51 protein-coding genes and 1 tRNA gene (2 of these 52 running past the window's edge) are annotated in these 57,671 nt (G+C 40.9%); 16 read left to right on the top strand and 36 right to left on the bottom strand.

The features are described 5' to 3' along the window. The 7 genes from LKM37_08530 to LKM37_08500 all read left to right on the top strand — a co-directional run. Positions 1-766, top strand: partial view of a lysine 5,6-aminomutase subunit alpha gene (locus tag LKM37_08530; GenBank protein ID MCI1721029.1) — the final stretch only. The gene continues 794 nt to the left of window position 1, outside the view; 766 of the gene's 1,560 nt are visible here — the last part of the coding sequence; its start codon lies beyond the left edge, outside the window; the stop codon is at positions 764-766. Positions 767-768: 2 nt separating this feature from the next. Next, a complete protein-coding gene (locus LKM37_08525; GenBank protein ID MCI1721028.1) occupies positions 769-1,560 on the top strand; it encodes a cobalamin-dependent protein in 792 nt (263 codons plus the stop codon). 72 nt (positions 1,561-1,632) lie between these two features. Next, positions 1,633-2,298: a 3-oxoacid CoA-transferase subunit B gene (locus LKM37_08520; protein ID MCI1721027.1), complete on the top strand. Its 666-nt coding sequence runs from the start codon at positions 1,633-1,635 to the stop codon at positions 2,296-2,298. Between the two features lie 15 nt (positions 2,299-2,313). Next, positions 2,314-3,456: an acyl-CoA dehydrogenase gene (locus LKM37_08515; protein ID MCI1721026.1), complete on the top strand. Its 1,143-nt coding sequence runs from the start codon at positions 2,314-2,316 to the stop codon at positions 3,454-3,456. Between the two features lie 9 nt (positions 3,457-3,465). After that, positions 3,466-4,248 (top strand): electron transfer flavoprotein subunit beta/FixA family protein, encoded by a 783-nt coding sequence (locus tag LKM37_08510; protein ID MCI1721025.1) that lies wholly within the window; start codon positions 3,466-3,468, stop codon positions 4,246-4,248. 19 nt (positions 4,249-4,267) lie between these two features. Next, positions 4,268-5,281: an electron transfer flavoprotein subunit alpha/FixB family protein gene (locus tag LKM37_08505; protein MCI1721024.1), complete on the top strand. Its 1,014-nt coding sequence runs from the start codon at positions 4,268-4,270 to the stop codon at positions 5,279-5,281. A gap of 189 nt (positions 5,282-5,470) precedes the next feature. Further along, positions 5,471-5,674 carry a lipoprotein gene (locus LKM37_08500; protein ID MCI1721023.1) on the top strand — a complete coding sequence of 68 codons (204 nt, stop codon included), beginning with the start codon at positions 5,471-5,473 and terminating at the stop codon, positions 5,672-5,674. Between the two features lie 55 nt (positions 5,675-5,729). On the opposite strand, the gene LKM37_08495 is transcribed toward LKM37_08500, so the two are convergent. Genes LKM37_08495 through LKM37_08465 form a run of 7 tightly spaced genes read right to left on the bottom strand, consistent with a single transcriptional unit; the run spans position 5,730 to position 12,755 of the window. Next, the gene (locus LKM37_08495) at positions 5,730-7,019 is read right to left on the bottom strand and encodes a cysteate synthase (GenBank protein MCI1721022.1); all 1,290 of its coding nucleotides are present in this window, start codon (positions 7,017-7,019) and stop codon (positions 5,730-5,732) included. A gap of 48 nt (positions 7,020-7,067) precedes the next feature. After that, positions 7,068-9,026 (bottom strand): (Fe-S)-binding protein, encoded by a 1,959-nt coding sequence (locus LKM37_08490; GenBank protein MCI1721021.1) that lies wholly within the window; start codon positions 9,024-9,026, stop codon positions 7,068-7,070. After that, positions 9,023-9,352 carry a 4Fe-4S dicluster domain-containing protein gene (locus LKM37_08485; protein ID MCI1721020.1) on the bottom strand — a complete coding sequence of 110 codons (330 nt, stop codon included), beginning with the start codon at positions 9,350-9,352 and terminating at the stop codon, positions 9,023-9,025. Before LKM37_08485 ends, LKM37_08490 begins: the two co-directional genes overlap by 4 nt. Further along, the gene (locus tag LKM37_08480) at positions 9,349-10,374 is read right to left on the bottom strand and encodes an FAD-dependent oxidoreductase (protein MCI1721019.1); all 1,026 of its coding nucleotides are present in this window, start codon (positions 10,372-10,374) and stop codon (positions 9,349-9,351) included. The genes LKM37_08485 and LKM37_08480 overlap by 4 nt, the downstream gene beginning before the upstream one ends. Positions 10,375-10,422: 48 nt before the next feature. Then, positions 10,423-11,487 carry a heterodisulfide reductase subunit B gene (locus LKM37_08475; GenBank protein MCI1721018.1) on the bottom strand — a complete coding sequence of 355 codons (1,065 nt, stop codon included), beginning with the start codon at positions 11,485-11,487 and terminating at the stop codon, positions 10,423-10,425. 11 nt (positions 11,488-11,498) lie between these two features. Continuing rightward, complete coding sequence (locus LKM37_08470; protein ID MCI1721017.1) at positions 11,499-12,194, bottom strand: 4Fe-4S dicluster domain-containing protein; 696 nt, start codon at positions 12,192-12,194, stop codon at positions 11,499-11,501. 21 nt (positions 12,195-12,215) lie between these two features. Then, complete coding sequence (locus tag LKM37_08465) at positions 12,216-12,755, bottom strand: MarR family transcriptional regulator (GenBank protein ID MCI1721016.1); 540 nt, start codon at positions 12,753-12,755, stop codon at positions 12,216-12,218. A 111-nt stretch (positions 12,756-12,866) separates the two neighbouring features. On the opposite strand from LKM37_08465, the gene rmuC reads away from it, so the two are divergent. After that, entirely contained in the window at positions 12,867-14,162 is a 1,296-nt protein-coding gene (gene rmuC / locus LKM37_08460; GenBank protein MCI1721015.1) for a DNA recombination protein RmuC, read from the top strand. A 156-nt stretch (positions 14,163-14,318) separates the two neighbouring features. Here the strand turns inward: rmuC and LKM37_08455 are convergent, their stop codons facing one another. Continuing rightward, positions 14,319-15,296 (bottom strand): calcium/sodium antiporter, encoded by a 978-nt coding sequence (locus LKM37_08455; protein MCI1721014.1) that lies wholly within the window; start codon positions 15,294-15,296, stop codon positions 14,319-14,321. Between the two features lie 144 nt (positions 15,297-15,440). Between LKM37_08455 and LKM37_08450 the strand changes: the two genes are divergently transcribed. Beyond that, on the top strand, positions 15,441-16,421 hold the full coding sequence (locus tag LKM37_08450; protein ID MCI1721013.1) for a DMT family transporter: 981 nt from the start codon (positions 15,441-15,443) through the stop codon (positions 16,419-16,421). Positions 16,422-16,454: 33 nt separating this feature from the next. On the opposite strand, the gene carB is transcribed toward LKM37_08450, so the two are convergent. From carB to LKM37_08435, 3 genes are all read right to left on the bottom strand, one after another. Then, the gene (carB, locus tag LKM37_08445; GenBank protein MCI1721012.1) at positions 16,455-19,709 is read right to left on the bottom strand and encodes a carbamoyl-phosphate synthase (glutamine-hydrolyzing) large subunit; all 3,255 of its coding nucleotides are present in this window, start codon (positions 19,707-19,709) and stop codon (positions 16,455-16,457) included. Between the two features lie 58 nt (positions 19,710-19,767). Then, positions 19,768-20,844, bottom strand: coding sequence for a glutamine-hydrolyzing carbamoyl-phosphate synthase small subunit (gene carA, locus LKM37_08440; GenBank protein ID MCI1721011.1), 1,077 nt, complete (start codon positions 20,842-20,844; stop codon positions 19,768-19,770). Between the two features lie 155 nt (positions 20,845-20,999). Continuing rightward, positions 21,000-22,760, bottom strand: a complete 1,761-nt coding sequence (locus tag LKM37_08435; GenBank protein MCI1721010.1) for a C69 family dipeptidase — start codon at positions 22,758-22,760, stop codon at positions 21,000-21,002. 224 nt (positions 22,761-22,984) lie between these two features. On the opposite strand from LKM37_08435, the gene LKM37_08430 reads away from it, so the two are divergent. Next, the gene (locus tag LKM37_08430; protein MCI1721009.1) at positions 22,985-24,133 is read left to right on the top strand and encodes a lysine exporter LysO family protein; all 1,149 of its coding nucleotides are present in this window, start codon (positions 22,985-22,987) and stop codon (positions 24,131-24,133) included. 122 nt (positions 24,134-24,255) lie between these two features. Here LKM37_08430 and LKM37_08425 read toward each other — a convergent pair whose 3' ends face one another. The 9 genes from LKM37_08425 to ligA all read right to left on the bottom strand — a co-directional run bounded on the left by LKM37_08425 (position 24,256) and on the right by ligA (position 35,913). Further along, complete coding sequence (locus LKM37_08425) at positions 24,256-24,615, bottom strand: flavodoxin-dependent (E)-4-hydroxy-3-methylbut-2-enyl-diphosphate synthase (GenBank protein ID MCI1721008.1); 360 nt, start codon at positions 24,613-24,615, stop codon at positions 24,256-24,258. A gap of 38 nt (positions 24,616-24,653) precedes the next feature. Further along, positions 24,654-25,757, bottom strand: coding sequence for a flavodoxin-dependent (E)-4-hydroxy-3-methylbut-2-enyl-diphosphate synthase (locus LKM37_08420; protein MCI1721007.1), 1,104 nt, complete (start codon positions 25,755-25,757; stop codon positions 24,654-24,656). A gap of 73 nt (positions 25,758-25,830) precedes the next feature. After that, positions 25,831-26,700, bottom strand: a complete 870-nt coding sequence (locus LKM37_08415; protein ID MCI1721006.1) for a PorT family protein — start codon at positions 26,698-26,700, stop codon at positions 25,831-25,833. 15 nt (positions 26,701-26,715) lie between these two features. Next, entirely contained in the window at positions 26,716-28,683 is a 1,968-nt protein-coding gene (locus tag LKM37_08410; GenBank protein MCI1721005.1) for an Ig-like domain-containing protein, read from the bottom strand. Between the two features lie 18 nt (positions 28,684-28,701). Further along, positions 28,702-31,026 (bottom strand): RelA/SpoT family protein, encoded by a 2,325-nt coding sequence (locus LKM37_08405; GenBank protein ID MCI1721004.1) that lies wholly within the window; start codon positions 31,024-31,026, stop codon positions 28,702-28,704. Between the two features lies 1 nt (position 31,027). Continuing rightward, entirely contained in the window at positions 31,028-32,086 is a 1,059-nt protein-coding gene (locus tag LKM37_08400; protein ID MCI1721003.1) for a YihY/virulence factor BrkB family protein, read from the bottom strand. Between the two features lie 36 nt (positions 32,087-32,122). Next, positions 32,123-32,509 (bottom strand): thioesterase family protein, encoded by a 387-nt coding sequence (locus tag LKM37_08395; protein MCI1721002.1) that lies wholly within the window; start codon positions 32,507-32,509, stop codon positions 32,123-32,125. A gap of 56 nt (positions 32,510-32,565) precedes the next feature. Continuing rightward, complete coding sequence (locus LKM37_08390) at positions 32,566-33,759, bottom strand: FprA family A-type flavoprotein (GenBank protein ID MCI1721001.1); 1,194 nt, start codon at positions 33,757-33,759, stop codon at positions 32,566-32,568. A gap of 15 nt (positions 33,760-33,774) precedes the next feature. Continuing rightward, positions 33,775-35,913, bottom strand: a complete 2,139-nt coding sequence (gene ligA / locus LKM37_08385) for an NAD-dependent DNA ligase LigA (GenBank protein MCI1721000.1) — start codon at positions 35,911-35,913, stop codon at positions 33,775-33,777. 80 nt (positions 35,914-35,993) lie between these two features. Here ligA and LKM37_08380 point away from each other — a divergent pair, with 80 nt between their 5' ends. Further along, positions 35,994-37,226: a 6-phosphofructokinase gene (locus LKM37_08380; GenBank protein ID MCI1720999.1), complete on the top strand. Its 1,233-nt coding sequence runs from the start codon at positions 35,994-35,996 to the stop codon at positions 37,224-37,226. Positions 37,227-37,321: 95 nt separating this feature from the next. Next, positions 37,322-39,181: an alpha-amylase family glycosyl hydrolase gene (locus LKM37_08375; GenBank protein ID MCI1720998.1), complete on the top strand. Its 1,860-nt coding sequence runs from the start codon at positions 37,322-37,324 to the stop codon at positions 39,179-39,181. A 181-nt stretch (positions 39,182-39,362) separates the two neighbouring features. Here LKM37_08375 and LKM37_08370 read toward each other — a convergent pair. Together LKM37_08370 and LKM37_08365 are read right to left on the bottom strand one after the other, a co-directional pair. Further along, positions 39,363-39,436: transfer RNA gene (locus LKM37_08370), tRNA-Thr, on the bottom strand. A 32-nt stretch (positions 39,437-39,468) separates the two neighbouring features. Then, positions 39,469-39,924: a hypothetical protein gene (locus LKM37_08365; protein ID MCI1720997.1), complete on the bottom strand. Its 456-nt coding sequence runs from the start codon at positions 39,922-39,924 to the stop codon at positions 39,469-39,471. A gap of 8 nt (positions 39,925-39,932) precedes the next feature. Here LKM37_08365 and LKM37_08360 point away from each other — a divergent pair, with 8 nt between their 5' ends. Then, a complete protein-coding gene (locus LKM37_08360; GenBank protein MCI1720996.1) occupies positions 39,933-41,345 on the top strand; it encodes an MATE family efflux transporter in 1,413 nt (470 codons plus the stop codon). Positions 41,346-41,383: 38 nt separating this feature from the next. Next, positions 41,384-42,052, top strand: coding sequence for a cytidylate kinase-like family protein (locus LKM37_08355; protein ID MCI1720995.1), 669 nt, complete (start codon positions 41,384-41,386; stop codon positions 42,050-42,052). Here LKM37_08355 and LKM37_08350 read toward each other — a convergent pair. The 7 genes from LKM37_08350 to LKM37_08320 all read right to left on the bottom strand — a co-directional run bounded on the left by LKM37_08350 (position 42,015) and on the right by LKM37_08320 (position 49,536). After that, a complete protein-coding gene (locus LKM37_08350) occupies positions 42,015-42,854 on the bottom strand; it encodes a haloacid dehalogenase-like hydrolase (protein MCI1720994.1) in 840 nt (279 codons plus the stop codon). The two genes, LKM37_08355 and LKM37_08350, sit on opposite strands and share 38 nt — an antisense overlap. 12 nt (positions 42,855-42,866) lie before the next feature. Further along, on the bottom strand, positions 42,867-43,652 hold the full coding sequence (gene hisF, locus LKM37_08345; protein MCI1720993.1) for an imidazole glycerol phosphate synthase subunit HisF: 786 nt from the start codon (positions 43,650-43,652) through the stop codon (positions 42,867-42,869). Between the two features lie 3 nt (positions 43,653-43,655). Then, the gene (gene hisA, locus LKM37_08340) at positions 43,656-44,423 is read right to left on the bottom strand and encodes a 1-(5-phosphoribosyl)-5-[(5-phosphoribosylamino)methylideneamino]imidazole-4-carboxamide isomerase (GenBank protein ID MCI1720992.1); all 768 of its coding nucleotides are present in this window, start codon (positions 44,421-44,423) and stop codon (positions 43,656-43,658) included. A 59-nt stretch (positions 44,424-44,482) separates the two neighbouring features. Further along, complete coding sequence (gene hisH, locus LKM37_08335; GenBank protein ID MCI1720991.1) at positions 44,483-45,076, bottom strand: imidazole glycerol phosphate synthase subunit HisH; 594 nt, start codon at positions 45,074-45,076, stop codon at positions 44,483-44,485. 85 nt (positions 45,077-45,161) lie between these two features. Then, positions 45,162-45,860, bottom strand: a complete 699-nt coding sequence (locus LKM37_08330) for a hypothetical protein (protein ID MCI1720990.1) — start codon at positions 45,858-45,860, stop codon at positions 45,162-45,164. A 14-nt stretch (positions 45,861-45,874) separates the two neighbouring features. Beyond that, on the bottom strand, positions 45,875-46,984 hold the full coding sequence (locus tag LKM37_08325) for a WYL domain-containing protein (protein MCI1720989.1): 1,110 nt from the start codon (positions 46,982-46,984) through the stop codon (positions 45,875-45,877). Between the two features lie 206 nt (positions 46,985-47,190). Continuing rightward, positions 47,191-49,536, bottom strand: coding sequence for a mechanosensitive ion channel family protein (locus tag LKM37_08320; GenBank protein MCI1720988.1), 2,346 nt, complete (start codon positions 49,534-49,536; stop codon positions 47,191-47,193). A gap of 63 nt (positions 49,537-49,599) precedes the next feature. Here LKM37_08320 and LKM37_08315 point away from each other — a divergent pair, with 63 nt between their 5' ends. Then, positions 49,600-51,528 carry a sulfatase-like hydrolase/transferase gene (locus tag LKM37_08315; GenBank protein ID MCI1720987.1) on the top strand — a complete coding sequence of 643 codons (1,929 nt, stop codon included), beginning with the start codon at positions 49,600-49,602 and terminating at the stop codon, positions 51,526-51,528. 37 nt (positions 51,529-51,565) lie between these two features. After that, positions 51,566-51,907, top strand: a complete 342-nt coding sequence (locus LKM37_08310) for a hypothetical protein (GenBank protein ID MCI1720986.1) — start codon at positions 51,566-51,568, stop codon at positions 51,905-51,907. A gap of 112 nt (positions 51,908-52,019) precedes the next feature. On the opposite strand, the gene nuoE is transcribed toward LKM37_08310, so the two are convergent. The 7 genes from nuoE to LKM37_08275 form a co-directional block, all read right to left on the bottom strand. Beyond that, positions 52,020-52,499 carry an NADH-quinone oxidoreductase subunit NuoE gene (nuoE, locus tag LKM37_08305; protein ID MCI1720985.1) on the bottom strand — a complete coding sequence of 160 codons (480 nt, stop codon included), beginning with the start codon at positions 52,497-52,499 and terminating at the stop codon, positions 52,020-52,022. A gap of 2 nt (positions 52,500-52,501) precedes the next feature. Further along, entirely contained in the window at positions 52,502-54,271 is a 1,770-nt protein-coding gene (locus LKM37_08300) for a [FeFe] hydrogenase, group A (GenBank protein MCI1720984.1), read from the bottom strand. 10 nt (positions 54,272-54,281) lie between these two features. Then, entirely contained in the window at positions 54,282-56,192 is a 1,911-nt protein-coding gene (locus LKM37_08295; protein MCI1720983.1) for an NADH-quinone oxidoreductase subunit NuoF, read from the bottom strand. Between the two features lie 228 nt (positions 56,193-56,420). Continuing rightward, complete coding sequence (locus tag LKM37_08290) at positions 56,421-56,825, bottom strand: hypothetical protein (protein ID MCI1720982.1); 405 nt, start codon at positions 56,823-56,825, stop codon at positions 56,421-56,423. Positions 56,826-56,938: 113 nt separating this feature from the next. Then, a complete protein-coding gene (locus tag LKM37_08285; GenBank protein ID MCI1720981.1) occupies positions 56,939-57,358 on the bottom strand; it encodes a hypothetical protein in 420 nt (139 codons plus the stop codon). Then, positions 57,355-57,621 (bottom strand): hypothetical protein, encoded by a 267-nt coding sequence (locus tag LKM37_08280; GenBank protein MCI1720980.1) that lies wholly within the window; start codon positions 57,619-57,621, stop codon positions 57,355-57,357. Before LKM37_08280 ends, LKM37_08285 begins: the two co-directional genes overlap by 4 nt. A 16-nt stretch (positions 57,622-57,637) precedes the next feature. Then, positions 57,638-57,671: the end of an HIRAN domain-containing protein gene (locus tag LKM37_08275; GenBank protein MCI1720979.1), read on the bottom strand. It continues 365 nt past the right edge of the window; only the last 34 of its 399 coding nucleotides appear in the window; the start codon falls outside the window, past its right edge; the stop codon is at positions 57,638-57,640.

The following is a 57,671-nucleotide window of genomic DNA, read 5'->3' as shown; positions in this document are numbered from 1 at the left end:
CGGTATTTTGTTCAGAGACATTAACATGCAGAGAACGTTGGTTGACCAATATTTCTCTAGAATCATTAACGGCTTTGCCGGAGTAATAATAAATACTGGTGAGGATAACTACCTTACTACTGCCGATGCAGTTGAGGCGGCTCACACCGTACTTGCATCAGACCTTATAAATGAGCAGCTTGCGTTGTTCTCCGGTCTTCCGGAAAAACAGATGGGACTAGGACACGCATTTGAAATGGATCCAATGCTAAAGAATGGATTCTTGCTGGAACTTGCTCAGGCCCAGATGACAAGAGAGATTTTCCCGGATGCAACGCTTAAATATATGCCTCCTACAAAGTTCATGACCGGCAACATTTTCAGAGGTCATATTCAGGATGCATTATTCAACGTAGTAGGTATTTGGACGCACCAGGGCATACAGCTTCTTGGTATGCCGACAGAGGCAATACATACTCCGTTTATGTCAGATAGATTTTTGTCTATAGAGAATGCAAGATATATCTTCAACAATATGCATGATATTGGAGAAGAGGTTGAATTCAAGCAGGACGGAATTATCCGCAACCGCGCTAAAGAGGTGTTGGATAAGGCAATAGCTCTGCTTAGCCAGATGAAAGAGAAAGGTTTGTTCAACTCTCTGGAGGAGGGAATCTTTGCGGATGTAAAGAGACCAAAGAACGGAGGAAAGGGACTTGCCGGTGTTGCTGAGAAAGGTGCAAATTATAGAAATCCATTTATTGATTTAATGAAAGGGAGGAAATAAAGATGAGTGAAGGTTTGTATTCAATGGAGGCCAAGAATTTTGATAAGACACTTGACCTTAAAAAAGTAAAGCCTTACGGCGATACGATGAATGACGGAAAAGTACAGTTGAGCTTTACTCTTCCCGTCCCCGCCGGCGCTGAAGCGGTAGAGGCTGCAAAACAGCTAATTAAGAAGATGGGTTTTGAGAATCCTTTGGTTGTTTTTTCACAGGAGCTAACTCCGGGATTCACATTTTTTAATTGCTACGGCAATCTTACGCATACTGTAAATTACACTGATATTCATGTTCCAAAAGTTGACTCAAAAGTTATGAGCATGGATGATACCGATACTTATATACAGGAGAATGTCGGACGTCCACTTATAGTTGTTGGCGCAAGCACCGGAACGGATGCGCATACCGTTGGTATTGACGCAATTATGAATATGAAAGGATATGCAGGACATTACGGTTTGGAGAGATATAAAATGTTTGATGCACACAACCTTGGTAGCCAGGTTCCTAATGAGGAATTTCTTGCAAAGGCAATAGAACTGCATGCAGATGCGTTGCTTGTTTCTCAGACTGTTACACAGAAAGACGTGCATATTAAGAACTTGACTAATCTTATAGAACTAATGGAGGCTGAGGGACTCAGAGACAAGATGATTGTTGTCTGCGGAGGACCTAGAATTAGCCATGAACTTGCAAAAGAGTTAGGTTTTGATGCCGGATTTGGTATGAATACTTATGCAGATGATGTAGGTTCTTATGTTGCAGAAGAGTATGTTAAGAGACATCCTAAAAAATAAACTGTTGAAAATATAATACTGAGTAACAAGATTATACAGAACAAAATAATTAACAATAATTAATTTTAATTAATCATGATGGATAAAAATCAAATTAGAGAGTTCATAGCCAAAAGGGCTGCTCTTGAAGTTAAGGACGGAGACGTCGTTAATTTAGGTATTGGTTTACCTACACTTATCCCAAGCTTTTTGCCTGAGGGTGTAAAGTGTACGATTCAGTCTGAGAACGGAGTTCTTGGAATGGCTGCTGATCCCGGCCAGGGAAAGAGAGATCCACACTGGATTGATGCCGGCGGCGGATATATTTCTTATGAGAAGGGTGCCGCATCTTTTGATTCTGCAACAAGCTTTGGAATGGTTAGAGGCGGACATGTAAATGTCACATTCCTAGGTGCTTTGGAGGTTGCAGAAAATGGTGACCTTGCCAACTGGATTATCCCTGGAAAGAGAGCTCCGGGAATGGGCGGTGCAATGGACCTTCTTGTCGGCGCAAATAAAGTTATCCTTACCATGGAGCATACTGCAAAGGGCAATCCTAAAATTCTTAAGAAATGCCGTCTTCCGTTAACTGCTGCAGGTCAGGTAAATATGATTATCACAGAGATGGGTGTAATGAACATCACAAAGGACGGTATTGTTCTTTCTGAGATTAACCCTGAGTTTACCCCTGAGCAAGTACAGGCTGCTACAGAAGCTACCCTTATCATTGCCAAGGACTTAAAGAAAATTCAATTTTAACTTAATAATGTAACTATGGATTTTGAATTAACCAAACCCCAAAAACTATTTCAGCAGATGATCCGCGAATTTGCGGAGAAAGAGGTTAAACCTCTTGCTGCTGAGGTAGATGAGGAGGAGAAGTTTCCGGTAGAGAACATCCAAAAGATGGCAAAACTTGGAATCTTTGGAATCCCTACTCCTAAAGAATACGGCGGCGCCGGTGGTGATCATATTATGTACACCATTGCAGTTGAGGAACTTTCTAGAGTTTGTGCAACTACGGGCGTTGTTGTTTCTGCTCATACTTCTCTTTGTGAGGATGCAATCCTTGACAACGGAACAGAAGAGCAAAAGAAAAAGTACCTTCCAAAACTTGCCAGCGGCGAGTGGCTTGGAGCTTTTGGCTTGACTGAACCTAATGCCGGAACTGATGCTTCCGCACAACAGACAATGGCCGTAGAAGATGGTGATTACTACGTACTTAACGGTACCAAGATTTTCATCACCAATGCAGGCTATGCACATGTGTATGTAATTGCTACCATGACTGATAAGTCAAAGGGCAATCACGGAATCACAACATTCATCGTAGAAGAGGGAACTCCCGGATTTTCAATTGGAAAGAAAGAGCAGAAAATGGGTATCAGAGGAAGCGCTACTTGCGAGCTGATATTTGAGAACTGCAGAATTCCAAAAGAGAACATGCTTGGCAAACTTGGCGGCGGCTTTGCAATTGCAATGAAGACCTTGGACGGAGGTAGAATTGGTATTGCAGCCCAAGCTCTTGGTATTGCTCAAGGCGCTATGGATGAGACTGTTAAGTATTGCATGGAGAGAAGACAGTTTGGTCGCACTCTATCTCAATTCCAGAATACACAATTCCAATTGGCTGATCTTCAGACAAGAATAGAGGCTTCTAGATTTTTGGTAAGAAGCGCTGCCTGGAAGAAAGACAAAGGAATGAAATTCTCAGCTGATGCAGCAATGGCAAAACTATTTGCTGCTGAGACTGCTATGGATACAACTACAAAGGCTGTACAGTTCCACGGCGGATATGGTTATACAAGAGAATATCCTGTCGAGAGAATGATGAGAGATGCCAAGATTACAGAAATATATGAGGGCACATCAGAAGTACAGAGAATGGTAATTGCAGCTCAGCTGTTCAAAAAATAAGGAGGAGATATGAATATAGTAGTTTGTATTAAACAAGTTCCGGATACTACAGTAGTAAAGATTGATCCGGTAAAGCATACTCTTATCCGTGAGGGTGTTCCGTCAATTATGAACCCCGATGATAAGGGAGGACTTGAGCTTGCACTTCAGCTTAAAGAGCAGTGTGGTGCAAATGTAACTGTTATCACGATGGGTCCTCCTCAGGCAGATGCAATTTTGAGAGAGGCTTTTGCAATGGGTGCTGATAGAGCTATTCTATTGACAGACAGAGCATTTGCAGGTGCAGATACTTTGGCTACATCCCGCGCTCTTGCCGGAGCTCTTAAAGTTTTGGATTATGATCTTGTAATAACAGGACGTCAGGCTATTGATGGAGATACTGCACAGGTAGGCCCTGAAATGGCTGAGCATCTTGGATTACCACAGGTTTCTTATGTAATCGGACTTGAGAAGAAAGGTGAAAACAAGTATGTTGTAAAGAAAGAGACAGAAGAGGGATATGAACTTTTGGAAGTTGAAGGTCCTGCTTTGTTAACTGTTCTTGCAACTGCTTATAAAGCAAGGTATATGACTGTAGGCGGAATTATTGACGCTTACAATAAAGAGGTTGAGATTTGGCCTGCAAGCAAGATTAAAGTTGAGCCTGCGCAGCTAGGTCTAAATGGCTCACCTACAAAGGTTAAGAAAGCATATCCTAAAGATACCAAGGCTGCCGGACAAGTTTATGAGGTTGACACCGAACAAGCTGTTGATGTCATCATCAATAAGATGAAAGAAAAATTTATTATTTAATTGCCTAATACTAAAAGAGATGAACATAGCAGATTATAAAGACGTTTACGTTTTCGTTGAGCAAAGGGAGGGAGAAATCCAGTCCGTTGCTTTGGAGCTTTTAGGTAAGGCAAGAGTACTTGCCGATGCCCTTGGAGAGAAAGTCGTCGGACTTTTCCCGGGATATAAGATTGCAGATAAAGCAAAAGATTTATTTGCTTGGGGTGCTGATAAAGTGATAGTTATAGATAAACCAGAATTAAAGGATTATTTAACTGAGCAATATTCTCAGGCCCTATATCAGGCTATTGAAAAATACAAACCAAGTATTTTCATTTTGGGCGCAACAACAATAGGCAGAGACTTGGGACCAAGATTGTCAGCAAGATTGGCTACCGGTTTGACAGCAGATTGCACCGGACTTGATATTGTTGAGGACAGACAGCTTATGATGACTCGTCCTGCATTTGGCGGTAACTTGATGGCAAACATTCTTTGCCCGGATCACAGACCTCAGATGTCAACAGTACGTCCCGGCGTTATGCAGAAAGCGGTAAAAGATCCTTCTCGTAAAGGAGAGGTTGAGTCATTTGATCCTCAGTTTGATAAGTCAAAGTTCAAAGTAAAATTTGTCAAAGCTGTCAAAGAGAATAAGGGACAGATTGATATTACCGAGGCTAAGATTCTTGTCAGCGGAGGCCGCGGAGTTGGTAATAAAGAGGGCTTTGCAAAACTGCAAAAGCTTGCAGATGTGATAGGCGGAGAGGTTTCATCTTCTCGTGCCATGGTAGATGCCGGCGTTATGCCGCATGATGTACAGGTTGGACAGACCGGTAAAACAGTACGTCCTAATTTGTATATGGCTTGTGGTATTTCCGGTGCTATTCAGCATCTTGCAGGAATGGAGGAGAGTGATTTCATTATAGCTATCAACAAGGACAAGTTTGCTCCTATTTTTGGAGTTGCAGACGTTGGAATTGTTGGAGATGTACATAAAATTATCCCTCTTCTTACAGAAAAACTGGCGAAGAGCCTAAAAGAGAGCGGAAAGTAATTTTTAACACCTTTTGCTAATTTTTTGTTACAAATTGGGGTCAAAAGCGGGGTTCGGGAGTGCGGTTGTAAATAAACTTTATACTTTTGACGTCAGAAAAACGGAGCGGACATGAGGAGTCCAAAAAGATGACGAAAGTCCGTGATAAAAAGATTAACCAATTAATTAAATTTTAAATTTTAAATTATTATGAAAAAGGTTTTATTGATCGCTGTTGCTGCTCTTGCATTTGCAGCTTGCGGAAACAAGGGTGCTGAAGAGAACACAGAGGCTGTTGATTCTACAGCTGTTGAGGTTGCTACTGCAGTTGATTCTACTGCTGCTGCTGCTGATACTACAGCTAAAGCTGCTGTTGATACAGTTGCTGCTGCTGCTAAAGCTGCTGTTAAATAATTACAGCATTAAGCAAAAAATAAGGACGACCTTTTGGCCGTCCTTTTTTTTTGCCTTATTCAAACAGATTACGAACTGCAGAAATAACCTTGGCGGCATCATCATCCGGACTCATCACAAGATTAGGCTGCGCATTAACGTAATTAAAGTGCTTTTTAAAGAGTTTCTCCCCGCCACCTGTAACATTGAGCATTACAACGGCATCTCTTGAAATTTCGCCATTTTTCAGCGCTTTTTCCAGGCTCACAACTGCAACTCCTGCAGCAGAATAAATATCTATCCCCTCAAGCTCCTCAAACATCTGACATGCTGCTGTAAGTTCTTCATTAGTAGCTGCTTCAAAGCTTCCATTGCTTGCCTTTAATGCATCATATAATCCTCCGGGAACAGAATAAGGCGGCTTTCTGTTAGAAAGTACGGTGGCTTTAATCTGCAGAGCCTTAGAACGTTCCTTGTCCTCATCAAATGGCAGAAGCGGACGGCTATTCGCTTTCCATGCATCATACATCGGTGTGAACGGAATATTTTGAGATGGTATAAGTTTCATAATATTTGAACCGAATCTTCCATCTTCTATCAATCGTAAATTAGATTCATATGCTGCAATGGTTCCTGTTCCGCTCCCGACAGCTTGAAAATATGCATCAGGAATTCTTCCAATAACCTGGACAGCAGAGAGTACTGTAGTTCCCATTCCGTCTCTTCTTGCAACATTTTTTGCACCGCCTTCTTCCAAAAACGTTTTGTCGCCTGCCAATTTATTTCCAAGTGCAATGGCATCAAAATAATCGCTGCCGTTTGGAGAACAGATAATTTTCACACAGCTATTAAGCGGTTTTTCAAACCACATAGCTTTCATATTCTCCTGAGGAATAGCAATTACCAATGGTATCTCATTATCTGAGCAAACTTGTGCAAATGCTCTTGCCGTGTTTCCCGCAGATGCAACTACCAATATTCTTTTATTATTTTTTGGCAGTCTTGCACAAACTGAATATGCCTCCGTCTCCTTAAAGGAACAAGTGTTCATGCTCACTTTTTTATCTGGCCAATAACCTGAGAAAGTAATATAAAGATTACCTAATCCAAGTTTCTCAGCAAGAGCTTTGCACTTGTAAGTGTATGGCGCACAGGAGCCTTTCAGCATCCTTTGTATTGGAAGCCAGTCTGCAAATTTGTAGATTCCGTAAGAATCATCTTTAACTTCTATTCTCTTTTTGCCATATATGGCTCTTACCATTGAGGGTTTAGAATCTTCAGGGTCTGAAAGCAGCCAGCCTGTATCTTCAAACTCTCTGCCTGTCAGGCAATTTCTCAATTTGTAATCTGTCGGTTTAATTTCCATAAGTATATTTTTTAATTTTTATATTTTTCATTTACAGCAGTGTTTCCGCTAATTGCTTTTCTTTTCCAGATTCTCGCAAACAATTTCAGCCAAATCTTTCACAGGCGCGGAGGCCTTTTCTCCAAACGTCTTATAGCATAAAGGACAGGCAGTTACAATCTCATCGGGATTATTGACCATTAAAGAATCCAGTGAGCCTTCTGTAACCTGGCCTCTGTCTCTGTATCCCAAGGTAAGACTTCCAAGGCTTCCTCCGCAGCATATACTTTCATCCCTCTCTTTTGAAGCCTTTTTAAGTTCTCCAACTTTTTCCAGAATCCTGCGCGGCTCATCATAAATTTTGCTGCCTCTGCCTAAATCACAAGGATCATGATAAACAAGAGATTTCTCTCCCTTTTTGACCCTTAAAATTCCCTGATTAAGAAGTCCGTCTATGTATTGGGAGTAGTGCAGGATTTCTATGTTTTTAAGATGGTATTCCTCTCTAAAAACCTTATAGCAGATAGGGCAGGTCAGCACAAGTTTTTTACATCCGGACTCCTCTATCATTTTTTTATTTGCTTCAATTACATCTTTTGCTGCGTCAAATTTCCCGGCAAGCATAAGAGGCCTTCCGCAGCAAATGCCGCCATCTTCATCTGCAAAAACATACTTTGTCCCGGCCGCTTCAAAAACAGCCTTCATTGACTTGATAATCACAGGGGTAAGATGGCTCATGCAGCCTGCAAAATACATCACTTCCGGCTCTCCTTTTTTACTCCCGACAGATTTTGCATCGCAATCAGCGTCAGCGCAATTGGATGAACTGTCGTGATAGGCATCTTTTAAATAATTGTAATTATATGGCAGCGGATTGTTAAAAGTTGCTCTCTGCGCAACGCGAATTGCTGGAGAGTCTATGCTGACCGGACACAGCGCATAGCACTTTCCGCACATCAGGCACTTCTGCGCTATAGCGTTTATTTTCTTTGTGTTGTGACGTCTTAAGAACCTTATAAAATATACGGAAGAGTACTTAAGATTTTTTTTCTGGACGTTCATTGGGCATGCATCCAGGCAAAGTCCGCAGCTGGAGCAAGAATAAATTTCAGCCTCTGCAAAACCCTTTCTCGGCTTGCGAACTTTCAGGCCTGCATTTCTGAAAAGTATTAATAATGCCTCGGTTACAATGTGCATGTAACGGCTGAACGGCATTGCCAGGAAGAATAGTCCCAGCGCCGTTGAGTATGCCCACCATGTTGGCATGAAGTTTAGACCTTTGCCAAAGAAGCTGGTAAACAGCATGTTCATGGGCTTTGTCAAAAAACTTCCGCCGCTCAAATCTGCGGTAAAACTCTCCGCCAAAAGTCTGAGCGGAAATATTGACCAAAGACAGTAAAGCGCAACCCGGTCTGCCAGAGATGGATGCGTAGTGTGTCTCATTCCAAGCGCAATAGATTTTATTCTCTTAAACATTGCCAGTGCAACTCCCGATAGTACGTAAAGCAGGAAGAAATCCATCAGGAAAAAGAAGAAAGAACCGCGCAATGTTATGTTATTGGGATTCACCCATACAAAAAATCTGTAGAAGATTGGATAGTACAAAGAGCCGTGGGAAATGGAGCCCAGGTGCTTAGGCACAAACAGCGCTACTTCTATGTGTCCCAGTACAATAAGCATGAACCATCCAAATGCTATGGACGAGTGCATGTATCCCAGCAGCGGCTTGCGCTTCCAAATTTTAACGTGCAGCAGGCAGTCTCCGATTAAATCCCTGATGTTGCGCCATATTGTAATAGGGGTGATGAGAGATATCAAAAGTTTTTTTCTGTCGGGACCGGGAATATGATATAAAATCCTTACCATTCCTATGAAAAGGTAGATAAGAATAAAAGACATTCCAATTATAAACGGCAGTACAAAGTTGCTGTATTCATTTGGTAATCTGTCAATTACTTCTTGCCTGGAAATTGGACTTGCAGCAGCTGCCAAGATATTCTGCAGAAGTATGTATGCTAAAGATTTCATTTTGCAGAATAAATTTTAGTAATTGACAATATAAGGTGTCTGGTGTTAATGCCTCTGGGACAAATCATTGTACATTTTCCGCACAACATGCACCCCTTAAGATAATCTAGAGCTTTCTCCGGCAGTCCGTTTTGCAGGGCAAGAATTGCGCTGCGCACGCTGGTAGGGGTGTACTTGCCTGCCGAGCAGCTGGCGCAGCATGAGCCGCAAGCCATGCATCTCTTTACATCAGGCTCTATATCAATTAGTTTGTTAAACTTAACCCTGTCAAAATTATCCAGATTGATTCTGGAACTTGGGTTAACTGAGTATCCAAAATCTATCATTTTTTATCTGAAAAATTTTTGACCAGGTATTCGTGAATTTCCAAAGCCGCGCTGCGTGCTTCATGCAAAGTATCGGGAATTGTCTTTGGACCAGTACAGGCTCCGGCAAAGAATAAACCATGCAAGTTGCTCTTTTGCAATGAGTAAACAGAATCTTTTGTTGTAAAAAATTCATCATCCTCTTTGCTTAATTGCAGCAAATTGCCAATTCTTTCACCTGCTGCAGAAGGTCTAATTCCCGCCATAAGGACAAGCAAATCTAAAGTGATTTTTATCGGCTTGCTGCTTAACGTATCTTCCGCCTTTACTATAAGCGTTTTATCTTGTTGCTCTGAAACCTCTGAAACTCTGCCTCTTATAAATCTGACATCATATTGTTTTTGAGCCTTTAGGTATAAGTCTTCATAATTTCTTCCAAACATTCTAAGGTCCATGTAGAAACAATAAACTTCTGCCTCAGGAAATTCCTGCTTAATTTCGCATGCCTGTTTTACTGCCGTTGCGCAACAAACTTTTGAGCATGCAAGATTGCCTGCTTTTTCATCTCTGGAACCTACGCAATGAACAAATCCTATCCTTTTTGGGTTCTGTATCCTGCTGTCATACTTGGTTTTATAGTATTGTTCCAAATCGGCGTTTGTTATTACATGGTCATATATTCCATATCCGTACTCCTCTTTTTTCTCCGCTTTAAACAGGTCAAAACCGCTAGCCATAAGAACAGCATCAGCCAAAACTGTGATTCCGTTTGATAGAATTACATTGTACGATTTGTCCAGCACGTTAATGGAATTTACGTCTGTATTCAGGAAACACTTCACCCCGTTAATATTTTGCAACAGCGTGTCCAGCACTTCTTTAGCCGGCTGGCTGGTTGGGAATAATCTATCCCATTTTGCAAGGTGTCCCCCAAGCTTATCTGTTTTCTCTATGAGTATTGTATTATAGCCAAGCCTTTGAAGTTGTGATGCCGCCTCTAGTCCGGCTGGACCTCCGCCAATAATCAGTACGTTGTTATTCATTGATTTTAAGTGTTTTTCAGCTTTTATATTTCTGTCGCGACAGATATTTTATTTGATACATTCAACATAATCCGGCTTGCCAATGTCCTTTCCGTTCTTCCCAAGATATTTTTTTGCAGGGTCATATGGGATTCCCATTTTATCCAGAACTGGCTCAGGTCCAATCTGATGCGTTTGCAGTCCCAAATCCCAAGGGTCATAACCTAATACAAGTCCTGCCACTTCCTCATAAGTAAATACGGGAATTCCGTGTCCGTTCTGTCCGTATGTTTTTCCCTGTGTTTCAGCTATTACATACTGCCAGCGGTCCATGAAATAGGGGCAGCCCGGGCAGTTTGTAATTATCATATCAGGTTTGTACGGCTCCATGCTCTCAAATTTTTTATGAGTGTTTGCAAGGGAATACCCTCTGTTGCTCTGAACAAAATATTGACGGAAACCAAAACCGCAGCAGTGCCTGCGTTCAGGATAATCCACAACTTCTCCACCCCATGCTTCAACCATTCCGGCAAGAACATAAGGATATTCCGCGCCTCCAACGCCTTTAGACGGAAACATCTTAGAATAGTGACAACCAATGTGTTCCACCACTCTCAGCGGCTTGCCGGTTTCCTTATCTACAAGTTTAAATTTGGCTTGCGCGGCAATTAAATTTCTGTATTTATAAACAAGATCGCTGGCGTGAACAAGAAATTTTGGCTTTGCAAAATCCAGTCCCGTGGCCTTTTTAAGATTTTCAGCTATTTTATTCTGAAGGTCAGGAAATTCTCTCCATGATTCCAAAGTCTCGCAATAAAGTCCGAATGAAGTGATGCAGGAACAGACATAATTCTCATAACCATACTTGTGCATCAGGGCAAATTGTCTTGCAATAATTGTCATGACAGTTTCCTGGGGGATTGCATCAGAGTGATAGGCAATTCCGCCGCACGTTGTATGATGCTCTGTCTCAAAAATATCCTTATTTAATTTATTCCTTGTAATATCCAGAAAAGCCCATTCGCTCGCAGGAAAGAATGCCTGGCGTATGCAGCTTCTTACATAGAAATAGTGGTCATCAGGAATTTCCTTCTGATAATCGCTCCATATTTTTTGTTTGCCCTCGTATATCATATAAAGTTTTTCTAATGATTAAAATGAATATCGCTGCACTCCGTGTATATTTTATTAAAGTATTCCTCCTCCGTAAGTCCCAGTTCCTTAGCCTTTTTCTCTGCGGCAGCTTTTACGGCATTTACTCTGTCCGTCCCTCCGGTGACATCAAAAATTCTCTTAATTTCATCCAAATCTTTCTGGGGAATTTTTCTTACGGCGCCCGGTCCGGGACCGTCTAAATTTGCGTTAAGTCTTTCATATACATCTTCCAGGTGCTCTTCCTCCCACTTCCAAACTTTGCCCGCTTCTTTATGAGTTGCATATTTGAACGTTCTTGGATAAACGCAGTAACCATAGTTTAATATATTGCCGCACAAATCTTTAGAAACAACATACTGCTGTCTCCCTTTCTCTGATTCCATGAAATACCCCATGTCAATGGAGAGACTTCTTAATGCCATAATAACAAGTCCCGGCGCATTTTTACGCGGGCATCTTGTAACGCAGCTCATGCATTCTCCGCAGTACCAAATTGTATTGCTCTTTAGAAGCTTCTCAATTTCAGCGTCATCCTGGCTCTGTACAATATCTACAATCTGTCGCGGATCATACTTATAAAACTCCGCGGCGGGGCAGATAGCCGTACATGTGCCACAATTGATGCAGGCGTTCAAACCCTCCTTAATCCTGTAGTCCTTCATCAATCTGTCGTATAACTTTCCCATATATACTTGATTATTACTTTATTACTTGATTTTGTCAAAATCCGGTCTAACCTTGTCAAGCCCGGACTTAATCTCCTTTATCTGATCTGTCCCTTTGGTAGGAAATCTTTTTGCAAGCTCTTTAAGATTAACGTCTGTGTTCATATTGCTTGCCATCTTAGAGAGCACTTGTATGAAATCGTACATTTGCTTCTTTGGTATCTCTTTGATAATCAGATTAACAGCTTCCATTGCAAGCTCGGTAACTTCTTGCTGAATGCTCTTTGCATAGGGGGTTACCTGAATAAGATTCTGTCTTCTATCTTTTGAATTTGGAATTCTCTTTACCAGTTTTTTCTCTTCCAGTCCGTCTATAAGCTTTACGACAGAGTTCTTATCCTTTATAATAATGTCTGCAATTTGCTGCTGAGAAAGCACGCCTTCATCCCAAAGAGTGTCCATAACAAGGAACTGTTCTGGGGTAATATTGAATCCCTGGCTCTGGAAAATAGAGGAGACATATTGCTTGAACTTATTGTGTACCAAGTTCAAAAATACTCCGACTTGTTTATTAAGTATCATAGTTTATAGTAAAACCTTTTACTATTTGGCGGGACAAATATATGCATATGATTTGATTATTGCAAAAGTCCCCAATCATTTTTAATTTTACCACAATTAAAGTGTGAAATTATGGAGATTAACATAGCTTATATGATTATTGTTGTGGTGATTTTGGCAGGAGCTATCATTGCATTATTAAATATTGCCGTGGGGCAGAAGAAGACTATTGCAAAATATATGTCTGAGAATGATAAGTTTATGCAAAATCTGATGACAACAATTCAGAATTTCCATAAAGAGAACAAGGATGATTATACCCGTGCTCAAGATTCTCAGAGACAGGAAATTGCTGAGAAAATAAAAGATTTTAATGATTCTTTTAATAGGGGTGTAGGACTGCTTACTGAAAACCAGAAAAATCAGCTTGCAAGTATGGAAAAGGTCCAGGGGGAGAGGCTTAAGTCGCTTGAAGATATGCAGAGGGAGAAACTGGCAACGTTGGACAAGACTCAAAATAAGATGGTTGATGATACCAATGATAAATTGGAGAAGATGAGGCAGACAGTGGAGGAGAAGCTGGATAAAACGCTCACAGACAGAATAGGAAAGAGTTTTGAAACTGTCGGGAAGCAACTAGTGGATGTCCAAAAAGGGCTGGGGGAAATGCAGACTCTTGCCCAAGATGTTGGCGGACTTAAGAAGGTTTTGAGCAATGTTAAGATGCGCGGCGGAGTAGGTGAGGTGCAGCTGAAAATGCTTCTGGAACAGTTCCTTGCGCCAGGACAGTATGAGGCAAACGTGCATACAAAAGAGAAGGGTGAGGTTGTGGAATTTGCAGTTAAATTTCCCGGTACTGCCGGAGGTACTGTTTGGGTCCCGATAGATTCTAAATTTCCGCAAGATACTTATGATCACTTGATTGCAGCCTATGAAAGTTCAGATAAAGATAGAGTGGATGCTGCAAGAAAAGAGCTTTCCGCAGTCATTAAAAAGAATGCTAAAGACATTAAAGATAAATACATAGAGGTTCCAAAGACTACAAAATTTGGCATCATGTTTCTGCCTTTTGAGGGACTTTATGCAGAAGTCGCAAGAGACAATGATTTGCTAAATCAGGTTCAGAGAGAGTATGATGTTATGATTGCCGGACCGACAAATCTTGCCGCGCTGCTTACTAGTTTCCAGGTTGGTTTCCAGACACTTGCAATTCAGAAGAGAGGGGATGAGGTTTGGAATATATTAGGTGCTGTTAAGGTTGAGTTTGGTAAATTTGGAGATTTGCTGGAGAAGGCAAAAGGGAAAATACAGGGCGGTCTCAATGATATTGATACGCTTGTAACTACCAGAACTAATGTGATTAACCGCAAGCTTAAGGATGTTTCTGAGCTTGATGATCACCAATCAGATGATCTTCTAGATAAATAGACTTTTGCATTCTAGTCATTTGCAAAGTTTCGCTCTGGCTTACTTCTCGCTAATGATTTTCTGAAGAAAATCATTGCTCGTACGAAACGCACTCGCTCAACCTTTTGCAAATGACTTGCTATTTTGCAAAGTTTCGCTCTGGCTTAACAGGATTTTCTAGAAGCCTTTGATTATATAGGCAATGTACATTAGCAGGAACAGAACGCCCTCCGTACGGTCAATATAACGCTTGCGGAAAGTAAAGGCGCAAATAAACAATGCAAGTGTAGCAACCCCAAGCGCAATAAAGTTAATCATCCCAAAATTTCCAAGATTGAGCGGTGTTATCAATGCGCTGCCTCCCAAAATCAAAAATACATTGAATATGTTGGAACCCACTACGTTGCCAAGGGCAAGACCTGTATTCTTTTTGGCTGCTGCTATTACGGATGTTGCAAGTTCCGGCACGCTAGTGCCAATGGCAACTATCGTGACAGCAATAATTACATCAGAAACTCCAAGCATCTTTGCGACTTTTGTTGCTGCGTTAACAAATATATCTCCGCCAACAATTAGTACAACAAGCCCACCGATAATCATCAAAATAGGGAGCCATGTCCGTTTCCATTTGTTATCTTTTTTTACCGGCGGCACTTCCTGGTTGGCAATTTTATCTTGTTCTGGTTCAGGCTTGTGCGCAGTTAGAAAAGAGTAAACCATAAAGACTGCAAAGAACAGGAGAAGAACAATTCCGTCACCGAGAGAGAGAATGTTTTCAGACGCTCCGCTAATCTGTTTGTCTAATGCGACGGCGCAAAGCGCTGCTGTTGAAAGCAATACAAACGGGATGTCTTTAATTATGTTATTTCTGGTAAGTACAAGAGGGTAGACAAGTGCGCTTATTCCCAAGATTAACAATATGTTGCAAATGTTAGAACCTACGATATTCCCGACAGCAATATCTGCATTTCCTTGTGCCGCCCCCATAAAGCTCACTACCATTTCTGGAGTAGAAGTTCCAATCCCGACAATTGTCATTCCTATAACCATGTCGGAAATCCCAAATCTTTTTGCAACCGCAGTTGCGCCATCTACCAGATAATTTGCTCCCGCCAATACAAGGACCAGACCTATAACAAGATATAAATACTCCATTTCAATTATGCTTTTTTATAATGAACCTCTCATATTTACTCCTGCAAATATAAGGGAAAACAAAAATTAAGCTGTGGTTTTTTAAATTATCTTTGCGCTCCAATACCAGCGGTGTGCCATCGGCAAGTATTTTGTTTTAAGATTATGGGATATACAGGCGGATTAATAGCGTTGTTTACTGCAGTTCTTTGGACCGCATCCTCTCTCATCTTTGAGTATGCGACTAAAAATGGAGGCGTGCTGAACGTCAATCTGTTACGCGGTATTGTCGCCATAGTTTTTCTGGTCGCCACCTTGTTTTTTGTGAGCGGCAGCTTTATGCCGCTGTATGCAGATTTTAGAACTTGGACTTGGATGTGCATATCAGGAATTGCCGGTTTTGTACTTTGCGATATATGTTCTTTTACTGCTTACGGAATAATCACCGCACGGTATACTCAGCTGATAATGACCCTTTCACCGCCAATTTCCGCATTATTGGGATGGCTGATTTTAGGACAAAGGCTCTCTTCTCTTGCCGGGGTAGGAATGATTCTGACCCTGTTTGGAATCGGATTTTCAATCTTTGAAAGGTCTGACCATGAGGACAATAAAGCTTCCAGTCCGCATCTTATATTTCCGGTGCGCGGTGTCATCCTTGCTGTAATAGCTGCAATTGGACAGGGCAGCAGCGTGGTTTTCAGCAAAATAGGCATGGATGATTATGCGTCCAGCATAGAAGTTTTAAAGAAAACCGCAGATCCATCTTCTAATATTTTTAAACTATCTCAGAACAGCTTTTATATACCAATGTCAGGCACAATGATGAGAATGCTTGCGGCCGTTGTATGTTTTATCATATTTGTCTATTTCAGAGGAGGATTTAAAGGCTTTTTTAATTTTCTTCACGATAGAAAATCTGCGGGACTTTCCAGTTTAGGAGCGTTTATTGGTTCTTACATTGGCGTGATTCTCTCACTTGCAGCGTTAAACTACATCAGTGCCGCAGTAGTATCAACAATACTTTCAACGGTGCCAATATTAATACTGTTGCCGGACCATTTTATCAATCATAGAAAAGTGACAGGGCGTCAGATATTTGGAGCATGCATCAGCGTTGTGGGAGTTGCGTTGTTTTTTTTGTAGGGAACGCAACTTAACCTTAAGTTCATTAAGCTGCTAATACTCGTCCCAGGATTTAATCTGTATATCGTCCTCATTTATAGTACAGAACGCATTAATAAATGCGCTTGCAAGCCTTGCATTTGTAAGCAGCGGAATATTAAAGTCTACTGATGCTCTGCGCACTTTGTAGCCATTGTCTAATTCAGTCTGAGTCAAATTCTTAGGGATGTTAACAACCATATCAATCATCTTGTTCTGAATCAGGTCCGTAGCTTGAGGCTGCATTCCTTTCTCACTTGGCCAATAAACAAGAGTTGCCGGTATATTGTTATCCTTTAGGTATCTGTATGTTCCGCCTGTTGCATAAAGCGTGTAGCCTTTTTTGGACAGAATCTTGCACGCCTCAAGCATTTCAGCTTTTTGCTTGCCGTCTCCGGTAGATAGCAAAAGACTCTTTCCGGGAATCTTATAACCAACTGAAATCATTGATTTTAAGATAGCTTCTGCGGTATCGTCCCCAAGGCATCCAACCTCGCCGGTGGAAGCCATGTCAACTCCCAGAACCGGATCAGCTTTTAACAATCTTGAGAATGAGAATTGAGAGGCTTTAATTCCAACATAATCCAAATCAAATGCGCTCTTGTCAGGGGCCTTGACATCTTCACCAAGCATTACTCGCGTTGCTAGTTCTATAAGATTCATCTTAAGCACTTTAGAGACAAATGGGAAACTTCTGGAGGCTCTAAGATTACACTCAATAACAAGAATATCATTCTCCTTTGCCATATATTGAATATTGAAAGGTCCGCTGATTTTAAGAGCTTCGGCAATCTTTCTGGAAATTTTCTTTAACCTTCTAACGGTTTCTACATAAAGCTTTTGCGGAGGAAATTGAATGGTTGCATCACCTGAATGGACTCCGGCAAATTCAATATGTTCAGAAATTGCGTAAGCTATAATTTCTCCCTTCTTTGCAACTGCATCAAACTCTATCTCTTTTGCGTGCTGTATAAACTCACTTACAACGACAGGGTGCTTCTGTGACACTTCCGCTGCAAGTCTAAGGAACTCCCTGAGTTCATGGTCATTAGAGCATACATTCATTGCAGCTCCCGATAGTACGTATGATGGACGCACAAGCACCGGATAGCCAACTTTATCTACAAACTTATGAATATCATCTAGAGTGGTAAGCTCGCTCCATCTTGGCTGATTGATGCCAAGTTTGTCCAGCATAGCAGAGAATTTGTGTCTGTCTTCTGCATTGTCTATAGATAGGGCGGATGTGCCAAGCAACTTAACATGCTCGTCATTTAGTCTCATTGCAAGGTTGTTAGGAATTTGTCCTCCTACGGATACGACAACTCCGTGCGGTTTCTCCAAGTCATAAATATCCATTACCCTCTCAAATGTGAGCTCATCAAAATAGAGCCTGTCGCACATATCGTAATCTGTAGAAACAGTCTCCGGATTATAATTTATCATTACTCCTCTCCATCCGCGTTTTCTAATAGTATTCAAGCAATTAACGCTGCACCAGTCAAACTCTACGGAACTGCCGATTCTATACGCACCTGAGCCTAAAACAATTACAGACTTGCCATCCTTTTCATACCTGATGTCATTATACTTGCCGTTATATGTAAGATACAGATAATTTGTCTTTGCAGGAAACTCCGCGGCCAACGTATCTATCTGTTTTACAACGGGAACAACGCCCAATGATTTTCTATATTTCCTTATAACGGTTGTGTATGTATCCGGGTCAACTTTGTCCTTATATACAAGCCTGCCAATCTGGAAATCAGAGAATCCGGCGCTCTTTGCCCTTAGCATAAGTTCCTTATCAACATCTTCCAGCTTATCAGCCTTTTCAACCTCTTTGCTTATAGAGTAGATATTGTCCAGTCTGTCCAAAAACCATTTGTCAATTTTTGTTGCCTTGTGAATTTGATCTACGGTATATCCTGCCTCAAATGCTTTGGATATCACAAAGATACGGCTATCGGTAGGCTCCTTTAACTCTTTGTCAATATCATCAACGTGCATCTCCTTGTTGGCCACAAATCCGTGCGCTCCTCTGCCTATCATCCTCATTCCCTTTTGAATAGCCTCCTCAAAACTTCTGCCTATGGCCATAACTTCTCCCACGGACTTCATGCTGCTTCCAATCAATCTGCTGACTTGGTGGAATTTAGAAAGATCCCATCTTGGAATTTTGCAGACAATATAATCCAGCGCAGGCTCAAAAAATGCAGGAGTTGTCTTTGTAACGGAGTTATTCAAATCATATAATCCGTATCCCAAACCTAATTTTGCTGCAACAAATGCAAGCGGATAACCTGTTGCCTTTGAGGCAAGTGCGGAAGAACGTGAAAGTCTTGCATTAACTTCAATGACTCTATAATCTTCACTTTGAGGGTCAAACGCATACTGAACGTTGCACTCTCCAATGATTCCAATGTGTCTTACAATTTTAATTGCAATCTCTCTCAGCCAAAAATATTCATAATTGCTAAGGGTCTGAGATGGAGCTACAACAATGCTCTCACCGGTATGGATGCCAAGAGGGTCAAAATTCTCCATGTTGCAGACCGTAATACAATTATCAAACTGGTCTCTTACTACCTCATATTCAATCTCTTTCCAGCCTTTCAAAGATTTCTCCACAAGGACTTGGGGAGAGAATGTAAATGCTTTTGCGGTAAGTTTTTTAAGCTCTTCATCATTATTGCAGAAACCGCTGCCTAAACCTCCTAGTGCGTATGCCGCTCTGATAATCACCGGATAACCAAGCTCATTAGCAGCACTTAGCGCATCATCAATATTTTCCACAGCGTGGCTCTTGATAGTCTTTACTCCAATCTCCGCAAGCTTTTCTACAAAAAGTTCACGGTCCTCCGTGTCCATAATTGCCTGAACAGGAGTGCCTAACACCTTAACGTGAAAACGTTTTAGCACGCCCTGGCGGTTAAGTTCCACTCCGCAGTTTAGCGCAGTCTGACCGCCAAAGGCAAGCAGGATTCCCTGCGGTTTCTCCTTTTCAATAACCCTTGTTACAAAGTATGGCGTTACTGGCAGGAAATAAATTTTATCTGCAATCCCGTCTGAAGTCTGAACTGTCGCGATATTAGGATTAATAAGAACCGTCTCTATGTGCTCCTCTTTCAATGCTTTAAGAGCTTGAGAACCAGAGTAGTCAAACTCTCCGGCCTCTCCAATTTTAAGAGCTCCGGAACCAAGCACAAGTACTTTCTTTATTTTTTTTCTCTCTTCTTCTGCCGTCTTGCCGCTTACTTTCTTTTTCATCCCGACAGATTTTTTCATTAAGCTGTTCTCTATATTCATCTTCTTGTCTGTCATGGTGTTATAGCATTTTAACAAATTCATCAAATAGAAATTCGGTATCGGTAGGTCCGCTTGAAGCCTCCGGATGGAACTGAGAAGAGAAGAATGGCTTTGTCTTATGTCTGATTCCCTCATTAGTTCCGTCATTCATATTCACAAACAACGGCTCCCAATCCTTGCCAAGTGTTTTTCCGTCAACTGCAAAACCGTGATTCTGAGATGTTACAAAGCACCGGTCGCTGCCGGCCAGTCTAACCGGCTGGTTATGACTTCTATGCCCGTACTTTAACTTGTATACCTTTGCTCCTCCGGCCTTGGCAAGCAACTGATTTCCCATGCAAATTCCAAAAATCGGCTTACCCGTCTTCATTGCAACTTTAATATTCTCAACGGTTTCCACGCACAAATTAGGATCTCCGGGACCATTTGATATAAACAAACCATCCCATTTTAATTTATTGAAATCATAATTCCACGGAACTCTTGTAATCTCTACATTTCTCTTAACAAAACATCTTAGGATGTTGTTCTTGACGCCGCAGTCCACAAGCACTATCTTTTTCTTCTTTCCCTTATTGTAAACAATTGGTTCTTTGCAGCTTACAATATCAACTTGGTTATCCAGATTTGGGTCATGGATTTTTTCATACTTTCTGCATGATGCCGGAACAATTCTTCCGAGCATTGTTCCCTTCTCTCTCAATATCTTTGTAAGCTCCCTTGTATCAATGCCGTAAATTCCGGGAACCTTGTTCTCCTTAAGCCATGTATCCAAAGATTTTACCGCATCCCAGTGGCTGAAAGTAGGGGAATAATAGGAGATAACAAGGCCGCGTACATGAATTTTAGTTGATTCAAACACCTTGGAGATACCGTCTTCCAAAGATTCTTCCGGAACGCCGTAATTACCTATAATAGGGTAGGTTAAACAAAGAATCTGACCGGAATAAGAAGGGTCGGTCAAACTCTCCGGATATCCTACCATTGCGGTATTGAATACAACCTCTCCGTCAGTTGAGGCCTCATACCCAAAAGAATAGCCTTGAAACTCAAGGCCATTCTCTAAGACTAATTTTATTTTTTTCTCTGATTGCATCATTTTATGAAGAAGAAAAGTATGCTATTTCTATAAGCGCAAATTTACTTAAATAGCATCTTATAGCAAACTTTGTTACACACCTTTTATCAACAAATTAACGCTCTGTCAAACGTTGCCGGTCATTCTCGGGCAAACGAACCTTCAGATTGGGATTACAAAGCTCTGGCAAAAATTGTCCAGAAATCTGCCTTCATATCTTGCCAGGTTCTCTCTTCAGATGCTGTAATCTCCTGTGTATAACCTTCAAGCAATTTTATTGCCTCATCTTTCTTTCCAACTTTGATAAGCTGTTCAGCTCTCCTCTCAACATCAGGAGTCTCATCCATCATTTTCTTCTCGTATTCCGCAGCCTTATTGCGTATGGTCTCCTTCGTTACATCCCAGTTAATAGTTGCTATTCTATTAGTCTCTCTAAATGACCAAATTGCAGCATCTGTTCTGTACCTCTTCTGTCCGCAGATGTCAAACCCCTTAGGTAGTTTTGTCTCTCCGGCATAAATTGGAATACGCGGGCTTTCAGCAGGATTATCAAATGCAAAATATGCAACTCCTCCAACCTCATCCGGCAGCCAGTTGCGCAGCCTGATAACATGTGAATATGAGCATTGTATAACAGCTACTGTTCTTATTCTCGGAGCACATCCCGGTTTAAGCTGGTTAAGCAAGTTCCTCATGTTGCTTGGCATAAATGTAGAGACAGGGCAGATGGAATCTGTGTATTTGACCTCTTTGCCTTCTACCATTTTTTTCCTCTCGACAGGTATTTTTAAGTATTTAACTTGGTCAAAATCAGTTCCGTCGTATGTTTCTCTGTAGAAAGAAAACATCATTTCCGGAGATACTTTGTTGTCAGGCTTAACAGAGAAAGGCATCTCTTCATCTGAATATTTAAGACCAAGAGAAGGAGCTAACTTATTAAGAATGAAGTATTCTCTCCACATGAAATTTTTCTTGTAGGTAGTAACCATCGGATAAAATTTGAAAGGAGATTTGCCGTCCCACAGTTTAAGCTCTTTTGTCCTCTCCTTTATATCCTTGGCATACATGAATTTATCGGGATTATTAAAATCTACAACACCAATTCTTGGAACGTTTCCGTTTATTGCAACCTCATCATCCGGAACTCTTTCTGCAACCCAAAGCGCTCCCGGTTTTTTGCCGCTCTTGCCTGTTCCGTAAATTTCAAATTGCCACGCTTCATTTTTATCAATAACAGTAAGGCATTCTCCCCAATCACCAAAACCGTATTGCTCTGCAAGCGAGCCCATTAATCTAATTGCATTTCTTGCATTATCACATCTTTGAAGTGCTATTCTTTCAAGCTCTTCAATCAGGAATAAACCGTTGTGATTTACAAGTTCTTCTTTTCCCTCCGTAGTTGACTCTCCCATAGCAAGTTGCTTCTCATTCATGCAAGGATATGCAGTATTTAAATATGAATAAGTGTTCTCAACTGTTGGTATAGAGCCTTTTACAGTTACTCCGCGCATATCGTAAGGCTCTTCTGTGTGAAGCAGTCCCCACCTGATTTCCTCCATATCGCCTGGCTTTGCTGTCTTTTCCGGCTCCATTGTAACCCAAGTTCTGTAGTTGGAATCACATGAGTGTGAGGTCATTACAGAACCGTCTGTGCTTGCTTTTCTGCCCACCAGCATAGCTGTGCAGCCATACAAATGTCCCTCCTCATCTCTATTATAATATGGACTGTCGGGATTAATTCTATCAAAAGGACTATAGGCCTCCGTGCTCTGCCCGGCAGTGATGGTGCCTTTGCCCTGTGCGCTGATTCCATTGCCTGAATTAAACTTGTAACCGGCACTATATGGTTGTGAAAATGAAAGAGTTGTAGTTGCGAATATCATAAATGCAGCAACTGCTCCTCTTAAGAAAAATTGATGGGAATAGTGTTTCATATTAGTGTAAGTGTGTTAAAAATTTAGCATAATTTAGATAGCAATGGCAACATCCGGCTATATGCAAAATATGCCACCGCTTTTGCAAAGGTATAGAAAAAGATTAATTTTGGAGCTTGTAGCGCAGGTATTATGTTATGCCTGCCGTTTGCGGGGGTGACAATGTATGAAATGTGCTGTTTGAGAGGAGATATTTATTAAACGCGCTATTTGCGGAGAGATTTATGTTTATAGGACTTATAATATTAGCGGCCGGCATTTTGCTGGGATGGCTGATTAGAAGGAAGTTTCACACATCCCTAATTCCGGCCATAATGGTTACCGTATGTTTATTGCTCTTTGTAATGGGCTTGCGCACAGGTACTAATGAAAATCTAATAAAGAGCATATCAAATATCGGTTTGATATCAGTGATACTGGTTGTTTTTGCGCTGGGCGGTTCATTGTTTGCTACTAAGCTGTTTACCAAGTGGATGGACGGTGGAAAAGGGACTGCACGGCGGGTTGCTGAATGCCCTGTTGTGGAGAAATCTGTAGCTGAGAATCCTGATGCTGGAAATTCTTTAGCCGATGAGAATGGATTAGCTGAGCAAGATGTGACTGCACAGAAATCTGAAAGTGCGGCGCAACAATCTGATAACAAGGGAAGTATGAGGGACAGCTTTATTATAGTTGGGGCGTTTATTTTGGGAATTTTGCTGGCTGCTTTTCATGTTCTTCCCGACAGCTGGCTTGCTTTGGATTTTTCTACTTATTCAAATTATGTGCTCTACCTTTTGTTATTGCTTGTGGGAGTGAACATTGGAATTGATGATACAATTTTTTCAACTGTCAGGCATTTAAGGGCAAGGGTCCTTTTCACACCTGTTATTACTTATGGCGGCATGCTGATTGGTTCCGCTATTGCCTTTGTAATCATTTACTTATGCCATTTGGGCGTTAGCGGCGCAGATGTGGCTGCAAGTGCTGTCAGTGCAAGTACTGCAAGTGCTGCTGGTGGTGGTGCTGCTGGTGCCGCTGCTGCAAGTGCAGGGCATTTTTCCTTTTTGAATGCAATTACAATTAATTCAGGGTTAGGATATTACTCCCTGACCGGCATTATGGTTAGTGAAGCGTGGGGCGCTGAGATGGGGTCCATTGCTTTGCTTGCCAATTTGTTGCGAGAATTCATAACTATCCTTTGCGGACCGCTTATTCACAAGTACTTTGGCAAGTACGCCATTACATCAGCCGGCGGTGCAACAATCACAGATACAACACTTCCAATAATGCTTAAAAATGACGGCAATGCAATGTTCCCCGTTGCAATTTACTCAGGTCTAGTCTTTAACGTTGCCGTACCTGTGCTGCTTGCAGTGCTGCTGAGTTTATAGACGATTTTTATCGCCTTTAAAAATGTTAATTGCTTAATTATATGATGATTACAAGGTTGCGTTGCGCATAAAAAAGCCCAACGTGCCATTGTAATACATTGATAATGTGATGAATAACTTTTTTAAAGGCTATGAATAATTTTAAGCAATGCATCAATGGCCTCATCTTCCGGAACTGATTTAAGCACAGGTGTTTTGCCTTTGTATATGGTCACTTTGTGACCGCCTTGTCCTACATAGCCGTAATCTGCATCTGCCATCTCGCCGGGACCGTTTACAATGCAGCCCATTACGGCAATCTTAAGTCCTTTAAGGTGAGCCGTTCTGCGCTTTACTTCATTGAATGTTTGCTCTAGATTGTATTGTGTGCGTCCGCAACCTGGGCATGCAATGTATTCAGGATGAGTGAATTTGCGGCGTGATGCTTGTAAAAGATTATCCTTGAATTCAGCAAGTCTTTCTGAGGAAAATATTTTTTTCATTTCAGCATTATGCTCATGCTCCATGTTCATGCTCATGTTCATGTCATGCTCATTGTGTGCATGATGCAATGAGTTGGGAACGGCATCAAAATCATCAATTTGTTTGTCCAGCAATAGAGGGCCAAATAGGCATGATGCTTTGATAATGAATTCATTCCAAGCATCCTGCAAATAGTTGTTGCTGCAGTTGCTGCTGCAGTTGCTGCTGCAGTGTTGTTGTTGCAGTTGCTGTTGTTGCTGTCGGCAGCCGAGCGGGCCCAGGACGGGTTTACGGAAATTATTGCCTCCGGTTTTGATGAGCCGCTGCGGATTTGGGCCATTACGCTTTCTAGCAGGATTTCATTTTCTCCGCTTTCAAAAAATTCTGCAATTGTCCTGCCGGCGGGAATTTCATTTACGGGATTCTCTGTTAGTGAGACTCTTATGGTGTCTCCAATTTTATCTCTTAGAAGTGCTCCGATACCGACTGCAGATTTTATGCGGCCTTGGTCTCCATTTCCTGCCTCTGTAACCCCCAGATGCAGAGGAAATACCACTCCATCATCCATCATGGCTTTGTAAAGCAGCCTATATGCTTCTGTCATCACGACAGTATTGCTTGCCTTTAAGGAGACAACGATATTGTAAAAGTCATTCTCTTTACACATTGATAGCCACTGCATTACAGCCTCTTTCATTCCAAGGGGAGTGTTGCCGAACCTGCTAACAATTTCCTCTCCTAGTGAGCCGTGGTTAAGACCAATGCGCACTGCAGTGTCATTTTTTTTGCAAACCTCCAGGAACTTCTTAAACTGTACTGCCGCATCCTTGTGAACTTGAGCAAAGTTGCCAGGGTTAATCCTCACTTTATCAGCTACTTGAGCTGCCGCTATGGCAACGTCGGAATTAAAGTGCACATCAGCAACTAATGGTACGCAGATACCGGAAGCATGCAGTTTCTCCTTTATAATCTTCAGGGCCTTAACTTCATCCAACCCCTGTGTAGTAAGTCTTATCATTTGAGCACCGGCTGCAACCATATCCTTGCACTGCGCAATTGATGCCTCAACATCCTGAGTATGAGTATTGCACATCGTTTGTACAACAATAGGGGAGCCGCCTCCAATAACTAGTCCTTTGACATTTGCGCTTATTCTTTTCATCTTGTAAACAGTATCTTATTCAATCTCATCAAATGATATTGCCAGAAAAATTTACTTTCCAACCTAATCTTATTTATTTTGATGATTTCCCAATAAACTCAATATCAGACTTTTTCTTTGCTTTTGTCTTTTTTGCCGCCTGATATGTTCTGCTGCCGTATGGTTTGCCTAACCTATAGAAAAGTCCAACATTGAAGATAAGCTGGTTGGGATGCGTTGATACCCAAGTATCAGTATAGAAGGATTTTTGGTCATACAAATTGCTTAAAGTGTACTTGTAATTGACTTCTAAATGTATTTCTATTGGTTTGAATATTAACGCAATGCCGCCTCCAACAATAAAACCGTATCCAAATTTGCGATAAGTGGATGAGATACTGTCGGGAACATTAGAGGAAAAAGAGGCTGACTTTGTATATGAAACAAAGCCTCCAAAGTTTGCCAGCAACCTCATCTTCCAAAAGTCAACGTGGAATTGTGAAACAAAAGGAATTTCTATGCACTGAAGTCGCTCGCTTCCCTCCGTTCCTTTCCTGTTTTTAACGGTGTCAGGTTCTGTATAACTTACAGATTTATAGCCTTTTTCCGTGTACTGTAATCCTGTCTCTACGCCAAAAAGATGAATGGAATTCCACAAAGAGTGATAGTATGTATAATAGATACCAAAGTTTTTGGCTGATGTAAGCGCTTTATGATCAAAGGATTGACTAAAGAAGACATTGTTCATTGCATACCCGGCCTTTATACCAATCAAGTGCTGGAATAATACTGAACTGTCCTTAATTTTTTTTATAGGGGCGGCATTTCTGAAGGAATTCTCATCAAACTCCTTCATAATATCAGTTGTGTCAACAACTTGCGCGTGCGTTGGAATTGCCGTAAGCAAAAAAGCTGCTGCCGCAATCAATCCGCTCTTAAATAATATATCTTTAAAAATCCTCATTTCTTAAACCTGGGTTTATTTCTTGAAAATTGCATCAAGATTTACTTCCTGCGTTAAATCTGTGCGCTCGTTAACCTTTATAATTGTCTTGCCATTAGGCAGTTTTAGCAATCTTGCCTTTTCCGGCTCTTTCTTTTCCAAGATAGAACCAATGTCCAGACGTCCATTTCCGTTCTTATCTTCAGTTATTCTAAATGAATAATTGCCTGTTTGCAAGTAAGGGAACAGAAGGCTGCAATCTGAATGAATAGCGTATTTTGAATATACCTTGTCACGTTTCTCATTTACCATCTCTACAAGATATCTCCCGCCGTGCGTGTTCTTGATTTCCAATGTTATGGAGCTTAATTTATCATCAGTCGGGAGCGATATTTTTTTCTCTGTAGAGTCATTTGTGAAGCCGTTAATATCCATGAAGATTCCCTTTGGAATAATTATATCGTAATCATTTCCAACCTTGTATGGCTCATCTGCCTGCAGCTTGTAGCTCAGCACGTCTGCAGTATCCCTTGTAAATGTGAACTTTACATTTGTGGTAATCCTCCTTGGGGTAGTGCATGTCATGCGAATTTTTTCATAATCGCTCTTAATCAGCGGTGCCGGGAATGTAAACGAATATCCTTCACTCTCAACAGTTTCCGGCTTAACATTCATCTCCATTTTAAGCAAATCCTTGCGTTCTTGCTTTTCTTGAGGAGTGTTGGTCTTTTTGTTTTGCCGGTTATTTTGATTTCGCTTATTGTTGTTTTGTCCGTATCTGCTCTGCCCAAGTCCGTTCCTTCCATTACCATAATTTTGATTGTCAAATCCGTTGTTCTTGCTCTTGTTGTCCTTCTTTTTTTCCTTTGGAACTACAAGTTTCAAAGTCTCTCCGGAAGGTTTTAGTTTGCCTAAAGAGTCTGTTTTATAGTAGTTTATCCTCAGCGACAGTGTATCTGCCAATCTTCTTCTCTCATTTATCCAGAAGCTCAGGGAATCTCCTTTGGCATTAAATTGCTTAATCAGCTTATCGTTGTAAACGCCTTTCACAATAAAGGTATCTATTTGTGCTCCCGGAGCATTGAATTTTACAAATGCAGCTCTTTCAGCAGTTCTTCCGTAGTTTGAAACGTATTGATTATGAGATACTTCTTTAAACAAGTAGATATCTGTTTCACTAGGTCTGCTAAGGCATCCCAGCGTATCTTTCATCTTAATCTGCGCAGTCTGCGGCATTCCTTTTCTTGCGGCCAGTTTTGGAACAATTGTAGAATCGCAGAATCCAACAAGCTCGCTTCCAGCGTCATACAGACTGTTGTTATTAGCATCTTTGAATGCATATATAGTGTATGGAGCCTTCTTTAAGCCTCTTAAACAGAAGTACCCCCAGTCATCTGTTCTTGCCGCAGCTACGGGCATCTCCTTCATAACGGATGAATCTTTTGGATTTATATAGGCTCCGATAGTTATCCCTTTCATTGGGAGCAAAGACTCGTAATCCATTACTGTCCCGCTGATAATCAGAGAGTCCAGGAATTTTCCCGTTGAGAATGTGTAAACATAATTTGGGAAAGGATTGTTCTCATTGATATCAGAAATTGCATTGCCAAAATTGATTGAATATGTCTGATTTTGCTTAAGACTATCAGGGAAAATAACAAGAACGCCTTTCTTTTTTATTTTGATAGTAGGCTTCTTCTTCATTGGAGGAGAGACAATGACTTCATTATTAGCATCTTTCAGCTGCACGTACTCATCAAAATCAATAAGTATCTTACCCTTGACAATAGGGAAGTTTGTAAGATTGGTATCAGGAATTCTGCCGACAATGACAGGCGGAATAGTATCTTTTGGGCCTCCGCTGGGGCCGCGGCTGGTGTTAGCACATCCCTCTGAATGAAGGCAATATGCAACAGCGATTGCTGCAAAAACTGCCGCTTTAAGCACTCTTCCCAGTTTTTTATAAACATTCATTCCAGGTCTCTTATAAATACTTTTTCCCATAATTATCGTTTCCAGCAATTACTCTTTAACATCAACTCTTGTTACCGTATCAATACCTTTGATATCTCTTATCCTCTGAATAAGTACTTCCAGGTCTCCGGTGTCATGAACGTAAAGGTCTATGTATCCTTCAAATACACCATCGTGAGTCTCAAAAAATATTTTTCTTATGTTCACTGATAGCACATTAGTTATATACTTTGTAATGTCTGCAACAATTCCCATTCTGTCAATTCCGCGCACCTCAATTCTTGCAAGGAAGGAGAGTATTGTATGCTTTGTCCACTTTGCATTGATAATTTTACCTCCCTCTTTGGTAGCAAGCGCCATTGCAACCGGGCAAACTTTCTTATGAATTACAACTTCATTTTTGTCGTTTATAAAACCAATTATCGGGTCTCCCGGAATTGGATTGCAACACTCTGCAACCTTGTAAGAGAGCGTTTTATCTACAGGATTCTCCTTAAGCAGATAATCCTTTTTCTTGTCAATGACAACTTTATTGGATTCTGAAGGACTCTCTGTATTATCCTTTGATTCTTCCTTTTCTCCGTCTCCAAACTGCAAGTTCCAGTACTTAACAAACTTATTCTCCTTGTTCTTTTTAAGAATGGCATCAAGATTTTTTAAATCAATGACCCCAGCTCCAATTTTGCTGTATAGTTCATCTTTATTATTGAGCTTGTACTCATCTATAAGTTTCTTGATAGCTCTTGCCTGCTGTTTAATTCCAAGTTTTGCAAGTGCTTCATCCAAAGACTCTTGTCCAAATTTGATGGAGTTCTTTGTATCAGCCTTAAGAGTATCGTATATTAAATTTCTTGCCTTTGCTGTTTTTACAAAATCCAGCCATTCTCTCTGCGGCTTTTGGGATTCTGCTGTGATGATTTCTATTTGGTCGCCGTTCTGCAGTACATAAGAAATAGGGACCAGCTTCAAATTTACTTTAGCTGCGATGGCTTTGTTACCCATCTGAGAGTGAATGTTATAGGCAAAGTCAAGAGCTGTTGCTCCTTTTGGAAGTCTCTTGGATTCTCCCTTTGGAGTGAATACATATATCTCTTTTGACAATAGGCCTGCATGGAATTTGTCCAGAAAATCAAGTGCGTTAACATCCGGATTTTCAAGCACTTCTCTTACCATATTTAGCCAATTGTCCATATCCTTTTCCTCATTGCCGGAAAATTTATCTCCCTTGTAACTCCAGTGAGCCGCCACACCTTTTTCTGCAATCGCATCCATTCTCACTGTTCTTATCTGCACTTCTATCCATCCTCCCTGCTGGCTCATAAGGGTACAATGCAATGCTTCATAACCATTTGATTTAGGTGTACTTACCCAATCTCTTATTCTGTCGGTATTGGAGACGTAATCTTCCGAAATTAGGGAATAAATGTCCCAGCATTGCTTTCTTTCAGAACTTCCTTTTTTAGGTTCAAAAATTATTCTGACAGCAAACAGGTCATAAATCTCATCAAACGGAACTCCCTTTGTTTGCATTTTTCTCCAAATGGAGTAGGGAGTTTTGATTCTTTTATTTATGGTAAACTTGTAACCGGATTTTTTAAGAATTGCAGATATAGGCTCAATAAAGTTATCTATCGCAACACCTTTGGCTTCAGTAAATTCCGCAAGCTTTTTATTTATGTTTTCATACTCCTCCGGCTGTCTGTATTTCAGCCAGATGTTCTCCATTTCAGACTTTATGCTGTATAGACCAAGCCTATGTGCAAGAGGAATAAAGATGTACATGGTCTCGCTCAAAATCTTATCTTTCTTCCTCTCCGGCATGGAGTCAATAGTTCTTAAATTATGAAGCCTGTCGGCGAGCTTAATAAGTATGACTCTGACATCATCATTTAAGGTTAGGAGGATTCTTTTAAAATTTTCTGCCTGCAGAGATTTTTCCTGTGTTTCCACATTATCGTAGATTGAAGTCTCATTCTCCGTACCACCCTCAGACTGAGAGTGTTTATAGTCCATGGCAGATTTGATTTTGGTGAGCCCGTCAACAAGAGAAGCTATCTTTGGACCAAAGAGACGTTCTATGTCTTCTAGAGTATAATCTGTATCTTCAACAATATCATGCAGCAAGGCCGTAACTATGGACTTATATCCCAATCCTATCTCTTGCACTACAATCTTTGCAACTGCAATAGGATGAATGATATACGGTTCTCCGGAACGGCGCCTCACACCTTTGTGAGCCTCATTGGCAAATTCAAAAGCTTTAATAACGCCCTCATACTCCTCCTGATTTGCGCATCGTTTTAACGCGGCAAGCCTGAGAGATTCAAATTCTCTCTGTATTAGTGCATTATCTTCTTTAGTAAATTCAGACATCCTACTTGTTTTTATTTTCTATTGCGGCAACGGCATCTGCAACATCCTGCTCGTCACCTAAATCTACATTCTCAAAAGCATGAGCAATTTCTGCTCCAATTAGTACTATTGTCCAGCTCACATTTAGCCAGACAAGGAATAGCGGGAATGCTGCAAAAGCTCCGTAAACAGCATTTAATCTGGTGACCATCAACTGAGTACCGGTGTATAAAAACTGTACAATAACAAATGCAAATGCTGTTATTATAGATGAATTTATTGCCGCCTTAAAGCTTACCTTAATGTTTGGAATGTATTTATTTACAACTGTAAGCGCAAGCACGGTAGCAACATAATATGCTATCCATTGTACAAAAGCGCTAATGGTTTTAAAGTGCCATATTTTTACTCCATAGTTTCCAAGCGCATTATTAAAAAACACCATTACGCTCAAAAACAAAATAATCAGGAAAGGAGAAATTATCAGAAAACCAATATAATACAAAAGATTCCTTGCAAAAGAGCGAGGCTTCTTAACTTCCCAAATCTCATTGAAATCTCTTTGAATATTAAAGATTAGCCAGATAATAGTCCATACAAAAAACAGGAAGCTTATCGCTCCAAATATTCCGTTTTGTCCGCTCTTTATAATGTTATTTGCAAAGTTGATTAGCATGTCCACCAGTTTGGTGTCTCCTGCAAATGTTTGATAAATAACATATTCCAGGTGCTTCTCCATCCCAAATCCTCCGGTGACAAAGAATGCAACCGCAACAAACGGAACAAGCGCCATAACGGAAAAGAAACTTAAGGAGACAGAATAAAGGCCAAGTCTTACTTTGCCCAAATTCTGCACCGTAACAAGGACAACCTTCAAGTGTCTGTAAAGTCTCTTCTTAGCTCCACCTACATTCTTGATATTCAGATTCCAGATGTCAACCGTGATAAATTGCATAAAGCTCTTATAGCTTCTCTGCAAGGCTGCTGTCCTCTCTTTGAATACCTGGCCAATCTCCTTAAAGAAACCCTTGAAGATGTTCTTTCTTCTTTTCTCTGTCCTATTTGTGTTGCTCTCTTGCACTTTTTTATCCCGACAGTTTTTTACTTTTATTATATTTTACCTGCCGTTTATTTTTTTCATAAACCTCACGGGGTCAATAATATATCTTGTATGTGTGCCGCATCCTATCTCTCCCTTTTCATCTCCCGCGGAGACGGAAAACACAACTTTATTTCCATCAATCTTCTCAACCTTTGCAATGGAGTAAACTTTAGCTCCAACGCCGCATGCCCTGGTATGCTTTATATTCATCTCAGTACCAACGCTGTCCTCCCCAACAGGGGACTCTTTCAGCAGCAGAAAGGCGGACTCCTCCATAAGTGCAATCATGGCCGGAGTAGAGAAAACTTCCTGTCCTCCAGTCTTATACGCAGCTGCGGTATCTTTATCCGTAACAACTCTCTCGCTCCTGCGGGACATTCCAATCTTAATATTTTCTATCATATCTTTCACCCAAAAGTACGTCGTATTATTCAATAGTACGCTGTATTATTCATTTGTTATTTTAACGCTGCGGCGTATGCCTTTACAAATGTATCAATCTGTGATTCAACTTTTTCGGGTGTCGGATCCCCAAATGTTTCAACTGCAGGTTCTACCAGCGCTATTCTATTTTCTTCTGCAAATTTCTTCAAATCTTTTACGCCAGCTCCGTTCCAAGATGATGTTCCAAACAATCCGACAACTTTATTTTTTTGAGCAGTGATTTTTATTTCATTGCACAAATGGTGCATTGCAGGATGCATTACTCCGTTGTATGCGCATGTTCCCAGAATGTATCCTTTATATTTTTGTATTTCGCTAAGTATGAAGGATATATTTGTGTTTGAAACATTATATGTGATAATGTTTTTTACCCCGGCGTCACAAAGTTTCTGACCAATCATATCAGCTAAGGTCTCTGTGTGCCCGTACATTGTAGCAAATGCAATTACAACTCCCTCCTCTGCTTTAAACTCAGCCCAATCCTTGAACAGTCCAATGACTTTCATAGGATTCTCCTTCCAAACCACTCCGTGAGAAGGGGCTATAACTTTGATAGGGACACCGTTTAATTTTGCTAATGCCTTCAAAACCATTGTGCTGTACTTGCATACGATGTTGGAATAATACCTGCGCATGTCATCCAAATATACCGCATCCCAGTTATAATCGCTATCATAAATTCCGCCATCCAAAGCGCCATATCCGCCAAATGCGTCGCAGGTGAAAATGACCTGATCTTTAACATCATACGTTACCATTGTCTCCGGCCAGTGGACCCAAGGAATGTAAACAAACTTTAAAGTGCTTTGGCCAATTGGAAGTTCTTCACCATCCGCAACCATCTTGAATCTATCTTCCCCAATCCCGAAGTAATCATTTATCATCTTCTTTGTCTGCACATTACCAATGATTTTGCACTCAGGGAATGTGTTCATTATCACTCCAATCATTCCGGCGTGGTCAGGCTCCATGTGGTTTACAGCTATATAATCCAGCTTCTTGCCTCCAAGCACTTTCTGAATCTTTGCAACATATTCATTATCAGAGCCATATTTGACGGTGTCTACTAGTACTGTCTTCTCGTCGTTTATAAGGTAGGAATTATATGCCATGCCGTGAGGAAGAGGCCAGTTGTTCTCAAAAAGAGATGTTTTCCTGTCATTAACTCCTATGTAACTAATTCTGTCAGTTATATTTACTATTTTCATAATCTGTAATTATATTTAAAATAATGTTTGTTCTTTTTCTTCTGTTTGTTTCTGTTCCTCTGTATGTCCGGTTGTATTGGAAGAGCTGCCCGCAGGGTTTGCGATTCTGTAAAATTCTTCCTCTGAAATTACCGGAATCCCCAGCTTTTCAGCCTTTTTCAGTTTTGCATCTCCCGCTTTTTCTCCCGCCACAAGATAGGAAGTATTTCCCGTAACAGAGCTGCCAACCTTCCCCCCATGCGCTTCTATGTACTGTTTCATAATCTCGCGCGGTATGGAATAATTTCCAGTAATCATTATGGTCTTGCCTTGTAAAACGTTGGAAACTACTTTAATATCTGATGCTCCAACTTCAAACTGCAACCCCGCCTCTTTAAGTTTTTCTATTGTATGCAGGTGCCTTGGCTCTTTAAAATACTCTATAATAGAGTCTGCCAGCGCATCTCCAACATCCTCTGTATCAAGAAGCTCATCGCGAGTAGCATTTTTAAGCCCCTCTATGCTTTTAAATTTAGCAGCAAGACTTTTTGCGGTAGTTTCTCCTATAAATCTGATTCCCAAGCCAAAAAGCACTTTTCCAAAAGGAACATTTTTACTCTTTTCCAGAGATGCTTTAAAGTTCGCGACAGATTTTTCTTTCCATTTATCCAGAGAGAGCAGCTGCAAATCTGTCAAATTGTACAAATCCTCCAGCTCCCTTATATAACCTTTTATGAACAGCTGGTGTATCGTTGCCTCTCCTGCATTGATGTTTAATGCTTTACGACCTATAAAGTGTATGAATTTTCCCTCTATCTGCGGAGTGCAGTTATCAGAATTGGGACAGAAAAATTTAGCTTCATCTTCATCTCTTACAAGCTGTGTTCCGCATACGGGACACACGGACGGGAATACCGCAGGCTGAGCGTTAACAGCTCTTTTTGAGAGCTCTACTGCAGTTATTTTTGGAATAATTTCTCCCCCTTTTTCCACGTATACGTAATCTCCATAGTGAATATCAAGCAGTTTCATCTGGTCAGCGTTGTGCAGGGTTGCCCTTTTGACAACAGTTCCGCTGAGCTGCACCGGTTCCAGATTTGCTACAGGTGTTACAGCGCCTGTCCTGCCTACCTGATAATCAATAGATACTATTTGTGTCAGAGCCTGTTCCGGCTTGAATTTATAGGCGACAGCCCACCTCGGAATTTTTGCAGTATAGCCAAGTCCGCGCTGCAGTGCAAATTGATTGATCTTTACAACCATTCCGTCCGTAGGGAATGGGAGCGTCTTCCTCTTTGTGTCCCAGGATTTTATATATTCTATGGCTTCTCCAATATTGGAGCATTCCACAGCGTATTCTGATGTTGGAAGTCCCCATGATGCAGCGCACTCAATTGCCTTGGTATGCGTGGCAACATCAAGTTTCTCTGCAATAAGGTGATATAGAATGCATTCCAATCCGCGTCCTGCCACCTGGGAAGGGTCTATAAGCTTAAGAGAACCTGCCGCGGCATTGCGCGGATTTGCAAACTCTTGTTCTTCATTGAGTTCCCTCTCATAATTCAGCTTATCAAAAGCCTCATAAGGCATGTAGATTTCACCTCTTATTTCAAATTCTTGCGGATATCCGCTGCCCGGTCTGAGGTGCTGCGGAATGGAAGGAATGTGTTTTACATTTTCAGTAACGTCGTCACCGACAGTCCCATCCCCGCGAGTGAGCGCGCGCTCCAGCACGCCATCCTTGTAGTACAGGTTAATGCCTGTCCCGTCAAATTTCAATTCACATGAATATGAGTAGGGCTGGTCGGTAAACTTTCTAATTCTTTGGTCAAATTCCTCTAGCTCTCCAACATTGTAAGTATTTGCTAATGAGAGCATGGGATGTTTATGGGGAAATTGCCTGAAATGATTTTTCCCGTCGGGAGCTTCAAAACTGTTATCTTTTTCAGTTTTAGCCTCTGCCGGAGCTTCCAGGTCGCTGCCTACTTTCTGAGTAGGGGAATCAGGCGTAATATACTCTGGATAAAGCTTTTCCAGTGCCATGAGCTCCTGCATCATCACGTCAAACTCATAATCGGAAATTGTAGGATTATTCAGCACATAATAATTATGATTGTGCTGGTTCAACTCCTTCCTGAGTGCTTCTATGCGTGCTTTTGCTTCCTTTTTGTTCACTGCGGCAAATTTAACCCCCAAATTTACCATATTTTGATAATAAATCATAAATTTGCCGCCTGATTTAGAAGAGATATAATATGCAAAAATCAATTGTAATTTTAACGGGAGGTGGTCCCGCTCCGGGAATGAACACGGTTGTAGGAACCATTACAAAAGTATTTTTAAGAAACGGTTACAGAGTCCTTGGACTTAATGGAGGTTATAAAGGTTTGTTCTCCCCGGACCCTAACTTTGAGGAGTTGGATTTCTTCTTGGCAGATTCAATTTTTAATAGAGGTGGTTCTCACCTGGTAATGAGCAGATTCAAGCCAACGCAAGAAGATTTTGATAAGAACTTTAATTTGAAATTTTTCCAGGATAACAACATACAACTTCTGGTAACAATTGGTGGAGATGATACTGCATCAACTGCAAACAGAATTGCAAAATTCCTTCATGAGAAGGATTATCATATTGCTAACATTCACGTTCCCAAGACAATTGATAATGACCTTCCTCTTCCTCAGAACATTGCAACATTCGGATATCAGTCTGCAAAAGGTGAGGGAACTGCCATTGGAGCAACTATTTATGAAGATGCGCGTACAAATCACACTTGGTTTGTAGTCTCAGCAATGGGACGTTCTGCAGGACACCTTGCTCTTGCAATTGGCTATACTAATCACTATCCTATGATTGTGATTCCGGAAATGTTCAACAAGACAAATATCACCGGAGAGAAAATTATAAATCTTGCTGTCTCGGCGATAGTTAAGAGAAAACTTCTGGGTATTGACTATGGAGCAATTATTATTTCAGAAGGTGTATTTGAGGAACTTTCCAGCGAGGAACTGCAATCTTATGGTGTTAAATTTACTTATGACCAGCACGGACATCCTGAATTAGGAAAGGTCTCTAAAGCGCAGATGTTCAATGATATGCTTGAGACACGCCTGAAACAGCTCGGGCTTGACGTTAAGTCTCGTCCGGTTGAGATTGGTTATGAGGTAAGATGTATTACCCCTCATGCTTATGACCTTGTATATTGCACGGAACTAGGTATGGGAGTTTATAAGTTGTTTACGGAAGGTGTCACCGGCTGTATGGTTTACATGGATTTGAACGGCAATGTTAAGTCCTTGTATTTAAAAGATATGCAGGATCCGGCTACCGGAAAGATTCCGCCAAGAGGAGTTAACATTCATCAGGATAAAGTCAGGATGATATTTGAGTGCATCATGCATTATATCACTCCGGATGATTACGAGGCAGCAAAGAAATACCTTAAAGATCCTGAGACTTACGATTTTAAGAAGATACTAAACTGGTAAAACGTTTAGTTTTCTTGATAGATGCACGTCCGTCTCGCGCTGGCGTGCATTTTTTATAAGTGTGTGGCGGCTATTACCGCGTAATATCATAAGAAATGAAATTGGTTATCTATCAGATGCTTTTGAGAGTTTTTGGAAACTCTAAAGAGGACTGCGTACCAAACGGACCATTTATTTTTAATGGCAGCGGGAAATTCAGCAGTGTTGATGAAAAGATTTTGTGGCACCTTAAATCATTAAGTGTCAGTCATGTATACTTTACAGGTGTAATTCGCAGCGCCACTAAAACGGATTTTACTCAGTATGACATTCCGCACAACAACGATGCTGTAGTTAAAGGAAGAGCAGGTTCTCCGTTTGCAATCGCAGATTATTATGATGTTAACCCTTGTCTTGCTGATAAAGTCCCAAATAGATTTGTTGAGTTTGAAAGGATGCTTAAGCGCGTGCATTCTGTTGGCATTAAAGCTATTATAGATTTTGTGCCAAATCATGTCTCCAGGGAATACATGACCCTTTGCAATGATGAGAATGTTGGTGCGGATGTAAATATTAAAGAAGCTGCCAGTGCAAGTGCGGATGACGGTATATTAGCACGCTTTGGAGAGGGTGATAATAAGGAGGTTGCATTTGACCCGCAGAATAATTTTTATTACATGCCGGGACAAGAACTGAGAATGGGGGATTACGTTGAGAATCCTGCAAGGGCAACCGGAAATGATTGCTTTACTGCAACTCCTTCTCACAATGACTGGTATGAAACAGTTAAGTTAAATTACGGCGTTGACTATCTTAATTCCGGATGCGGCGGAGAAATCACCGCACAATTCAACGGGCATAATTGTTACTTCAATCCTATTCCAAAAACTTGGCTGATGATGTACAATGTGCTGAATTTCTGGTGTTCCCATGGAGTTGACGGATTTCGCTGCGATATGGCGGAGATGGTCCCCCTTCAATTTTGGGAGTGGGCTATCGGGAAAATAAAAATGAACTATCCTAAAGTTATATTTATAGCGGAATCATATAATCCACAGCAATACAGTTCTTTGGCAGAGTGCGGATTTGACTTGCTCTATGATAAGGTTGGACTTTATGATAAACTTAAAGGAATTTCCCGCGGAGAGGCAAAGGCTTGCGAAATAACATCATGCTGGCAAAGTATTGAGAATATTAGTGTTGCGGGGAAATATGCAGCCGGAGAGAAAATAAGCATTAAAAACAGGATGCTTAACTTTCTTGAGAATCATGACGAACAAAGAGTCGCATCTGACTTTAATATTGGCGGAGATGAGAAAGCCAGCATTTTGCCCGATGAGAAAAAAGGCTTTAGAGCATTGCCTGAACTTGTTGTAAGTCTGATGCTTAACAAGTCTCCGTTTATGCTCTATTTTGGAGAAGAGTTTGGAGAGAAGGGGATGGAGAGCGAGGGCTTTAGCGGCAGAGATGGAAGAACTTCCATATATGATTATTGCTCGGCACCAAGCGTTGCAAGATTTTTAAATTGCAGGCTGCATCCTGATGAGCAGAAATTGTTTGCGGAATATGTAAAGCTCTTGCACATAGCAGTTTCAGAGAAGGCAATATCTGAGGGAGATACATTTGATCTTGAGTATGCAAATACCGGAAATGGCACTTTTAATCCCGACAGGCACTTTGTATTCGCCCGCAGATTTGTTTCAAGCAGCGACTCACCTGTCAGCTCTTCTGTGTTAAATACAGCTGATGTTTCTGCGTTGATTTTTATTGCGGTAGATTTCACTCAAAGCGCAAAAACTTTGGATGTTGTATTGCCTGCGCATCTATTTGATTTCTGGCATCTTGCAGAGGCTGATGCGGTGGAAGCAACAGATTTGCTCTCCGGCAAATCCCTTAAGCTATCCCTGCGCAAAGATGCCGCTGTTTCCATGCCGCTCACCCAGTATGGTGTCAGCATCATTAAGGTATTACTATAATCATTTGATTAATAATCTATTAGCAAGTGGCTGCAAGCCACTCGCCGCGCTAGCGCGTGTCTCCTTGCGCACGAAATGCGCTAAACCCCAGGATTTTGCGGCGCTTTGTGCCGCAAAATAAAGCGTGGGCTTGTGTGTAAGCCAAAACACCCCCCGATGTTTTACGGGGGGTGTTTTTCCGAGCCAGCTCGGAGAGTCGAACTCCGGACCTACGCGTTACGAATGCGTCGCTCTAGCCATCTGAGCTAAGCTGGCAAAATCCGCCAATCAATTGATTGGCAGTATTTTTATACATTAGAGAACATTGAGCCAACAACTGCTAATCCAACGCAGCTAATGACACATACGGCAACAATAATTCCTATAAGCCACCAAATTAAAATTGCTTTTGCCCAATTCTCTCTCTCGTCTTTGTTCCCGCCAAATGCCCAAACAAAAGGCATAACAATATTTACCAGTGGAAGCCACATCAAGAACAATGTTAATACCCACTGTCCAACGGTAAGTTTTTCCTTAGGCTGAATCATCGGTGCAACCGGTTGAGTCTTAGGCTGCTCTGCAGTCTTAGGCTCTTGTCCTTCAATTATTTCCATATAGTTAAGTTTAAACGTTTTAACATCCTTATCCTTTGGCGCTCTCTTGCTGACAATCTCCATGGTGTTAACTTCCCGCCATATTTTGTTACTTTTGCACCGCGTCTCTGTCGGGGACACAAAAGTAGTAAAATTTTTTAAGCCATCCATATAGTTTTATGCCAACAGTAATTCCAACAGAACTGGGAACAGAGAAAATTTCCAAATTGCTTAAGCAATACGCCATTCCGGCCATCATTGCAATGACGGCATCTTCCTTATATAATATGTGCGACAGCATTTTTATCGGGCAGGGTGTGGGACCGTATGCTATTGCAGGTCTGGCTATTACGTTTCCGCTTATGAACCTGAGCGCTGCGTGCGGAACTCTTGTTGGTGTTGGAGCTTCTACAATTATTTCTGTTTTGCTTGGCCAGAAAAATTATGAGGTTGCCCAGAAAGTGCTTGGGAACTCAGTGGTACTCAATATTATAGTTGGTTTATTGTTTTCCGTCTTTTGCATTGCATTTTTAAAACCAATCCTTTTCTTTTTTGGAGCCAGTCCAAATACAATGCCGTATGCGTATGATTATATGTTCATTATATTGCTGGGCAATATCGTTACCCATCTTTATTTTGGAATGAATAACATAGTGAGGGTAATGGGACTTCCTAAAAAAGCAATGGGCGCCACAATTTTTACCGTTGTAATTAATTCAATATTAGACCCTATATTCATTTTCATCTTTCATTGGGGAGTAAGAGGTGCTGCCATTGCTACCGTGCTTTCTCAATTTTTGGCAATGCTTTATGTCTTTTATCTTGCTTCGGACAAGAACCGCATAATCCATTTGAAAAGAGGAATCTACAGGCTTGAGGCACAAATCATAAAGAAGACTTTCTCAATAGGCATGTCTCCGTTCCTGATGAATGCCGCATCATGTTTTATCGTTCTGTTTCTGAATCAGCAGCTTAAGAGATATGGCGGAGATATGGCGATAGGCGCCTTCGGCATTGTAAACAGAATGAGTTTCTTGTTCATGATGGTTGTCATGGGATTGAATCAGGGGATGCAGCCAATTGCAGGTTATAATTTTGGGGCAAATAAACCGCAGAGAGTCAGTAAAGTACTTAGAACAACAATCATGCTTGCCACAGCAGTTACCTCATTTGGTTTCATAATTGGGGAGTTGTTTCCAAAACAGCTTGCATTTATTTTTACCACTGACCCTGAACTCATAAAGCAGTCTATAATTGGCCTCAGGATAACTTTTATAAGTTTCCCAATTATTGGATTCCAGATGGTTACAGCATATTTCTTCCAAAGCATAGGATTGGCAAAGAAGGCTGTTTTTCTCTCTTTATCCCGACAGGTTTTATTCTTGCTCCCGCTGCTTTTTTTGATGCCAACTATTTGGGGAATACACGGAGTTTGGTGGAGCCTTCCGGTTTCTGACGTGATAGCCAGCGTGGTATCCGGGCTGATGCTTGCAGCTCAGCACAGAACTTTCATAAGAATGCAGAAAGAGCAGGAGGGGCAAGCTGAGCAGCAACTGCAAGAGGCGGTACAACCTCAAGATAATCAGCAATAAAAAGATTATTTCATTAGTTAACTCATATATTGATGGATATGTCAGACAATAATTTTTTTTACGTAAGCATCGGACGACAAATAGGAGCCGGCGGACTTGAAATTGCTAAAATTTTGGGAAAGAAATTTAATGTTCCCGTTTATGATAAAGAGCTCCTTATGGAGGCTTCTAAAGAGAGCGGGCTTAATCCGGAATTGTTTGAGAAAGTTGATGAAAATAAGGTGATTGAGAGTAGGGGAAGTATGTTTGGGTTTAGTTCTTTGGCAGAAGGATTTTCAAATTTCTTTACATCCACCGTGCTGGATAGTTCTGCATTGTACAAGATTGAGAGCGGAGTGATTGCAGAAATTGCAGAGAAGGGGTCTGCAATTTTTATGGGACGCTGTTCTGATTATATCTTAAGGGATAATCCCAACGGTATATCTGTCTTTATAACTGCTTCAAAATCAGATAGAATATCCAGAGTAAAGCTCAATAAAAAATTAGACGGAATAGAGAAACTTTCAGATGAAAAAATCTCTGAACTTCTGGATAAAGGGGACAAGAAAAGAGCTAATTACTATAATAATTACACAATGAAGACTTGGGGCAAAGCTGAATCTTATGATATGTGCCTAGATTCAACTACCTTCACTTCAGAGGGTTGCGCAGAAATAATAGCTAGTGTAATTAAAGAGAAATTTTTGACAAATCATCATCAGCTTTAATCTTGCGGATAATAGTCTTTACCAGCATTTCCATCTTTTTTCCGGCGCGATAATCGGCCGGGCAGATGTAGTTTACGCGCTGCTGGTCCAGCAGCTCCTGTGCGATGATTTTTTTATTGTAAATACCTGGATTGTAGACTGCTATAGAGGAACCTCCAAGCTGTTTTGTTAACTTCATGCAAGGTACGTCAGTCTCTCCGTCTCCAAAATAAATCATATTTGAAAACGCTACTCGCTTCTCATCCTCAGGCATGGACTCATTTATTTTTTCGCTGTCGTGAATATTAAGGATACCCTTGTTAATCTTAAATAGAAATTGAGTCTTGTTGGTGTAGTTGACTGCGGCAGCAGGCCAGATGGCATTTCCCTTTTTGCTATAGTAATAGGAACTGGCGAATATTGCCTTAAACTCCTTTGCAATCTTCATTCCCTCAAGGATTTCCAGTAATCCGGAAGAGTTGATATAATGTTCAATTATAACGCCCTCCTGTTTGCCAATCTCCTTAATTCTTTTAAACCAGCTCTCAACTCCGGGGAAAAATCTGACATCCTTTCCAAACTTCATAAAACTCTCCCTGGTGAGTGAAATGTTTTTCTTGCGCGCCTCATCCAACATCAACAGCATGTAAATCAAAATGCCGTCGGCATCCTGAGTATCAGCCATTCTGTGGGACTCAGACCAAAATTCATCTGCTGTTTTCCCGATAGATTTAATAAAAGAGTACTCCTGCATATTGCCGGGAGCAAGTGTGCCGTCAAAATCATATATCAGCGCAACTATCGGTTTGTCAGATGCTTTCATATATTGGTGAATTTATTCTTCTCCGTAATTATCTATGCCGTAGATATATCTGACTGTAATGCCATCTTCTCTTAGATGTTTCTTAAGTTTCGGAATCCTGATTTTGCCATAATGGAACACTCCGGCTGCCATTGCAGCATCAGCACCGCCCTTTGTCAGAACGTCTTCTATGTCTTGAATGCTTCCTGCGCCGCCGCTGGCAATCACAGGAACATGCACTAAATCAGCTAATTTGCGGCAAGGCTCACAAGCATAGCCAAACTCTGTTCCGTCATTATCCATGGATGTAAACAGAATTTCTCCGGCTCCTCTATCTTCCGCCTCCTTAGCCCAGCTAAACATCTCCTTGTTTGAATATTTTGTCCCTGCATTTGTTGTCACTCTCCAGATGCCGTTTACTTGCTTTGCATCTATTGCGGCTACTACAAATTGAGAGCCGTATCGCTTTGCTAAATCGCTAATTAACTGCGGATTATTTACTATAGCCGTGCAGATAGAAACTTTGTCTGCTCCGGCATCCAGCAACCTTGCCGCATCATCCATTGATGAAATTCCTCCGCCAACGGTAAACGGAATATCTATATTTCTCGCTATCTTTTTTACCAGCCCAAGAAATGTTCTTCTGCCCTCCAACGTTGCGCTAATATCCAGAAACACAAGCTCATCTGCACCATCATACGAGTATGCCCTGGCCAGCTCAACGGGATCTCCAACATTTACCATGCGGACAAAATTCACACCTTTTACAGTTTTTCCATCGTGAACATCCAAGCATGGAATAATTCTCTTTGCTAACATAAATTATTTATTATCAGTGTTTTCTGCAGATTCATCTGCTGGAGCATTTGATTTGTTATATTCCCTTATCTGTTCAATGGTAATATGTCCTTCATAAATTGCCTTTCCCACTATTGCAGCAGGAACATTTATATCATTAAGATCTTCAATGTCTTGCATGCTGCTGATTCCGCCGCTGGCAATAATTTTAAGCCTTGGATATTTTCCTCCAAGCTCCCTGTACATTTCCAAAGAAGGTCCTGCAAGCATTCCGTCCTTAGAAATATCTGTAACCACGGCGTACTTTAGCCCTTCCTGCAAGTATAGCCTAATGAGCTCATCTGCAGTCTTATCCGTTGACTCCCTCCAACCTTTGATGGCTATTTTATTCTCTTTAATATCTGCGCCAAGAACAACCTTCTCACCTCCAAAACAATCTAGCCAATAGGTGAATACGTTGGGTTCCGTTGCAGCAATGCTGCCGCAAATTACTCTGTCTGCGCCGCTGTCAAGAGCATCTCTTAATGAATTTCTTGTTTTGATTCCTCCTCCAAATTCTATAAGCAAATTAGTTTTGCTGGCTATTGCCAGAAGAGTGTCAAATATTACCGGAGAATTGCTTTTTGCTCCCTGTAAATCAATAAGATGGATGCGCTTAACTCCGCAATCCTCATAGCCTTTTGCAACCTCAACGGGGTCTTCTGAATATGTCTTTATCCTTGAAAAATCTCCCTGGCTCAGTCTAACGCATTTGCCGTTCATCACATCTATTGCGGGAATTATTTCTATCATAATTAGTCTCTATTTATGCTCTGTCGCGATATATATTATTTTCCTCCCGACAGTTCTTATTATTTCATTTTCAAAAAGTTGCGCAAAATCTTCTCCCCGGCCAAACCGCTCTTTTCCGGATGGAACTGGCATCCCATGAAGTTGTCCTTTTTCAAAGACGCACCAAATTTAATTCCGTAATTACAAACGGCAATTGTGTTCTCATTCACATTTGCATAGTAGGAGTGAACGTAATAGAAAAAAGTATCCTCTTTTATTCCATCATACAAAGGGGACTTCAAATCTGTCATATTATCCCAGCCTACATGCGGAACTTTAAATTCCTCAGGCATATTGGACGGGAATTTGCAAACCATATTGTTGAATATTCCAAGGCACTCAGTGTCACTCTCTTCTGAGTGCTTGCACAACAACTGCATTCCAAGGCAGATACCCAAAACGGGCTGCCTGAAACTTTTAATTGTATCTATAAGGTTAGATTTGCTCAGATTTTCCATAGCCCACTTTGCATCGCCGACACCCGGAAGAATTATATGGTCGCACTTTGCAAGCGTGTTCTTCTCTGAAGAAATGACATACTCCTCTTTAATTCTCTTAAGAGCATTCTCAACGGACCCCAAATTACCTGTTTTATAGTCTAGTATGCCTGTCATACAAATTACAAATCTTTAGTTAATAATTCAATGTACTTAAATAAGCGTACTAAAATACTAAAAATAAATTAATTGTAATGCAGTTTTACTCTAGTTCCTCTAATTCCTCAAAAGATAAATCAGTGATGGGATATTTTTTGTTTTCCAGCAAATCATAATGCCACCATTCAGAAGAAAGAGGTTTAAAACCATGTTTAACCATGACGCTTTCAAACATCTTTCTATTAGATAGTTGTGCAGGAGTCAGGCCTTTAAATGCACGGTAGGCTGAGTCTGAGAAAGAATCAAAGTCAGTGCCCATGTCCAAATATTTGCCTGTATTTAAATCACATACGGTGAGATCAACGGCGCAGCCTCTGTTGTGGATTGAGCCTGTTGTCGGACTTGCGCAGAACGTTGAGTCCGGACAAACTTCAAAAAATCTTAAAGTGCCTGCGTAAGGTCTGTAGGCATCCCATATAACAAGTCCTAACCCCTTTGCATTCAGCTCTTTCTGAACCGCCAGCAATTTTTCCGCAGCGGGCTTCCTAAGAAATGCGCGGGCATGAGTGTAGATGGGCTTGCCTGTAAAATTATGGGATGTCGCATACCTTACATCCAATTTTATATTAGGTACTAACTTTTGCAAATCAACAAGTTCATTATCCGGATTCTCCTTAACAAGCTGCTTGTAATACAGCATGGAGTTTACAATGTCAAGGTTATAAGGGTTCTTCTTCTGTGCAAAAAGTGCTGATGCGGAGAAGATTACAAATGCGGATATTAGAAACAGAAATTTTTTCATTATCAATTATTATTTTAGAACAATCCACCAAACAAGTCAGGTTCAGTCTTTGGAGCCTTCTTCTTTTTAGGCTCATGCTTCGGCTTTTCCGGCTCTTCATAGGTCGGCAGCAATTTCATAATGTCACTGCTCCTCTTATTAACCTCAATACCAACTGATTTAGGAGCCGCAACAGTTATGTTTGGCTGACTTTCAAATACCAGCCTGTAGAATTCATCGTTAGGCACTATGCTGATTTTAAAGACGCAATCCCCGTTATCCTCCTTGCTCACAAGCTTTTGGCTAGGGTGGACAGGATTCAGAGTCATGTAGGGTGCCAGGGCGCTTCCTACATTTAATGTAATATCTTCTTTTACAGCTCCCGACGGCTTTGTTACTCCTATTATATCTTTAAAATAACTGTCGGGATTAAAATCATAGTTAGGAGGGAAAGGGAGAATTGCATAAGAATAACTTGTTACGCTCTCCAGCGGAATGACGTGAAGTCCCTCTTTGCCGTCCTCATAACCTATTGCGTACCAACGGTTAAGGTATTCCTTCATATAAAGCGGGTAAAAAATAACCTGTTCCGCGGCGGTGCTTGTTGCCTCTGTACAGCTGAGACTCAGCACTTTGCGGTGGATAGTAGCATCCTTGATAATATCAAAGAATTGGCCTCCCGACGGATTCTCTATCTGCTGGTAGGAAATTTTTTTGCTGCCTCCGTTTACCTTTGTATCAATGACCTCCTGGATAAGTTCAACGGAACCTTTTAAAGACTCCATCCCTTCAATTCTGGAGTATCTGCGCAAAGCCTCTGCAATATCTGATAGGGGCTCAAGATTGGTCTGCTTAACGTTTGCGTTGCCAATGGAATAATTCGGGTCTTTGTACTTATAATATTTTTGCTCATAGACCACGATAGGGGCGTTGTAGCCGCGTTTTTTGTCCCTCATGAACTGCAAATCCAGCTGCACGGTGCGGGTGGATACGATAAAATTATCCTTAAGCTTAACCTTGCTGTTCTCTTTAACCGCTTTTGTACAGGCGTTTATAAGGTCCAAAAGTGAGTACTTGTTTTGCGTATCCCTCAGGCACGCGTCAATTGTGATATGTCTTAACAGAGCATTTGAAGATACTGCCATACTTTAAAAATTTGCGCCGCTTAGCTGCGGCATTAACTACGCAACAAAGTTACGCAAATTTCTATTCTATGCAAAAAATATAACCGCAATGCCCTCTGCGGTGTTTCGCTCTGGCTTACTTCTCGCTAATGATTTTCTGAAGAAAACCATTGCTCGTACGAAACGCACTCGCTCAATCACTCGCAGAGGGCATTGCGGTTATATTTTTATTTGCTTTGAATAATCCTGATATCCTGTTGCGGGTAAGGAATCTCTATGTGGTTATTGCTAAAGACCCTATAGATTGTCTCACGTATGGCAGCATGAGCCGTATAAATTTCACTTACAGGCGTCCATGCGTAAACCGTAAGCCTGACGCTGCTCTCGGTAAAGTCCGTAAGCAGAACTTTTGGCGGCCTGCCAGGAGCAATGCATTTAAGCTTGAGCAATTCCTCCAGCAAAAGCTCGCGGGCCTTATCTATGTTCTCTCCGTATTTTACGTTTATGGAGATATCGCTCAGCTCAAATTGGTGATTCTTAGTTAGATTCATAAAGTTCTTGGAGAACAGCTGCTCATTAAGGAATGTAATTATGGAGCCTTCCTCTGTCTCTAATGTACTGGAATCCATACCTATATCTACTATTTTTCCGCGATATCCGTCGCACTCTACCCAGTCTCCCTTGTGTACTCTTCCCATCATCAGGGAGATACCGCAGAATAGATTATTAATTGCATCCTTCAGCGCAAAGCCAATGCCCATTCCTGCACCTCCAAGTGCCGCAATAAGTCCCTTATTATTAAGCTGTAAAATAAATATTACGCAAAATGCATAAATCAGCCAGGCCAGAATGGTTCCGATTTTTACATAAATTGGAATGTGGCTGTCCTCATAATTCTCTGCATACATGGTAATTAAAATCTTCCTTGTCATAAAAATTACGTAGTTAAATATGCAGCCAAGTCCTATTACATACAGAATTTTCTCAAATGAAACTGAGGCCATATCGGGGACATTAATAAAACAATATCCTATCATGCCGGTCATCCACGCTCTCATGCTGAAAATTCCCGCACCCCATATTAGGCTGAAAACCAGCAACCCAATAAACATCAGCGGAAATACAAGTTTCTTCATCAGCGGATTAAACCACCTCCTGAAAGTAAAAATTCTCTTTGAGGCATCTTCTTCCTCCTCCATGGTTTTATATTTAGCGACTAGATTTAGAAGATGATACAGGCACAGCGTAAATAGAATTGATGCCAGCAGCAGCAGCCAGGATGTCATAATCCCCATTGACAGAAATCTGTAGCCGGCCCAGGAAAGTATTAGTATCCCGATAGTTAGAATAAATGAGAACCAGGATAGAAGAGAGTCGGCTCTATTTGCGCCATTGCTGCGTCTTAGCAGAATAACAAGGTGAAGGGTTGCAAATATTAGCAGAACAAGTGGCAAAGAGAAACTTACTACGTAAGTTGTAACCATTAATATTCTGTAACTTACAAGCACAACAGCCAGCAGTACCGGAGCAAGATAGAGCAGAATGCCCTGTCTAATTTTATCTGTCGGGAGCCTCAAAACAATAGAAGACAAAATTACTCCGATGATTAGGGTCAGCTCCATTACAATACTCATTGTAACAATGAAATAGTAGCGCGTTAAAAAACAGTTGATTATAATCAAAAGCAGCAAGGCGAACATTATTATAGAGGAGCAAGCAATAAAATATTTGCGCTTTGGATGATTCCTGACTTTTTTGGGCAAAGCAAAAGCAAACAGCAACCATGAGATTATTATTGCAATAGCCAGCAGTCCAAGAGAGTATAAAGTAACCTGTAATCTCTTGGCTTGCCACTCTTTAGAAGCCATTTGACCTCCGCTGTATTCTTGAGTAAAAGACTCGGCAGCCTCTCTATATTTCTCTCCAAAATGTCCAAGCGTATAAAAATAAGAGCCGCTCCCTGTAAGAAAAATCCTATTCTTTATTTGTGTGAATCTGCTGTCCTGATAGTCTTGAATTTTTTTCATCCTTCCGGCTATCTCCTGATATTCAAGATTATCCAAGTTCAGAAGATTATGAAAAGCCTCTAATCTGCCGCTCACGGAATTGCAGATATCTATGCACTTTTGCTTATCAGCCTTGCCTTGAGCGGTCAGCCCGGCATCGGAAATATGTCCCAGCACTTCAGCTAACTTATTGTATCTCTGGATAATATCTTTAAAATTATTTTTCCAGACAACAAAAGGATACTTCTGTTCCACAAACTTTGCATACTCATCATTAATTTGCTGGCAGGCCTGAACAAGCCCAAACAAATAATAATCATCCTGCGTATAAAGAATCAAAGCGTACTCCTGGCAGTTCTCCAAAGTAGTAAACATTCTATTCCTATATTCCTGTCGCTGAGCATTATAGTGAGCTATATGCATCTCCAGATTATTCTGATAAGCAGACAAGTCTGAGTACAGCATCACGATAGTTTTATCCAAATTATCCTCTCTGAGCACAGCATTAGCCGTGCCTGAAAAGACCAGCAGGCACAAAGCAGCCAGAAAACCCTTTAATACTTTCATTTTGATGATTTTATAAGATGCGGCAAAATTACATAAATTTTCTTTTATTATATTTGCACCGATATGCGGAGAAGACTAGAATTCCTGATACAGTATTATTTTGGGTGGGTGCTTTTGTTTTTGGTACAAAAGCCTCTTTTTATAGCCTTTACGGAAGGGACGGCTCGTTACGGGTTTGGAAAATTTGTTCAGGTAATGTGGCATGGGCTCCCGATGGATTTATCCGTGGCGGGTTATCTAACTGCAATCCCTTTTTTGGCTGTCCTTGTAAGTATTTGGTGGCCAATGTCAAACAACTTTAACATGCGCAAGGTTTTGCGCCCTTATCATGTTATTATAGCACCAATCCTAGCAATTATTTTTGTCACAGATATTTCACTTTATCCTTTCTGGCACTACAAGCTGGATGCATCCGTATTTAATTATCTGGCTTCTCCAAAAGATGCAATGGCCAGCGTATCAAGCTGGTATATAGTCATAAGAGTATTGGCAATCTTGGTTGTAGCCTTTATAATATATAAGCACCAGAACAGAATTTGCTCCAATACTTTTGTCACAACGGAGAGGGCACCTGAGCGTAAAGTGATGAGAACCATTGTTATACTGTGTTGCGGCGGCCTGTTGTTCCTTGCAATACGCGGCGGTGTCAAGCAATCTACTATGAATGTCGGACGTGCGTACTTCTCAGAAGACCAGTATCTTAACCATAGCGCGGTAAATCCGGCCTTTAGTCTTCTTTCATCAATAGGTAAGAGTACGGATTTCTCAAAGGAGTACAGGTTCTTAAAACCTGACGACTTTGATACAGCTATGAGCCAGTTATTTCCTGCTGCCGGAACTGGTGTACAATCCTTTGCCGCATCTGTGGCTAAAGACTCTACTGCATTGATGGATACGCTGTTAAAGACGCAACGGCCTAACATACTTCTGATAGAAATGGAGAGTTTTGGAGGAAGGTTTATTAACGCTCTTGGTGCTCCTGCAGAAGTTGCACCTAATTTTAATGCGCTGGTAAAAGAGGGTATTTTCTTCTCCAATTTCTTTGGCAACAGTTACCGTACTGACCGCGGGACTGTTAGTATTTTTAGCGGTTATCCGGCGCTTCCGGTTGTCTCATTGATGAAGATGCCTATAATTGTACGAGCACTTCCAAGTCTTCCTCATGAACTTGTAAACCAGGGATATACAACAGATTTCATTTACGGCGGAGATATAAATTTCACAAACACAAAGGGCTATTTGGTCAACATGGATTTTCAAAAAATTACAGCCGACGTAGATTTTACCAAGGAGGAGCGCAAGACAAATTCATGGGGAGTAAATGACCATATCACATTTGCGTATTTGGCAAAAGAACTTTTGCATCGCGGTAGTAATCTTGCTGAAGGTGCAAATGGAAAACCTTGGTTCTCAGCATTTTTGACGCTTAGCTGTCATGAACCATTTACGGTTCCATACCATAGATTGCCGGATAAAGTTTATAATGCCGCAGCGTATACAGACGATTGTCTTGGAAGATTTATCAAACAACTTAAGGCTTCTCCAATTTGGGATAACCTTCTAATCATTTTAGTACCAGACCATAACATAACTTATAATATGGCAGATAGCAACCCTGATTATTTCAAGTGTCCAATGCTTTGGATAGGAGGAGCAATTAAAGGCAAGCCAAGAGTTATTAGTAAATTTATGAATCAGAGCGACATAGCTGCAACATTGCTGGCACAGTTAGGTCTGCCGCACAATAATTTTATTTATAGCAGGAACATACTGTCGGGAGCTTACGACAAATATCCATTTGCATTTTCATGCTTTAATAATGGGTTTGTATTTAGAGATTCTACAGGAGTAACTTCTTATGACTTAGCAGCTAAGAGCGTTGTGACGGATAGGGGTAAGGCTGAATTAAAAGATGAGCGGCTTAAGAAAGGCAGGGCAATTTTACAGAGCATTTATAATAATTTGTACAAGTATCAGCAGCAGGATTACTAGAAATTTTAAATATTTTAAACTTATAAAAACATTAATCATGAAAAAACTTTTTAGTCTTGTACTTGCCCTCGCAGTTTGCGGGCTTATGATTTCAGCATGCGGAAACAAAGGTTGCAAAGACAATGCTCAGGCAGCCGATTCAACAGCAGTTGCAACAGATTCCACAGCAACTCCTAATGAATTTACCGGCGTCATTACTGATGCTGCAATGAACTCATGCACAATTGTTACTGCAGCCGGCGATACTTTAAACTTTAGTTATCCGGAGCTTGACAAATCTAAGATTGAACTCCCTAACGGAATGGTAATTGGTGATACTATCACAGTTTACAAACAAGCTGATACTGTTTGCGCCATCAAAAAAGCTGTTGCTAAATAAGTCAGCAGCTTGAGGATTGCGGGAGATACCCGCATATCATAAATAAATAAAAAAAGCAGTCAGATTTTCTGGCTGCTTTTTTTATTAACAAAACGCTGTATATTAGCGTTTTCTAGTCATAAGACTCTAGAATTTTTCTAACTTCTGTAGCCTGAAGTCTGCCATAAACCTGTTCGTCAACCATCATGACTGGTGCAAGTCCGCAAGCTCCAATGCAACGCAAGCAATCTAGAGAGAATTTGCCGTCCGGAGTTGTATCTCCAACTTCTATTCCTAGTACTCTTTTGACCTCGTCCAGATTCTTCTCGGAACCTCTTACATAGCAAGCAGTTCCAAGGCAAATAGAAATTCTGTGTCTTCCTTTTGGACTGGTCTGGAAAAATGTATAGAATGTAACTACTCCATTTATCTTTGATACAGGGACACCAAGCTTATGGGCAACAACTCTCTGAACCTCTTCTGGAAGAAAACCTATAGTTGCCTGTATTTCTTCAAGAATATTGATAAGCTCTCCGGCTTTATTGCCGTGCTTTTCACAAATCTCCTCCACCTTAATTAAAGCGGCTGGAGAAATATTATTGTTTAATGCCATAATTATACGTTTTCTGATCTGTTAAAGTAATGTGTATGAAGAAGTTTGTGAGCTTGCTCGCTAAGAGGTTTGCCTAGATACTCTTCATATAGCTTAATAATGAATGGGTTCTCATGGGATTTACGCAAAGGCTTTTGCATATCTTCTCTGTAAATTGCTGCAGTTCTGGCTTTTAAAATCTCCACGTTGCCATGGTGCTGAGGCTGTCCGCCGCCGCCGATGCAACCGCCCGGGCAAGCCATAATTTCAATTACATGGAACTCGCTCTTGCCGCTTCTGATTTCTTCCAAAAGTCTGCGCGCATTTCCAAGTCCGTTAGCAATACCAACGTGCAGAGGGAATCCGTTCAAATCTATTGTTGCTTTCTTAATACCTTCCAAACCTCTGACTTCAGTAAAGTCTATGTTTGGAAGTTTCTTCTTTGTATATACCTCATATACAGTACGTAATGCAGCTTCCAAAACTCCGCCGGTAGCACCAAAAATGACACCTGCTCCTGTGGACTCTCCAAGTGGCTGGTCAAAGTCTTCATCAGGAAGAGAGTTGAAATTAATGTTGGCTTTCTTAATAAGTTCTGCAAGCTCTCTTGTAGATAGTGAGTAGTCAACATCAGGAACACCGTCTTTCTTAAATTCCTCTCTTGAACACTCGTATTTCTTAGCAAGACAAGGCATTATAGAGACACATATAAGTTTCTCTTTAGGAACACCCATCATCTCAGCCCAATATGTTTTAGCTATAGAGCCAAACATCTGCTGAGGACTTCTTGCTGTTGATGGAATATCCAACATATCAGGGAATTGCTTCTCAAAGAAGTTAACCCATGCAGGACAGCAAGATGTAAGAATAGGAAGTCTTACAAGTTTGTCTTTCTTTAAGAAATGTGTAAGTCTGTCTATAATCTCAGCACCTTCCTCCATAATAGTAAGGTCTGCACTAAAGTCAGTATCGAATACTTTCTTAAATCCAAGCTCTCTTAAAGCAGATACCATCTTACCTGTAACCAAGGTTCCTGCAGGAAGACCAAATTCCTCTCCAAGAGCAGCTCTTACAGATGGAGCTGTTTGTACAATTACTGTCTTATCTGGATCAGCAAGGTCATCCAAAAGCCTGTTAGTATAATCATGCTCGCTCAAAGCACCTGTAGGACAAACTGCTACGCACTGTCCGCAATATGTACATTCACTTTCTGCAAGATTTTTTCCAAATGCAGGAGCAATCATAGTATTGAAACCTCTCTTAATTGCACCAAGAGCTCCAACTGTCTGAACATTATTACAAACGTTTTCACATCTGCGGCAAAGGATACACTTGTCCATATTTCTTACAATGGCAGCTGTAACCTCTTTTGTTCTCTGCGACAGTTCACCTCCTGCAAACGGCATCTCTCTGATATTGAATCTCTGAGCAAGTTTCTGCAACTCGCATTTTCCGCTCTTAGGGCAAACAAGACACTCGTTAGGGTGGTCAGAAAGAATAAGTTCTGCAACAATTCTTCTTGCGTTTAGAACTCTGGTGGAACTTGTATGAACAACCATACCTTCTGTACATGCTGTTGCACAGGCAGGTGCAAGATTCTTTCTTCCTTCAACTTCTACAACGCAAATTCTGCAGGATGTTGGGTTGCTCTTTACGGCTGTGCCTTCCATGTTGATATAGCAAAGCGTTGGGATATCAACTCCCACTTTCTTTGCAGCATCAAGGACAATCGTCCCTTCCGGAACGGTAACCGTGTGTTTATCTATTTTTAATGTAACTGTTTTTTCCATAATTTCTCAAATATTAACAAACTGAAATTGCGCCAAACTTACAGCGGCTCATACACATACCGCATTTGATGCATTTGTCTGGAAGAATAGTGTGTGGTTTTCTTGGAGTGCCGACGATTGCGTTTCCAGGGCATGTTCTTGCGCATGCGGTGCAACCCTGACATTTCTCCGGATTGATGCTGTATGTTAGCAAATTCTGGCAGTGCTTTGCAGGGCAGACTTTGTCTTTAACGTGAGAAACATACTCATCATAGAAGTTATCCAATGTAGATAGAACTGGGTTTGGAGAAGTCTGTCCAAGTCCGCACAATGCGCAGTCTTTGATGACTTTAGCAAGTGTACGCATCTTTGTAAGATCTTCCATTGTTCCCTTGCCGTCTACTATTCTGTTAAGTATTTCCAGCATCCTCTTGTTTCCTACTCTACATGGAGTACATTTTCCGCAAGACTCGCCAACAATAAATTCCAAGTAGAATTTTGCAATTGCAACCATGCAATCGTCTTCATCCATTACAATCATTCCGCCGGAACCCATAATTGAACCTGCAGCCATAAGGTTGTCATAATCAATAGGGGTATCCAAGTCTTTTTCAGTTAAGCAACCTCCGGAAGGACCTCCTGTCTGAACGGCTTTAAACTTCTTTCCGCCTTTAATTCCTTCACCAATATCATAAATAACCTCTCTTAAAGTAGTTCCCATTGGAACCTCTACAAGTCCTTGGTTATTAATCTTTCCTGCTAATGCAAATACCTTTGTTCCTTTGGATTTCTCAGTTCCAATCTTATTGAACCAATCCGGTCCCTTAAGGAAGATAGGAGGAATATTAGCTAGTGTCTCAACGTTGTTAACGTTAGTAGGCTTGCCAAGATATCCCTTAACTGCTGGGAATGGTGGTTTTAAAGTAGGCTCACCTCTCTTGCCTTCCATTGAGTGAATAAGAGCTGTTTCCTCTCCGCATACAAATGCGCCGGCTCCGTAACGGATATCAATATCAAAATTAAATTTGCTTCCAAAGATATTCTTTCCAAGCAATCCCAGCTTGCGGGCTTGCTCTCTGGCAATCTTTAACCTCTTGACAGCCAACGGATACTCAGCTCTGATGTATACCAATCCGTTTTCAGAACCTATGGCATATCCGCAAATTGCCATTGCCTCAATAATTGAGTTAGGGTCTCCCTCCATAATAGAACGATCCATAAATGCTCCCGGGTCGCCCTCATCTGCGTTGCAGACAACGTATTTAACATCGCTTACGGATTTGGATGCAAATTCCCATTTCATTCCTGTAGGGAAACCTGCACCGCCGCGTCCTCTAAGTCCGGACTTTTTAACAACTTCAATAACCTCCTTAGGGGTCATTTTCTTAAGGCAGTTAGCAAGTGACATATAACCGTCGCGAGCTATATACTCTTTAATATCTTCAGGATCAATGAAGCAGCAGTTCCTAAGCGCAACACGCATTTGTTTGCGATAGAAATTCATATCCTTTGAATCTGGGATGCGTTTGTGAGTCTTAGGATCCTCAAACAACAGACGGTCAACGCGTTTGCCGCCTAAAATGTGGGTCTTAAAAATCTCATCAACATCATCAGGTTTAACCTCTGTGTAGAAAGTGTTGTCTGGAACAATCTTAACATTAGGACCTTTTTCACAAAATCCAAAACATCCTGTTCTGATAACGTCCACTCTGTCAGCAACATTCTGCTCTTTGGCTAATTGGCAGAATCTGTCTGCAATTTCGCCGCTCTTAGAAGATAGACAGCAAACAGAAGAACAGCAAAGAATCTGAATTCTCTTTGTACCAGTGTTCAAGCCGCTAACCTTAGCAGGAGTCACTTCCTGAGCTTCCTCTCTTAGTTTCATCCGTTCTGCGTATTCATTTTTAATTTTCAGCAGATCTTCTGGGGAAGTAATTTTATTCATTATTTGTATTTAAATTTAGTTTATTTGGAAAATCCATGTTAGTATTTCTACTTTTTTTCCTAAAAGCGTACAAATTTATAAATATTAATACAATTAAAAAAGAAAAGTATTAGTTAAAACCAAGAAATCCAAAGGCAAAGGCTACAAAAAGGGGCAGCCAGAATGTGACCGCCCCTTAAAGCATTTGTAAGGTGATTTTTTATCCTTTAAAGGATATGATTTAACAATTTATTTAATAGTGTTTATGAAATTCAGAAATGCAACAGCCTCCTGATTGGTATAGATATGGATTGGGCTGAAAATCTGATATTCAAATGGAACATATTGGAATAATTGTACTGCAACAAATTGGTTGTCTTTAGAATAAAGGACTTCCATGCGTGCACTATCAGCCCCTGGATCTGCCTTAAAATCTGGACTCTCTGGGAACTTGCACTCTGCCAGCATATCTTTAAGAGGATTAATATTCTCCATCTTAAAGCATAGCCTCATCTTTTTAATCTCGCTGCCAGTTGGCTGATAAGCCATTGAACTTCCGCCAAATAACTTGCCAAGGCCGCCCTTTTCTTTCTTAACTATATATGGATGAGAGAAAGTTAAAATGCTCTCATTCTCTGCAATTGTCTGTGTCATAAATAAAAAATAAATCTGTTATTAATATATAAAATGCTAAACTCCAGGCTATTAACAAACCTGAATTTTTATTTTTTTGCCGGAAGTTTAGCTAACGTCTAAACAGATTTATTTTAGACCCTAAGTCTTTTTAACGTGTAGACGTAATAATCATTTATAGGATTGTGCTTTGCAAGAGAATGCAATTGCACAGAAATATCTTTTTGAATATCAGAGTTTTCAGACACTCTGCTAGAAAGATTTTTAATTACCCCTCTTAATGCAGAGCTAAATTGGGAACTTTGTTCTCTTTGTACTCTTGCATCTCCGCTGGCAGCAGAAGCTGTTGCAGAGACTTCAGCTACAGATGAATAGGGCGGAATAGCAGCATCTACACTGCCGTTAGCACAATGACCTTCATCACTGAATAATCCGGTGCTATCCTGTGCATACAACATAGCATCCTGTGTAGAGGAAGCAACGTAACTCCCTGCAAACAACATAATTGCAAATGCTACAGTAAAAAAGACAATATTTCTAATTTGCTCTTTCATTTAAATCGGCTGCAAATATAATAATTATACCACATCAAATCTATAGACCTCCAAAATTGAATTCCTTCTGAAGTCTTGCTCCAATTGAATGCATAACCAAATAGATTTTTTACATCTTCTGCCGCATCTTCAACTGTATTCCAAAGTGCAGCATCAAATCTTGTGCAGCCATTCTGTTCATAAAACGCGCGGTCAAATTCATCCTCACAATTCTGTTGTTTAAGAAAGTCTCTAAATTGCGCGTATGCTAACTGATATCCCATGAAAGTCCATTAATAATTATTTATTATGATTTTTCACATAAACTACCACT

The sequence above is a fragment of the Bacteroidales bacterium genome (assembly GCA_022647615.1).
Lineage (GTDB): Bacteria > Bacteroidota > Bacteroidia > Bacteroidales > UBA932 > Egerieousia.
The sequence above is the reverse complement of the archived record's forward strand: the minus strand, read 5'-3'. Positions and strand labels throughout refer to the sequence as shown.

What these genes read in the sequence shown, in the direction of transcription:
- LKM37_08525 (MCI1721028.1), top strand. Translation starts at nt 769, where the DNA reads ATGAGTGAAGGTTTGTATTCAATGGAGGCCAAGAATTTTGATAAGACA.
- LKM37_08515 (MCI1721026.1), top strand. Translation starts at nt 2,314, where the DNA reads ATGGATTTTGAATTAACCAAACCCCAAAAACTATTTCAGCAGATGATC.
- LKM37_08510 (MCI1721025.1), top strand. Translation starts at nt 3,466, where the DNA reads ATGAATATAGTAGTTTGTATTAAACAAGTTCCGGATACTACAGTAGTA.
- LKM37_08505 (MCI1721024.1), top strand. Translation starts at nt 4,268, where the DNA reads ATGAACATAGCAGATTATAAAGACGTTTACGTTTTCGTTGAGCAAAGG.
- LKM37_08500 (MCI1721023.1), top strand. Translation starts at nt 5,471, where the DNA reads ATGAAAAAGGTTTTATTGATCGCTGTTGCTGCTCTTGCATTTGCAGCT.
- LKM37_08495 (MCI1721022.1), bottom strand. Translation starts at nt 7,019, where the DNA reads ATGGAAATTAAACCGACAGATTACAAATTGAGAAATTGCCTGACAGGC.
- LKM37_08490 (MCI1721021.1), bottom strand. Translation starts at nt 9,026, where the DNA reads ATGAAATCTTTAGCATACATACTTCTGCAGAATATCTTGGCAGCTGCT.
- LKM37_08485 (MCI1721020.1), bottom strand. Translation starts at nt 9,352, where the DNA reads ATGATAGATTTTGGATACTCAGTTAACCCAAGTTCCAGAATCAATCTG.
- LKM37_08480 (MCI1721019.1), bottom strand. Translation starts at nt 10,374, where the DNA reads ATGAATAACAACGTACTGATTATTGGCGGAGGTCCAGCCGGACTAGAG.
- LKM37_08475 (MCI1721018.1), bottom strand. Translation starts at nt 11,487, where the DNA reads ATGATATACGAGGGCAAACAAAAAATATGGAGCGATTATCAGAAGGAA.
- LKM37_08470 (MCI1721017.1), bottom strand. Translation starts at nt 12,194, where the DNA reads ATGGGAAAGTTATACGACAGATTGATGAAGGACTACAGGATTAAGGAG.
- LKM37_08465 (MCI1721016.1), bottom strand. Translation starts at nt 12,755, where the DNA reads ATGATACTTAATAAACAAGTCGGAGTATTTTTGAACTTGGTACACAAT.
- rmuC (MCI1721015.1), top strand. Translation starts at nt 12,867, where the DNA reads ATGGAGATTAACATAGCTTATATGATTATTGTTGTGGTGATTTTGGCA.
- LKM37_08455 (MCI1721014.1), bottom strand. Translation starts at nt 15,296, where the DNA reads ATGGAGTATTTATATCTTGTTATAGGTCTGGTCCTTGTATTGGCGGGA.
- LKM37_08450 (MCI1721013.1), top strand. Translation starts at nt 15,441, where the DNA reads ATGGGATATACAGGCGGATTAATAGCGTTGTTTACTGCAGTTCTTTGG.
- carB (MCI1721012.1), bottom strand. Translation starts at nt 19,709, where the DNA reads ATGAAAAAGAAAGTAAGCGGCAAGACGGCAGAAGAAGAGAGAAAAAAA.
- carA (MCI1721011.1), bottom strand. Translation starts at nt 20,844, where the DNA reads ATGCAATCAGAGAAAAAAATAAAATTAGTCTTAGAGAATGGCCTTGAG.
- LKM37_08435 (MCI1721010.1), bottom strand. Translation starts at nt 22,760, where the DNA reads ATGAAACACTATTCCCATCAATTTTTCTTAAGAGGAGCAGTTGCTGCA.
- LKM37_08430 (MCI1721009.1), top strand. Translation starts at nt 22,985, where the DNA reads ATGTTTATAGGACTTATAATATTAGCGGCCGGCATTTTGCTGGGATGG.
- LKM37_08425 (MCI1721008.1), bottom strand. Translation starts at nt 24,615, where the DNA reads ATGAAAAAAATATTTTCCTCAGAAAGACTTGCTGAATTCAAGGATAAT.
- LKM37_08420 (MCI1721007.1), bottom strand. Translation starts at nt 25,757, where the DNA reads ATGAAAAGAATAAGCGCAAATGTCAAAGGACTAGTTATTGGAGGCGGC.
- LKM37_08415 (MCI1721006.1), bottom strand. Translation starts at nt 26,700, where the DNA reads ATGAGGATTTTTAAAGATATATTATTTAAGAGCGGATTGATTGCGGCA.
- LKM37_08410 (MCI1721005.1), bottom strand. Translation starts at nt 28,683, where the DNA reads ATGGGAAAAAGTATTTATAAGAGACCTGGAATGAATGTTTATAAAAAA.
- LKM37_08405 (MCI1721004.1), bottom strand. Translation starts at nt 31,026, where the DNA reads ATGTCTGAATTTACTAAAGAAGATAATGCACTAATACAGAGAGAATTT.
- LKM37_08395 (MCI1721002.1), bottom strand. Translation starts at nt 32,509, where the DNA reads ATGATAGAAAATATTAAGATTGGAATGTCCCGCAGGAGCGAGAGAGTT.
- LKM37_08390 (MCI1721001.1), bottom strand. Translation starts at nt 33,759, where the DNA reads ATGAAAATAGTAAATATAACTGACAGAATTAGTTACATAGGAGTTAAT.
- LKM37_08380 (MCI1720999.1), top strand. Translation starts at nt 35,994, where the DNA reads ATGCAAAAATCAATTGTAATTTTAACGGGAGGTGGTCCCGCTCCGGGA.
- LKM37_08375 (MCI1720998.1), top strand. Translation starts at nt 37,322, where the DNA reads ATGAAATTGGTTATCTATCAGATGCTTTTGAGAGTTTTTGGAAACTCT.
- LKM37_08365 (MCI1720997.1), bottom strand. Translation starts at nt 39,924, where the DNA reads ATGGATGGCTTAAAAAATTTTACTACTTTTGTGTCCCCGACAGAGACG.
- LKM37_08360 (MCI1720996.1), top strand. Translation starts at nt 39,933, where the DNA reads ATGCCAACAGTAATTCCAACAGAACTGGGAACAGAGAAAATTTCCAAA.
- LKM37_08355 (MCI1720995.1), top strand. Translation starts at nt 41,384, where the DNA reads ATGTCAGACAATAATTTTTTTTACGTAAGCATCGGACGACAAATAGGA.
- LKM37_08350 (MCI1720994.1), bottom strand. Translation starts at nt 42,854, where the DNA reads ATGAAAGCATCTGACAAACCGATAGTTGCGCTGATATATGATTTTGAC.
- hisF (MCI1720993.1), bottom strand. Translation starts at nt 43,652, where the DNA reads ATGTTAGCAAAGAGAATTATTCCATGCTTGGATGTTCACGATGGAAAA.
- hisA (MCI1720992.1), bottom strand. Translation starts at nt 44,423, where the DNA reads ATGATAGAAATAATTCCCGCAATAGATGTGATGAACGGCAAATGCGTT.
- hisH (MCI1720991.1), bottom strand. Translation starts at nt 45,076, where the DNA reads ATGACAGGCATACTAGACTATAAAACAGGTAATTTGGGGTCCGTTGAG.
- LKM37_08330 (MCI1720990.1), bottom strand. Translation starts at nt 45,860, where the DNA reads ATGAAAAAATTTCTGTTTCTAATATCCGCATTTGTAATCTTCTCCGCA.
- LKM37_08325 (MCI1720989.1), bottom strand. Translation starts at nt 46,984, where the DNA reads ATGGCAGTATCTTCAAATGCTCTGTTAAGACATATCACAATTGACGCG.
- LKM37_08320 (MCI1720988.1), bottom strand. Translation starts at nt 49,536, where the DNA reads ATGAAAGTATTAAAGGGTTTTCTGGCTGCTTTGTGCCTGCTGGTCTTT.
- LKM37_08315 (MCI1720987.1), top strand. Translation starts at nt 49,600, where the DNA reads ATGCGGAGAAGACTAGAATTCCTGATACAGTATTATTTTGGGTGGGTG.
- LKM37_08310 (MCI1720986.1), top strand. Translation starts at nt 51,566, where the DNA reads ATGAAAAAACTTTTTAGTCTTGTACTTGCCCTCGCAGTTTGCGGGCTT.
- nuoE (MCI1720985.1), bottom strand. Translation starts at nt 52,499, where the DNA reads ATGGCATTAAACAATAATATTTCTCCAGCCGCTTTAATTAAGGTGGAG.
- LKM37_08295 (MCI1720983.1), bottom strand. Translation starts at nt 56,192, where the DNA reads ATGAATAAAATTACTTCCCCAGAAGATCTGCTGAAAATTAAAAATGAA.
- LKM37_08290 (MCI1720982.1), bottom strand. Translation starts at nt 56,825, where the DNA reads ATGACACAGACAATTGCAGAGAATGAGAGCATTTTAACTTTCTCTCAT.
- LKM37_08285 (MCI1720981.1), bottom strand. Translation starts at nt 57,358, where the DNA reads ATGAAAGAGCAAATTAGAAATATTGTCTTTTTTACTGTAGCATTTGCA.
- LKM37_08280 (MCI1720980.1), bottom strand. Translation starts at nt 57,621, where the DNA reads ATGGGATATCAGTTAGCATACGCGCAATTTAGAGACTTTCTTAAACAA.